Raw genomic sequence first — 57671 nt, forward strand, 5'->3', positions numbered from 1 at the left:
TCCTCAAATGGGCCGCGAAACGCGCGCACCACCAACACCATCCACAACCCACCCAGTCACCGATATGCACCATAGTGAGTCACTAACTTAACGGTATTGGGTTTAGATGAGGCCGCAGGCTAGCGAACCACTGCATCGCTTGGAGGTTCGGCAGATCTGGGACCACGTGGTCAATCGACTCTTGGTATTCCCGCTGACGCAGCTCCTCGGCTGCCTTTTCCAGTCCGTCGCGCCACTGGGAAATCAATCTCCTCCGGTACTCCTGGTCGGCCTGCTTGCCCTCTTCGGCCAAGCGTTCCAATTCTTGATTGTGCTGCGTCTCCGATAGTGCGACTGCGTTGGAGTGCTCCACCTCCAAACGTCTACTCTCGGTCCGCCACAGGATCAGCGGAGACAGCAGCGACGTCGCAGAGCCTGCCAGAGCACCGACTGCCGTACCGATGACGCCGGCCCACACGGGATCAACCATGAGTTGATGATCTAGTACGGTGCAGACACTGCAGCACGGGGGACTAGCCGTTACAGATGCCCCTTCACCCACGGGCGCTTCCGGACTGTGACCGGTTCCGCACAATGCGTCTTCGGTAATGGGTGGCCTATCCCGCGGACTTCCACCGATACTCGCCATCCGAACCGACACCGCAGACCATCGGCGTGCCCTTGACAGTTGCACCGAGCGCACCAGGTGATGAGCAGTAGGAACCAGGATGTACGGTTCCACTCGACTGCTGGTCCTGAGACGGCGGGGTGTATGCGGGGGCCGGAGGCGGCGTGTACTGCGTCGCCGGCGGCGGGGTGTACTCGGATGTCGGAGGCGGGGTGTACGCAGGAGTCTGAGGTTGATTTCGAGGCGTCCAGGGCGCGCCGCACAATGCATATCCCTCGGAGCCCATCATCTCGCGCCAGGCCGCATCACTACACGAGTACTCGAGGGAAAGGGTCGTCGTTGTGGCCGGTGCTGCCTCGGTCGTCGGCACATCTGACACGGTTGTTTCCACAGGAGAGGAAACGGTGCTCGGAACGACGGAAGTCGACGTGGTGGTCGTAGGTGCAGCCGAGGTCGTCGTGGTCGGAGCCACCGAACTGCTCGTCGTGGACACCACCGAGGAGGTTTCCGTCTTCGGTTCCTCGTCACCGACAGCGGCGCCGAGCGCCACGAGTCCGACGAGGCCGGCGCCGAGCGCCCACGGCCACTTGCGCCGCTTCGACCCACCTGCAGCAGGGGGATTGCCGCCCTGGCCGACAGCCCCGAACACCTGAGTGGGGTCGCCGCTGCCCCTGGGTCTGGTCTGGTTCGTCCACTGCTGACCGTCCCAGTAGCGATCGATGGACGGGTCGTAGGGGTCGGGATGCCAACCGGCAGGAGGATTCATGCTCGATCCGTTCTGAGGAATACGTTCCGCAGAACGTCGCCGGTACCGATCGGTGTGTTACACCGCCAATTCGGAAAACTCACCGAGGCAGGTGGGTGGGCGGGGCGTGCGAGCCGGGCCACACAGTGCCGACTTGTTAACCTGCATCGTGTTCAGAGTGATGTTCCACGAGCCGCGCATTCCCCCCAACACCGGCAATGCCATACGCATGGTCGCCGCGACCGGCGCGGAACTGCACCTGGTGGAACCCCTCGGTTTCGACCTGTCCGAGCCGAAGCTGCGCCGCGCAGGCCTGGACTACCACGATCTCGCGTCGGTCACCGTGCACAGCAGCCTCGAGGCGGCGTGGGCGGCGCTGGTCCCCGAGCGGGTGCTCGCGTTCACCGCGCACGGCACGTCGAGTTATGCGGAGATCGAGTACCGGGCCGGCGACGTGCTGCTGTTCGGACCCGAACCGACAGGGCTGTCGCCAGAGGTGCTCGCCGACCCGCACATCACCGAGCAGATCCGTATCCCCATGCTGCCCGGGCGGCGTTCGCTGAATCTGTCCAACGCCGCAGCCGTCGCCTGCTACGAGGCGTGGCGGCAGCACGGTTTCCCCGGAGGGGTTTAGGCGCCGCTCTCCACCGGACGACCCGAGCGGGCCCATCCGTCGGTGCCACCCGCGACGGACACGGCGTCGACACCGCGACCGGCGAGATACTGCGCGGCCTGCAGACTGCGGCCACCCACGGCACAGACGACGTAGACGGTGCCCTCGGTGGGGATCTCGTCGATCCGCGCGACGAACTCGCTGAGCGGGATGTTCGTGACGCCGGGCACGCGCACCTGGGCGTATTCGTCGCGTTCACGCACGTCGATGACGGTCGCCCCGTCGGTGAGCGCGGATTCGAGTGCGGCCAGGTCGACCTCACGCATCGCTGTCGGTCCTCTCGGTGTCGGGCGTCCCGGTGGTTCCGGACGAACGTCCCCGTCGGGTGATGAGCCGGATGACCAGGTAGAGGACACCTGCACACACGAACAGGAACGCCACCCACGGTAGCGCGGCGCCGATACCGACCACCGCTGCCCCCAGCGCGGCCCACAGGCTGTTCCATCCTGCGACCAGCCCGTCCCAGAAACTGTCCTGTTCGGAGGGAAGGCGGTCGGTGGTGATGTCGACGGTGAGCGTGGACAGTTCGATCCGGTCGCCCAGCTGCCGTCGCTGCGCCTCGAGGCTGTCGAGTTCGGCCTGTCGTTCGGCCAGCGCGGTCTCTGCAGCGATCAGCGCCTCGACGTCGGCCGACGACTCGAGCAGTGCCCGCAGGCGGTCCACCGAGGCCCGCAACGCACCCACCCGGGCTTCGAGGTCGGTGTACTGCATCGTCACGTCGTCGCGGGTGGTGCTCAGGCTGGTGACACGGCCGAGTGTGCGGATCTCGTCGACGACCTCGTCGAGCCGGTCGGCGGGCACCCGCACCGTGAGCACGCTGCTCGCCTCGGGTTGTTCGGTGAGCGAGTCGACGCGTCCACCGGCTTCCTCGACGACCGTCACGACCCGGCGGCCCGTCGCCACGGGATCGCCGGCATCCATCTCGAGGTAGCCGGTGACGACCTCCTTGCGGTCGGCCTCTTCGGGTTGCGACTCGCGGAGACCGCCGTCGACGATCGCCGGTGCCGAGATCGCAGGCGCGGACGCCGAGGAGCCCTCGCCTCCACCACCCTCGTCGCAGCCGGTGACGACCAGAGCGAACAGAGCCAACGAGACCGGCCACAGGCGTTTCACACTCGGCGATGTTAGCGAAAGTCGCGTGATCTGCTCGGCATTCGCAGATCCATGGCTTCGAGATGGTCGGCGAGGAGCGTGACCACGCCCTCGGCGTTCTGGAGCCGGCCGCGGACGAGCAGGGCGGGAGCCGTGTGGGCCACGGTCCGGTAGCGCGCCCACAGACCGACCGAGCACACCACGTTCACCATTCCGGTCTCGTCCTCGAGGTTGAGGAAGGTGACACCGGCGGCTGTTGCAGGTCGCTGCCGGTGTGTCACGGCCCCGCCGACGAGGATGCGCGTCCCGTCGGGGACCTGCCACAACTCCGCGGCCGGGATCACCCCGAGTTCGTCGAGCCGCTCGCGCAGAAACTGCGTCGGATAGCTGTCGGGCGAGATTCCCGTGGCCCAGACGTCGGCGGCGGCGAGTTCGAGAGCGCTCATCCCCGGCAGGGCCGGAGTCGGCACCGTCCCGATCCCGGGGAGCCGCCCCGGGCGTTGTGCCGCGGCCGGGGCCGCACCCCAGAGGGCTTCGCGGCGGGTGACGCCGAACGAGGAGAAAGCTCCTGCGGTGGCCAGCGCCTCGACCTGCGTGGTGGTGAGACCGACGCGGGCGGCGAGGTCGGCGGGCGAGGTGTACGGGCCGTGGGCACTGCGTTCGGTCACGATGCGTTCGGCGAGGTCGTCGCCGATGTGCCGCACCGTGGCCAGGCCGAGCCGGACCTCCTTTCCTTCGTTCTCGAGGGTGGCGTGCGCGAGACTCGCCGCGATGTCGGGGCCGTGGACGACCACACCATGACGGCGGGCATCGGCGACCAGCGATTGCGGCGAGTAGAAACCCATCGGCTGAGCACGCAGCAGGCCCGCACAGAACGCTGCGGGATGGTGCAGTTTGAACCATGCCGAATAGAACACCAGCGAGGCGAAGCTCTGCGAATGACTTTCGGGAAAACCGAAATTCGCGAAGGCGTAGAGCTTCTCGTAGATGCGGTCGGCGACGTCCCCCGTGATGCCGTGCAGGTCCCGCATGCCCTGATAGAGGCGTCCGCGCAGACGTTCCATCTTCTCCGTCGAGCGTTTCGATCCCATGGCGCGACGCAACCGGTCGGCCTCCGCCGCGGTGAATCCCGCGGCGTCGACGGCCATCTGCATGAGTTGCTCCTGGAAGAGCGGAACGCCGAGGGTGCGTTCGAGGGCCTTCTCGAGGCACGGATGGTCGTAGGTGACGGGTTCGAGACCGTTGCGCCGCCGGATGTAGGGGTGCACCGAACCGCCCTGGATGGGGCCGGGCCGGATGATGGCCACCTCGATGACCAGATCGTAGAAGCATCGCGGCTTCAACCGCGGCAGAGTGGCCATCTGCGCCCGCGACTCCACCTGGAAGACCCCCACCGAGTCGGCGCGGCACAACATCTCGTAGACCCCCGGCTCGGAGAGGTCGAGGTGCGCGAGATCGACTCGGATGCCTTCGTGTTCGTCGACGAGGTCGATCATGTAGTGCAGCGCGGAGAGCATGCCGAGGCCGAGCAGATCGAACTTCACGAGACCCGCTGCAGCACAGTCGTCCTTGTCCCACTGCAGAACGGTGCGTCCTTCCATTCGCGCCCATTCGACGGGGCACACGTCGGCGACGGGCCGGTCGCAGATCACCATGCCGCCCGAGTGGATGCCGAGATGCCTTGGGAGGCCTTCGATCTGTTCGGCGAGATCGAGAACCGTCTCCGGGATCCGTTCGTCGGTCTCTACCCGCACCCCACCCCACCGGCCGATCAGCTTGCTCCACGCGTCCTGCTGTCCCTGCGAGTATCCGAGAGCACGGGCCATGTCGCGGACGGCGGAACGACCGCGGTAGGTGATGACGTTCGCGACCTGCACCGCATTGATGCGGCCGTACTTGCGGTAGACGTACTGGATCGCCTCCTCGCGCCGGTCGGATTCGATGTCGAGGTCGATGTCGGGTGGGCCGTCGCGTTCGGGCGACAGGAAGCGTTCGAACAGCAGCTTGTTGCCGACGGGGTCGACGTTGGTGATGCCGATCGCGTAGCAGACCGCCGAGTTGGCGGCCGATCCTCGTCCCTGGCAGAGGATGTCGCTCCGCTTGCAGAAGTCGACGATGTCGTGGACGACGAGGAAGTATCCCGGGAATCCCAGCCGGCCGACGACGTCGAGTTCGTGTTCGATCTGCCGATAGGCGTCGGGGCGGCGCTCGACCGGACCGTAGCGGCGACGCGCCCCGTCGTAGGTGAGTTCGCGCAGCCAGGTGAACTCGGTGTGCCCGTCGGGAACATCGAAGGGCGGCAGTTTCGGGGCGACGAGACGCAGATCGAAGGCGCATTCACGACCGAGTTCGGCGGCATGGTGCACGACACCCGGAAAGGCCTCGAACAGCCGCGTCATCTCCTCCCCCGACCGCAGGTGCCCGCCTCCGGTCGGGGGGATCCGGCCGACGGCGTCGTCGAGGCTCTGCCGGTCGGAGATCGCCGCCACGGCCATCGCCAGACGTCGCCGATGGGGATGCGCGAAGTGCGCCGCCGTGCTCGCGATGCACGGAATGCCATGTCGCGCGGCAAGTTCGAAGAGGGCTGCGTTGCGTTCGTGGTCGTCGGGATATCCGTGACGGGTGAGTTCGACGGTCACGCGGTCGGCACCGAACCGGTCGACGAGATCGAGCAATGCTGCTTCGGCGGCGGGGATCCCGCCCGTGGTGAGCGCCTGTCGCAGGTGCCCCCGACGACAACCGGTGAGGATCTGCCAGTGCCCACCGGCGGCGTCGGTGAGCGCGTCGTAGTCGTACCTCGGGTTGTTCTTCTCCCCTCCTGCGAGGTGGGCGTCGGCGATCTGCCGCGACAGGCGTCGATAGCCCTCCTGACCGCGGGCGAGGACGAGCAGGTGCGCATCGTCGAGGCCCAGTTCGGCTCCGAAGACGGTGCGGATGCCGAGTTCGCGTGCGGCTTCGGCGAATCGCACCGCTCCGTACAGTCCGTCGTGGTCGGTCACCGCGAGGGCCTCGAGTCCGAGTCGTGCCGCCTCCTCGGCGAGTTCCTCCGGCGTGGAGGCACCGTCGAGGAAGCTGAACGCGGAGTGGGCGTGCAGTTCGGCGTAGGGCACGACCGGTCCTTCCGGACGTCGGACCCGCGCCTCGTACTCGGTGCGGGTGCGCGACCACGCCGGGCTGTCGCTCCCGTCGCCGGGATGTTCGGCATCGCGGCGGGAAATGCCGGGTCGTCCCGAGAGCACACGTTCCATCTCCGACCAGGTCGGCGGACCGTTTCCCCATCCCACTCCGGCACCTCCTCGACCGATCCAGTATCGCACATGTGTTCGAACGAGACGTTCGAACACATGTGCAGTTCTCGTCGCGACACGCCGGGAGTCGGCGACGAGAACTGCACGATCGACTGCAACCAGGGGGTTGCATCATGGGCCAGCAAGTGCAACCCTGGAGTTGCATTCCCATCGAAGGAGGCAATCATGACCGACGAACTCGACCGCATCGAACGCGACATCACCATCGACGCCCCCGTGGACCGGGTGTGGACACTCGTGGCCGAACCCGGCTGGTACATCAACGACAACGAGTGGACCGAGCACCGCCTCGAACACGACGGAGATCTCACCACCGTGCACGATCCGGTCCACGGCGCCTTCGTCTTCCGCACCGTGACCCTCGACGAACCGCACTACGCGGCCTTCCGCTGGCTCGCCGACCACACCGATCCCGACAGCCCGTCGACCCTCGTCGAGTTCCGGCTCACCGCCCTCGACACCGACACGACCGAATTACGCGTCACGGAAACCGGATTCGACTCCCTGCCCGGCGACGCGAGCGAACGCCGCACCCGCTTCGAGGAGAACTCCCGGGGCTGGACCACCGAACTGGAGATCGCCAAGCACCATCTCGAGAAGGGCGGAAGCGTTGCCCGACGCTGAGTTCTCCGCCGACCTGCATCCCGTCTTCGCGGCCCTGGCCGACGACACCCGGTGGCGCATCCTGCAGCGACTGGGCCGATCCCCGGCGTCGGCGTCCGGGCTCGCGGCCGAGTTCACGGTCTCCCGTCAGGCCATCGCCAAGCATCTGGCGGTGCTCGAACGGTGCGGTCTCGTGACCTCCGAGCGCGCCGGACGGGAGATCCGCTTCTCCGCCGTCGGATCGCGGCTGAGCGCGGTCGGGCGTGCGATCGACGCCGTGGGGGCAGGCTGGGACCGCCGCCTGTCCGCGATCAAGAAGGCGGCCGAACGGCCTCAGTAACCCGCGTTCGGATCGACCCGGGCGATCAACTCCTCACCCGCGGCGAACCGGCGCACGTTCTCCTCGAGGGTCGGCGCGAACGTCTGCGTCAGCCGGCTGCGCGTATTGGCGATGTGCGGTGTGATCACGGCGTTGTCGAGATCCCACAGCGGATGACCGTCGGGCAACGGTTCGGGATCGGTCACGTCGAGGACCGCCCCGGCGATCGCACCGTCCCCGAGCGCCTTCACCAGCGCGTCGGTGTCGACGAGGTTGCCCCGCGCGACGTTCACAAGCCACGCCGACCCGGGCATCGCCGCGAGCGCGGCGGCGTCGACGAGATGATCGGTCTCGGCGGTCGCGGGTGCGGCGACGACGAAGTGATCGGCCATCGACCACACCTCCGACGTGCGGTCGGCCGGCAGCGTGACCTTCGCGCCGTCGACGGGACGGCCCGAACGATTGACCGCGACGACGGACGCGCCGAGGGCGTGCAGGCGCGGGATCATCGCCCGGCCGATACCGCCGCATCCGACGATGGCCACGGTCGAGCCGTGGAGGGTCCGCACCCGCGGGTCGAGAACGTCCTTGGTCCACCGCTTCGCGGCAACCGAGGCGTGGAACTGCCGCAACCCCACGAGCAGCGCTCCCACCGCGTACTCGGCCACGTTGTCGGCGTACACACCGGACGCATTCGCCCACAGCCGCCGGTCGTCGATCACGCCCGCCCGGAAGAACGGTTCGATACCCGCGTAGGTGAGCTGCACCCAGCGCACCCGGTCGGGCAGATCCGGGAACTCCTCGGCGCTGCCGTCCCACACCAGGGCATCGGCCTCGTCCAGTTCGGAGAGGGTTCCACCGCCGGAGACGATCGCGGCGGCGAGGTGTTCGTCGTGGCCGGGTCCGAGATGAATACGCATGCCGCGACCCTAACCTCGAATCGTTCGCGGAGGGATGTCGAGAATCCGGAAGCGGCTCCGTCTCCTCCACGAACGCGGCCACAATGGGCCGTACCGCACGGAGGAGAACATCATGGCCAAGTACCTGCTGCTCAAGCATTACCGCGGCGCCCCGGCAGCGGTGAACGACGTACCCATGGATCAGTGGGAGCCGGACGAGGTGTCGGCCCACATCCGGTACATGCAGGATTTCGCCGCCCGTCTCGAGAGCACCGGCGAGTTCGTCGACGCGCAGGCGCTCTCCCCGGAGGGCACCTTCGTCCGTTACGACGGTGAGGGACGTCCCCCGGTCACCGACGGGCCGTTCCCGGAGACGAAGGATCTCATCGCCGGGTGGATGGTGATCGACGTCGACAGCTACGACCGGGCACTGGAGTTGGCCGCCGAACTGTCGGCCGCGCCGGGAGCCGGCGGGAAGCCGATCCACGAATGGCTCGAGGTGCGCCCGTTCATGTCCGAGCCGCCGACCGTCACGGAGTAGACGTGGACGAGGCTCTGCTGCGCACGCTCGTCCCCACCGTGATCGGCATCCTCGTCCGCCGCGGAGCGGATTTCGCAGCGGCCGAGGATGCCGTGCAGGACGCGCTCGTCGAAGCCCTGCGGGTGTGGCCGGAGGATCCGCCACGCGACCCGAAGGGCTGGCTGGTCGCGGTGGCGTGGCGCAGATTCCTCGACACCGTACGCGCCGACGCATCCCGCCGGCGCCGCGAGATCCTCGTCGACGCCGAGCCCCGGCCCGGTCCGGGCACACCGGTGGACGACACCCTCGCGTTGTACTTCCTGTGTGCCCACCCGTCGCTCACGCCCGGGTCGGCGGTCGCGCTGACCCTGCGGGCCGTCGGTGGGTTGACCACCCGGCAGATCGCGCAGGCCTATCTCGTCCCGGAAGCGACGATGGCCCAACGCATCAGCCGGGCCAAGCGCACGATCGCGGACGTCCGGCTGGATCGGCCGGGCGATGTCGCGACGGTGCTGCGGGTGCTCTATCTCGTGTTCAACGAGGGTTATTCGGGTGACGTCGACCTGGCCACCGAGGCCATCCGGCTCACGCGCCGGCTGGCAGCGGTGATCGACCACCCCGAGGTGTCGGGTCTGCTCGCGTTGATGCTGCTCCACCACGCCCGGCGAGCGGCGCGCATCCGGCCGGACGGCAGTCTCGTCCCCCTCGCCGAACAGGACCGCAGCCTGTGGGACACGCGCATGATCGCGGAGGGCGTGGAGATCCTGCAGGCCGCACTCGCCCGCGACAGGCTCGGCGAGTTCCAGGCACAGGCCGCCGTCGCCGCCCTTCACGCCGACGCACGCACTGCGGAGGAGACCGACTGGGTGCAGATCGTCGAGTGGTACGACGAGCTCCTGCGGTTCACCGACAACCCGGTGGCCCGCCTCAACCGCGCCGTCGCGGTCGGTGAGGCGGACGGACCGCAGGCCGGTCTCGCGGCGCTGGCCGAACTCGACCCCGGCTTGCCTCGGTACACGGCGGCCGCGGCATATCTCCACGAACGCGCCGGCGACACGGCCACGGCGGCCCGGCTCTACACGGAGGCCGCACACCTGGCGACCAGCGTCCCCGAGCGGGACCATCTCGTGCGGCAGGCGGCGCGCCTGCACAGCGTTTCCTGAGGGTCGCTCAGGGTTCTCCCCCACCATGAAATCCGGTGCCACGCCGGATGTGCCGAGAGTGCGGGAGAACGAGCATGGATGTCGTGAAACTCCTGGTGCGTCTGCTCGCCATACCCTTCGTGCTCTTCCTCGCGTTCGTGGCGGTCATCGGTGGCCTGGCCGTCCACGCGTGGACCACGCGCGCGATCGACACCACCGGACGCGTCGACTTCGACACCGCCCTGCGCATCCCTCCCGTCGAGTCGGGCACCGTCGACGCCGACGGCACACGCGTGTTCGACCTGACCATGCAGCGCGGCACGACCGACCTCGGGCACGGCCCCGACACCCGGACGTGGGGCATGAACGGCAGCTATCTCGGACCCACTCTCCGCGCCGTGCGCGGCGAGAACGTGCGGGTGAACGTCACGAACGAACTCGGCGAGACGAGCACGATGCACTGGCACGGCATGCACCTGCCCGCGGCGATGGACGGCGGACCGCACCAGCCGATCGAGCCGGGAACGACATGGTCGCCGTACTGGACCGTCGATCAGCCGGCCGCGACCCTCTGGTACCACCCGCACCTGCACGGTTCCACCGCCGCGCACGTGTACCGGGGCGTCGCGGGCATGTTCCTGATCGACGAGCCCGGCACGTCGCCGCTCCCCCACGACTACGGGGTCGACGACATCCCCCTCATCGTTCAGGACCGGAAGTTCGACGGCGACCAGCTCGACGACAGCAACGCGATCTTCGCCGACGTCGGCACGCTCGGCGACGAGATCCTCGTCAACGGCACACCGCGGCCGTTCCTGGACGTCGGCACCGAGACGGTCCGGCTCCGGGTGCTCAACGCGTCGAACGCGCGCGTCTACAACTTCTCGTTCGACACCGGGATGCCGTTCCTCCTCGTCGGCAGCGACGGTGGTCTGCTCGAGGAGCCGCGGGCCGTCCGCAGCCTCCAGCTGTCGCCGGGTGAGCGCGCCGAGATCGTCGTCCGGCCGGAAGCAGGTTCGAGCCACGTGCTGCGCAGCACCCCACCCGAGCTGAAGGCCGGCTTCTTCCAGGACCGCTTCTCCGGTGGTGACGATCGCCTGGACGTCCTCGAACTGCGGGCGGCACCCGTGCTCGGGTCGTCGGCCGCGATCCCGGAGAAGCTGACGACCCTCCCGGAGCTCGGGGAGCCGAGCAACACCCGCCGCATCGACCTGACGTCGTCGACGACCATCAACGATCGCGAGATGGACATGAGCCGGATCGACGAGGTGATCGTCGCCGGCACCACGGAACTGTGGGAGGTGACCAACGCCAGCGGCACGATCCACAACTTCCACATCCACGACGTGCAGTTCGAGATCCTCGGCATGACCGGGATGAGTCCCGACCATCCGTCCCTGGCGGGGCGCAAGGACACCGTCTTCATCCCGCCGGCGGCGACGGTGCGGCTGCTCGTTCCGTTCGGTAGCCACACCGATCCGGCGATGCCGTACATGTACCACTGTCACCTGCTCAAACACGAGGACGCCGGGATGATGGGGCAGTTCGTGGTGGTCGGCGCCGACGAGGTGCACGAGGTGACGCAGGTGGCCGGCACGGCCCACCATGCCCACGACGGCGGGTGAACCCGGTCACGTCCGGCAGGGCGGGGAATGGATCCCCGCCCACCCCTGTTGAGGAGTGTGGATCGGCGCGTCGCGTACGCCCCGGAGCCAATGAGAAACCGCCTTCGTGGAATACCGTCCGGCTGGAGCCACGTTGCGCACCGTGCCGTGAGGCATCCGGCGCGTCGGTCCACCTTCTTCCTCCCCTGATCTCGTGCCCGTTCCGGCCGAGCAGGGTAAAGCCCTCCCACTCCACGCCAGTACAGTTGCCGATCGTCACAATCGTCAGCGGAACCGGGAGTGGGCATGAGTCGCTGGGCCGAGATCGTCGTCACCAGGAGCCGATGGGTACTGGCGATCGTGCTGCTCGTCGTGCTCTTCGCCGGCGCCTGGGGCGTCGGGATCTTCGGCAAGCTGACCGGCACGGGCTACTACGACCCGAACAGCGAGGCCGTCGAGGTCGAGCAGATCATCTACGAGAACTTCGGGTCGCAGGCCGCGGACATCATCGCGCTCTACACCGCACCCGAGGGACGCACGGTCGACGACATCCGTCCCGACATCGAAAGAACCCTCGCCGAGTTCCAGGACGCCGTCCCCGCCGAGTCGATCCAGACCTACTGGACCGCTCCGCCGCCGATGAACCAACTGCTGCTGTCGACCGACCAACGCAGCGTGGCTGCCTCGATCACGCTCGGCGCGAACTCCGGGCTCACGGCCGCGAGCTTCCCCGAAGCCCTCGACCTGCTCGAGGTGCCCGGCGTGGAATCGCAGTTCGCCGGCAACACCGTGGTCGCGATCGAGTTCACCGACACCCTGGAGAGCGATCTCGTCCGGTCCGAGCTCATCGCGGTGCCCATCACGCTGGTGCTGCTGGTGTTCATCTTCGGCGGGGTGATCGCCGCCGCGGTCCCGGTCTTCGTGGGTGTGCTCGCGATCTTCTCGTCCCTCGCCACCCTGCGCCTGCTGTCGAATTTCACCGAGGTGTCGTCGTACGCGCTGAACATCACGTCGCTGATCGGTCTGGGCCTGGCGATCGACTACGGCCTGTTCATCGTCAGCCGCTACCGCGAGGAACTCGCGGCCGGTTCGGACGTCACCTCGGCGGTCAAGCGGACGATGTCCACCGCCGGTCACACCGTGATGTTCTCCGCTGCCCTGCTGATCTGCGCGTTCGCGGGCATGCTCGTCTTCCCGCAGACGGTGCTGCGGTCGCTCGGCCTCGGTGCCATGGCCGCCGTCCTCGGTGCCGCCGTCCTGTCGCTGACCGCGGTTCCCGCCCTGCTGACGATGCTCGGCCACCGCATCAACGCGTGGACCTGGGACCGTGAGACCTCCACCCGCGCCGAAGCGCGGGCACGTCGTTTCTGGGGTGGGGTCGTCCGCAAGGTCGTGCGCCGTCCCGCCCTGATCGCGGTGGTGATCACCGGCGGTCTCCTCGTACTCGCGTCGCCCCTGTTCGAAGCACGGTTCGGGGAGATCGAATACACCGCCCTGCCCGAGGACAGCCAGGCCCGCGCAGCCACCCAGACCTTGCTCGACGAGTTCCCGAGCACCGGCAACGGCGCCACGCTCGTCCTGCGTGGTGAGAACGGACAGGCCCCGGACAGCACTGCCGTGCGCACGGTGTCCACCGAGGTCGCCAAGGTCGACGGCATCTCGCAGACCGTCATCGTCGGGCAGGAGTCCGACGTGGTGGTCCTGCGAGGCCTCTACGCTCAGGGCGTGGACGGCACCGCACGGGCGAGCGAGATCACCGGCGAACTGCGCGCCCTGGACGTGCCGGACGGCACCGACCTGCTCGTCGGCGGCGGCCGGGCTCTCGTCGACGACGCCAACCAGGCCGTCTCGGATTCGCTCCCCTGGATGATCACGATCATGGTGCTCTCGACCCTGGTGCTGCTGTTCCTGGCATTCGGGTCGGTGGCACTGCCGATCAAGGCGGTGCTCATGGCGGCACTGAGTCTCGCCGCGACCTTCGGCGTGCTGACCTGGGTGTTCCAGCTGGGCCACGGTGCTTCGTGGCTGCACGTCGTTCCCGCGGCGATGGAGCCGACCTTCGTCGTCCTCATCCTCGCCGTGGTGTTCGGCCTGTCGACCGACTACGAGGTGTTCCTCATGTCGCGCATGATGGAGGCCCGCGCGGCCGGAGCGACGACGGTAGAAGCCGTCGAGTACGGCATTGCCCGCACCGGACGTGTCGTCACCGCCGCTGCACTGCTGCTGATCGTGGTCACCGGGGCCTTCACCATCTCCGGCCTGTCGATCATGCGGTTCCTCGGCGTCGGCATGATCGTCGCGCTGATCATCGACGCAACGATCGTGCGCATGCTGCTCGTGCCGTCACTGGTCAAGCTCATGGGCGAGGCCAACTGGTGGGCACCGGCGTGGATGAAGCGCGTGCACGCGAAGGTCGGACTGGGTCACTAGACCGCAGAGCGGCGGGATCACTAGACCGCAGAGCGGCCGGGTCACTGAACCACAGAGCGGCCGGGTGGTCGGGGTGTCGCTACAGCGGCGTGATCGTCGTCGCGACGACGGGACGCGCCGGCTTGGCCGCGGCACCGCAGCTCGCCGGCCGGGCCGGTAGTTCCGAGGTCTCCACCCCGACCTGCCATGCCCGGCCGTCGCGATGACGCACGATCGGCTCGTCCCCGTCCTCGACCGTCACGGCGTCGATCGCGAACTCGTCGATCGCCTCGCGCACCGCGATCTCGGCGGCCTGCCCGGCCGCACCCCAGGTGCTGCGACCCCGCAGGCCACCCGCGTGGACATACCCGTTCCGGGCGTCGCGGACGGCGGCGAGACTGTCGTCCTCGTCGAGCCGCCCGTAGGTGTAACCGGTGGGCAGCATGATCATCGACGGCGCGAAACGGTGTCCGCCGGTGTGCGAACACTCCCACACGTCCTGCCCGAACGCGGCGGTCAGAGCGGCCGCGATCGGGCGCCCCAGCACAGCGCAGCACCGGTCCCGCTTTCCGTGAGCGCACACCAGGGCGATCGGGTCCTGCACGGCCGTGCCGAAACCGGGGGCCGGACCTGCGACCACACGGGGGACGATGTCGAGCAGCTCCGCCGGCTCGGTGATCTCGAGCCGCTCGCACCAGGTGTTCTCCGGTTCGGTGCGGGCCAGCAGGACGGTCCGGGTCTCCCGCACCACGTCGCGGCCGGGTCTCCGGATGAACAGGATCCGCACGTCCGCGGCCTTCGCCCGGGCGGACAATTCGTCCGACAACTCGGCGCCGAGGGCGGTGCCGTCGAGCACGTCGCGGCCCCAGCCCGTCGGCACCTCGAGGCACACGTAGCCGGGCGCGGTGGCCGCCGTACCGGGCAGCGGCTCGTCGAGTGCGGACAGCGCGGAACAGGTGGGGGCGGAGATGGTGGTCACGCGGACATTGTGGCCCGGACACCCTCGTGACGGCCCGGCACCGCGCGGTGACCGGTCAGCCGCGGCGAAGAACCCGCTGTGCCGCACCGCCCCACATCCGCAGGAATCCCTGCGACAGGTACGCGAAACTGCCCAGCGCCAGCACCCACTTGGTGAGGCTGACGGTCGAGGCAGCCCGGACCGTCCGATCGTCGATCCGGGTGCGGTGATCCAGCAGGTACAGGCCGACGGCGTTCTCGACGTAGTCCCCCGCCGCGGCGACGACGGGCGCCGCCATCAGGATCCGACGCGTGCTCGGCAACAGCGGGCGGTGTTCGTCGAGCGATCGTGCACCGGCCCGCAATGCGATCGCGAAGGTCGCCGGATGGACCATGTCCCAGTAGTAGTGCTGCCGGTAGCGCTCGATCTCCTCAGGACCGAGATTGTCGAGGATCTTTCGGTACTTCGCGGCCGAGAAGGTGGTCTGGAGGGTGCCCACCGTCGGGGCCGTGGAGCCGAGAACCCGACCGATGTTCGCCTGGGACACGAGGAAGACTGCGGTAGCACCGATGAGGAAGCGGTCGGCCCGGGTGAGTGTCATGCTCGTGATGCTAGAGGCAGAGAATCCGCGACTCTACGGAAGGGAGACTCGTGCAGATCACCGGAGCAGTCCTGGAGGAGATCGGACGTCGACGGAGGTACGAGGAGTCCACCCCGCTCAGCGTGGACCTTCTCGAACTCGACCCACCGGGCCCGGGTGAGGCGCTGGTCGAAATCGAATGCGCCGGTGTGTGCCACTCCGATCTGTCCGTCGTCGACGGCAACCGGCCTCGTCCGGTTCCCATGCTGCTCGGGCACGAAGCGGCCGGACGCATCGTCGAACTCGGCGACGACACCACCGGATTCTCCGTCGGCGAGCGGGTCGTCATGACCTTCATGCCCCGCTGCGGTGAGTGCGAGGGCTGCGCGAGCAACGGCATCCGCCCCTGCATCCCGGGATCGGCCGCGAACGCGGCGGGAACCCTGCTGTCGGGCGCCCGGCGGCTGCACCGCGACGGGAACGACGTCCACCACCATCTGGGAGCATCGGCCTTCGCGACCCACGCCGTCGTCGACACGCGGTCGCTCGTCGGTGTCGGCGACGACGTCCCCGCCGAGGTCGCCGCGCTGATGGGTTGCGCCGTGCTGACCGGTGGCGGTGCGGTCGTCAATACTGCTCGTCCTCAGGCCGGGGACACGCTGGTCGTCGTCGGTCTCGGCGGAGTGGGGATGGCCGCGCTGCTCGTGGCGCTGGCCCACGACGACGTCACCGTGATCGCCGTCGACACCTCCCCGGACAAGCGCGATACGGCCCGGTCGCTGGGAGCCGAACGCGTCCTCTCACCGGACGAGGCCGTCGAACAGGGCGTGAAGGCGCGGCTGGTCATCGAGGCCGCGGGGAGCGTGCCCGCGCTCGCCACGGCGGTCGCGCTCACCGGACCGGGAGGCACTACGATCACTGTCGGCTTGCCCGCCCCCGACGCCCGGCTCGAGATCTCGCCCACCGCTCTCGTCGGCGAGGGCCGCTCACTGGTGGGCAGCTACCTCGGATCCGCCGTCCCGGCCCGCGACATCCCCCGCTTCGTGGACATGTGGCGCGAGGGGCGACTGCCGGTCGAGCGACTCGTCACCGACCGTCTGCCGCTGGGTCGGATCAACGAGGCGATGGACGCCCTGGCCGACGGAACCGCCCTCCGTCAGATCCTCACCATGGACTGACCACGAGCCCTACATATCAAGCTCAGATGCCGTAGTCCACGACAGTCACTCAGATGTCGTAGTCCACGACAGTCACTCAGATGTCGTAGTCCACGACAGTCACTCAGATGTCGTAGTCCACGACAGTCACTCAGATGTCGTAGTCCACGACGACCGGCGCGTGATCGCTGATCCTCCGGTCCGGCGCCGGATCGCGGTCGGTCCCTGCGGAGATCGCGGTCCGGCCCAGTCGCGGCGTGGCGAGGTGGTAGTCGATCCGCCACCCGGAATCGGAGGCGAACGACTCCCCCAGCCACGACCACCACGAGTAGGGACCGTCGACCTCGGGATGATGCCGGCGGACGACGTCGACGAGCGTGCGCGGCGACAACAGTGAATCGAACCAGGCGCGTTCCTCGGGCAGGAAGCCCTCGGCCTGCCCGCGACGCCGCCAGTTGCGCACGTCGTAGCGCGTGTGGGCGACGTTGAAATCACCCATGATCAGGAACTCCCGCCCCTGGGCGCGCGCCGCGAGTCGGCTACGGGTCAGCTGCCGGGCGAAGGCCGACAGGAACCGCATCTTGCGTTGGTAGCGCATCCCACCGTCCGGTTCGTCGCGCATGCGCCCGGGCTTCTGGAGGTGCGCCGGGAGCCCGCCCTTCGGCAGGTACAGCGACGCCACGGTGATCGGTGCGTCGGCGAGATCCACCTCGACGTACCGCCCCTCGTGGGCGAACTCGGACAGTCCGCGTGCCAGCGCTCCCCGATCGAACTCGATCCGGTCGACGTGTTCCTCACCGGGAAGTCGCAGCAGTGCGGTGCCGCTCCAGGTGCGCACGGCGGCAGGTTCGTGCAGGGTCAGGATTCCGACGCCGTTGCGGCCGGGAAGGGTGCCCTCGTCGTAGGCGAGGTGGTACTTGCCGAAGACTCCCTGCGGGATCGCAGCCGCCGGGGCGCGTACCTCCTGCAGGGCCACCACGTCGGGGTTGCGCTCACGCAACCAGTCCTCGAATCCGCGGCGCTGTGCGGCGCGGATTCCGTTGATGTTGAAGGTCGCGATGCGCACGATCGTCCAGTCTAAGCAACCGTTCGATCCGTGAGGAACGGGACGACGGCCGCTGCGAAATCGCGGGCACGGTCGCGGTGGATGCTGTGCCCGCAGCCGATCTCCCGCACTGAGGCCGAAGGCAGCGCGTCGACTGCCGCCGCCAGCAGGCGCGGGTCGACCATGCTGCCGCGGCGCGCTCCGCGCAACAGCAGGGTCGGAGCGTCGAGGGACGGAAGATGCTTCCACCACACCGGATTCGGCGTGTGAAACTGGGCGACGACCGACGGCGTCATCGAGCGGTCGAAGGCGGTGACCGCGCGCGGGTTGAGCGCCATGCTGGTCGCGGCGTGCCATAACTCCGCGGGAGTCGGGCGGTGGGCCGGCACCTCCGGAACCGGATCCCCCTCCCGCAACGGCAGAGGTGTCTCCTCGAGGACAAGTCGCCGGACGAGGCCGGGATTCTGTTGCGCGACCAGCGATCCCACATGACCGCCGAGCGAGTGCCCGACGAGATCGACGGCCTCGACACCGAGGTGGGCGCACAGGCCGGCGACGTCGGCGGCGAACTCGTCGAAACGGTACGAGGGGGCCCGGCCGCTGCGTCCGTGCCCGCGCAGGTCGACGGTGATCACCCGTCGGCCCGCCTTCACCAGGCTTCCGGCGAACCGGGTCCATGTGCGCCCGTCACCCCCCATCCCGTGCACCAGCAGTACGGGCACGGAACGGGCGGCGGACCCCGCGGATTCGCGGGACGCAGCGTATTCGCGATACGCCAGGGCGACCCCGTTCGGCGCGACGGTGAGGACCGGAGATCTCATGATGCTCGAGCCTACTCAGTCGTAGACGCCCTCCACCCGCCAGCCGTCGGCACCGAAGAACACCAGCAGGGCCCGTGATTCCTCGAGCAGCACCTGCAGACGGGCGGCGCACCGGGCGGCGGCCGGATCCCACCAGTACTCGTCCACCGGCCACGGACCGGCCCATCCGATCACCGTCCAGCTGCGACTTCCCCATCGCAGCCGAGCAGGTGACCCGCTGAGCAGTCCGCGCTCGGTCACCGAGACCGGATTCCCCACGTCGTCGTCCAGCCGGATCGCGGGAGGTGTGTGCAACACCAGCGCGGGAGCCGGGGGCGGGAGCCGGCCCGGCCACGGTGCGTCCGGGTCGGAGTGCGGTATCGCCTCGTCGCCGACGGGCACGAGGACGATCCGTTCGGTGGGTCCCCGGCCGCCGCCGAGCACTCCGATCCGGACGGCGTCCCCACCGAGCAGGCCCTGCACTCGGACGAGCGCCCGACGTGCGCGTTCGTCCTCGTCGCCGACACCGCCCCAGAGCCCGAGCTGCAGCGCGCCGGCGGCCACGACCTCGACCGGTTCGAGACGTAGCAGCACGATTCCCGCCGTGGGCCGGTTCGTGTTGCGGCCGGTGAGCCATCCGTCGAGCTGCCATCGCACACGATCGGCCGTACCCTCGGGGGTGAGCGGCTCGGCGCAGCGCCAGGTGCGCGCGAGTTCCTCCCCGGCCCCGGTGCGTGCCGTCACGAGCAGTCGCGTGCATGCGACTCCCGCTGCCGCGAGCCTGGTGTGGAGCAGTTCGGCCAGTGCGCGACCGGCGAAGGCCGCGGCGTCGACCCGCTCCACCGGCGGGTCGCAGGGCTGCTCGACCGTCAGGTCCGGAGGGATCGGCCGCCCCGACGGGGGACGTTCCGGCAGGCCCCGTGCGCTCCGGTGCGCAGCGACGACGTCCGCGTCGAAGCGTGACGCAACATCGATCGGGGACAACGCGGCGAACGCTCCGATGGTGCGGATACCGAGACGGCGCAACAGATCCACCGTGTCGGCCCGCCGAGGAGCCGCCAGCGCCGGTTCCACCGCGAGATACGAGACCGGCAGCGGCGCCAGGAACTCGGCGCCCCTCCCCGTCGGGACCAGCGCGTTCCGGCGCGCGGCGAGGACCGCTGTGGACAACTCGTCGGCGACACCGACCTGGCATTCCACGCCGTTCGCCGCGACCGCGTCGATCAGGACCTCCGCGGCGGCCTCCTCCGAACCGAACCACCGGACTGCACCGCGCGCGGCGAGGACCACCAGACCCGGGCGCAGCACCTCCACGCCCGGGGCCACCGCATCGATTGCGGCCACCACCACCTCGAACGTCCGCGCTTCCAGGTCGGGATCCGAGCGGGCCACATGCAGTTCCGGGCAGCGTGCCTGCGCCTCACGTCGTCTCAGGCCGCGCCGGACACCCGCGGCCCGCGCCGAGGCCGAGCAGGCGACGACACGATTCGCCGAGACCACCGCCACCGGGACGGTCGCGGGCAACTCCGCGGCGGTGGCGGCGGCGACGGCGGGCCAGTCTGGGCACCAGAGGGCCACGACCCGCGCGGGCGCCCGTCGAGAGGACGAGTCGTTCACCGGACCGCTTTACGGAAATGCCCGTCCTCCAGCCGATTTCGCTCCTCACTCGCCCATTCGACGGCACTGCGGCCGGCGCACACCTCCACGCGGGTGGCGCGCGGAGGAAACGCACGCCCGTGCGCCCGGACCGACAAGCGGGTCGCGCACAGCCGGTCCCGGCCGGGACCGTCCACACCCCGATAACCGTCGACCCGCGCCTCCAGTCGCACGTGTGCACCCTCCCAGCGACCGTCCGTGACCACGAGGACGGACTGCTTGCTCCGCGCCCGGGCGGCGACCGCACGAGCGCGGGACGGCGGCACCGATGCCCCACCGAGCCCCAACACCACCAGGTCGATCCCGTCGAGCAGCACCGCGGCGATCTCCACGGGATCCGGTCCGGGATCGGGGATCACAGCCAACCGGTGCAGACGGGCTCCCATCTCCGCGGCGGCGAGCAGACCCAGCCGGCGCTGACCGATCACGGCGGCGTATCCGCCCGAGGCAGTCACGGACGCGAGCATCCCGAGGAGAAGGGAGGTGGCCCCCGAGACCGAGACGACGCTGCCACGCACCAATCCGCCCTGGGGCAACAGTTCCGCGAGCGGAGCCGGGACGGGCAGGATGCGGTCGGAGGGGGCCTCGACCCGGCCTCGCGCGACGGACTGGACCTCGCCCCGCGCCGGCACTGCCGCGATCCGACGTCGCAACGCTTCGATCCGCTCCGCGCGACCCGCTTCCTCGTCGTCCACCGGAAATTCGGCCACCTCGCCCACTGTCACCCCTGTCATCCGCCTGCCGCCTGACACACACGACCGGCCGACCACGGGGAAGTCGTGGCCCGGCTCGCACTCTATTCGAACATACTTTCGATCCCCATCAAGTAGAACCGACCCGAATCCTTCCCGTCAAGCCGGGAGCACCGCCCCCGACGGTGACTACAGTGCAGCTCACACGTTTTTCGGCCGGGGCGAACACCTCCGATCGACTACTCTCGATCGAGTGGCGGAGCAGGCATGGGCAGGACGGGCCGTAGGACCGGATCACTTGGTGGCCGGTCGATATCGGCTCGACTCCAAGCTCGGCGGTGGCGGCATGGGTGCCGTCTGGCTCGCCCGCGACAACCGTCTGGGCCGCGACGTCGCCGTCAAGCAGGTGATCTCCACCGCAGACCTCGATCCCGACGAGGCCGAGGATCTTCGCCGCCGCGCGCTCCGGGAGGGCCGGGCCGCCGCCCAACTCGCCCACGAGCACGCCATCTCGATGTACGACATGGCTCTGCACTACGGCGAACCGTGGCTCATCATGGAGCACTTGCCGTCCCGCAGCCTGGCGCAGGTGATGAACGTCGTCGACACTCTCCCGCCGTACGTGGTGGCGCAGATCGGCGCGAACGTCGCCGACGCCCTCACCGCCGCGCACGCCGCCGGGATCGTCCACCGCGACGTCAAGCCCGGCAACATCCTCATCGCCGAACGCGGCCGCGACGCCGGCATCGTGAAGATCAGCGACTTCGGCATCGCTCGCGCGAAGGGCGACAACGACCCCGACGGCGTGATCATCGGCACCCCCGCCTATTTCGCACCCGAGGTCGCGCGCGGCAACGATCCCACCGAGGCCAGCGACGTCTTCTCGCTCGGCGCCACCCTCTACACCGCGGTGGAGGGGCAACCGCCCTTCGGCTTCGAGACCGACTCGATCGCGTTGCTGCACCGGGTCGCGCGGGCGGAGATCATCATGCCCACGCACACCGGTCCGCTCACCGAGCCCCTGCTCGAGATGCTCCAGCCCGATCCGGCGCGACGCCCGACGATGGCGCAGGCGCGCGATCTCCTCGCCCGCGTGGTCCTCGGACCGAGCGGATCGGCGGCGGCCCTGCGCGGCCGTCCCATCCAGAACGAGGACGGCACGATCCCGTCGTGGGCACAGCGTTCCGCGCACTTCGCCGAACCCGCACGCCCCCGTGGTTCCTTCGTCGACCGCCCCCTCGGTGCCGCGACGCAGGCCACCGGTGGTCCGAAGAAGTCGGCGAAGGGTTTCGCCCCGGCGGATCTGCTCGACCGCCTGCTCCCGAAGGGCCCCGTGCCCGACAACCCGCAGGACCGCATCGTCGCCTATGCACCCCTGGCGATGGCGGCGATGATCGCGGTGATCCTGGTGGCGTTGCTCGTCGCCGTCATCATCGCGCTGGTCGTCTGATCCGCGCCGGCTGCGTAGTCCTCGTCGATGATTTCGCTCGCGAGCGACGAGAACTGCACGCCGCCGGCATCGGCACGACGAGCACCGGTCACGCTCAGTCGATGCGGCGGCGGTGTGCCCAACGGGTCAGCGCGTTGCGGTTCGACTGCTGCGTCTTGCGCAACACGTTCGACGCGTGCGTCTCGACGGTCTTCACCGAGATCACGAGTTCCTCGGCGATCTCACGGTAGGTGTAGCCGCGAGCGAGCAGGCGCAGCACCTCGAGTTCCCGCGGCGTCAGCGAGTCGAGCTCGGGATCGAGGGGTGGTTCCGGCGCGGCCGACCGGCCGGTGAACGAGTCGAGCACGAAACCGGCCAGACGCGGACTGAACACGGCGTCTCCCCCTGCGACCCGCCGGACGGCGTCGGCCAGATCCGGACCGGAAATCGTCTTCGTCACGTACCCGCGGGCGCCGGCGCGGATGACGGCAATGACGTCCTCGGCCGCGTCGGACACGCTGAGCGCCAGGCAGACCGGCCCGTCCGGGATCCGCTGGAGGACGGCGACGCCGCCGCCGTCGGGCATGTGGACGTCGAGGAGCACGACATCCGGCTTGGTCGCCTCGATCCCGGCGACGGCCTCGGCGACTCCCCCGGCCTCGCCGACGATCTCCATATCGGCCTCGCGCCCCAGTTCGGCGCGCACTCCGGAGCGGAAGACCGCATGGTCGTCCACCAGGAAGACACGATAGGGACGGTTGTTCTCGGTGGCATCGGACGATGTCGCCGGAATCGAAGTCACTGTGTCTGCTCCTCGGGGTGGGGGTCGTTCACCCCCCACTCTAAGGTCGACTCGGTGTCCTGTTCGCGTTCGGTCTCCGTCCGGCCGGCGCGCGGTGCATGGATGCGCACCTCGGTTCCCTTTCCGGGACTCGACTTCACGACCGTCCGGCCGCCGCGACGTTCGATGCGCGCCCGGATCGACTTGGCCAGACCCTGCCGATCGGCCGGCACCTCGTCGGGATCGAATCCGACGCCGCGATCGCGCACGAACACGCTCACCTGATGCGGTTCCACCTCCGCGAAGAGGTCGACGCTGTCCACCCCGGCGTGCTTGGCGGCGTTGACGAGAGCCTCGCGGGTCGCGCCGAGCACGGCGGTCGCGGCCTCGGGGGTCAGATCGCTGTCATCCGGCGCGACGTCACCGACGATGACGGGTTGAACGGACAGACCGTACTGGTCCTCCACCTCACCGGCGATGGTGCGCAGCGTCTCGGCGAGCGAGGTGCTCGGCGTCTCGTCCCCACCGAACAGCCAGCGGCGCAGTTCGCGTTCCTGGCTGCGCGCCAGTCGCACGACCTCTTGCTGGTCGCCGGCCTGCTTCTGGATGAGCGCGAGGGTCTGGAGTACCGAGTCGTGCAGGTGCGACGCGATCTCCTCGCGCTCCTCGTTGCGCACCCGGGCGGCACGCTCGGCCTCGAGGGCACGCCACATCCGGATCCACAGCGGCACCGACAGCAGGGCGGCACCGACCAGCGTGACCACCACGGCGACCAGCGACGAGCGCAGCGCCGCGACGTCGACCTGCGCGATGACCATCACTCCGAGTCCGGTGACGACGAGGGTCAGGCCGCCGAGTACGCGGGCCCATGTGAGGACCGTCGGATGTGCGGGCAGACCGAGTACCGATCGGGGGCCTTCGACGTCGAATTCACGCCATACGAGCGCCGCACCGACGACCACCACGACGATCGGCAGCACCACCCCGGCGGCGCCACCACTGAACAGCCACGAAAGACCCACCGCCAGGCCGATACCCATGAAGGCGAGGCCGATGGCTCGGCGCCGTTCGGGGCCGGTGGGGCGATCGGTGTCGGAGCCCGGGGGCACGAACATCCACAGCAAGCCGTAGGCCGCGATCCCGGACCCGCCGAGGGCGGCGAGCACTGTGAACGCGACCCGCACCTTGGTGGCGTCGATGCCGAGATGGTCGGCGACACCGCCGGCCACACCGCCCACGATGCGACCGCCCACCCGTCGTTCGAGGCGGGGAACGGTCACGGGTAATCCAGGTACCGGTTGCACACCTCGATACTGGCACGGAGATCGCCGGCCCGGCATCGGGGACGAACCCTGATGTCCGGGTTCCGATCGGGCCCTCGGAAATCAGGGTTGGTCCCTGATGTGCCGCGCGCGGAAGCCCAGCAGGATGGGTGCCATGGACACGAGGAGCTTTCAGGACCAGGTGGCGGACATGTGGCGGACCCGCCCCGTGCGTCTGCCGAAGGAGGGGCACATCGCGGGTGTGTGCTCGGGTATCGGAGTGCGCTACGGCATCGATCCCGTGCTGATCCGTGTCGTCTTCGTCGCCTCGGCGCTGTTCGGCGGTGGCGGTCTCGTCCTCTACCTGGCGGCCTGGTTGCTGTTCCCCCGTCACGGCGACCAGGTCTCCTCGCTCGAATCACTCGTCGGGCGAGGCGCGAGCTCGGACTCGACCACCAAGGTCGTCGTGATCCTCGTGGCCCTGGCCATCGCGGCAGGGGCCATCGGTCCGGTGGGTGCGGGTTCGGGCGGTTCCGGATTCATCGGAACGCTCCTGCTGCTCGGCGGTTGGTGGCTGCTCTATCAGCGGCGTCCCGAACCGCCGGTGCTGCCGGCGCCCGAGGGAACCTCCTTCCCCACCCAACCGGCCTTTCCTCAGCCTCCGGTGACGAACCCGTACCACTCCCCGTGGAGCGCACACACCGGTGCATGGAACATGCACGCGGGCCCGGCGGCCACGGAGACACCGGGCGGAGAGGCAGCCGGCACAAAGACAACCAGCACAGCGGCAACCCCGCCTGCGCAGACCACCGACGCGACGGAGGTCCTGAGCACCACCGACGCCTCGGACACCCCTGCTTCGGGCACCGATTCCACAGCGCCCACCGAGACGACTGAGAGGAAGACGTCCCCGATGCCCGACCTACGCAAGGACACCGACCGCAAGGACACCGACGTTCCGCTCCCGGATGTCGACGCGCTCTCCCCCCACCGTTCGGCACCGCCGGCATGGGATCCCCTCGGGGTCGCCCCGTTCGCATGGGATCTGCCCGAACCGGCACCGAAGCACGAACCTGCAATCGTCACGAATCGACGCTCGCGCCTGACCACGACGGTTCTCGGACTGGCCGTGATCGCCGCTGCGGTGACCGGCGCGCTCGGTGCCGCCGCCGACCTGGCCTGGGTGACCCCCGCCCGGGTGGGTGCCGCGGCCCTCGCGGTCGTCGGTCTGGGCCTGCTGATCGGCGCGTTCCTGCACCGCGGGCACGGACTGCTCGTCGTCACCGGCCCCCTCCTCGGATTCGTCGTCCTCGCCTCGATCGCCGGCCCGGTCGACACCTCCAACTGGGGCGACCGGACCTGGGCTCCGACCAGTACCGATCAGCTCGAGTCCGAATACAGCTTCCAGTTCGGGGCGATGACCCTCGATCTGCGGGGACTCGAACTCACCGAGGACCGCACGGTGCAGGTCGACGGCCGGTTCGGCAGCGTCGAGGTGCTGTTGCCGGAGAACCTGGACGTCCGCGCCGACTGCACGGTCGGTCCCGGTGAGATCAGGGGATGCCCCGCCCCCGGCATCGACGGTGGTGCCGACGGAGTCGACGACGGGCCGGTCCTGGACCTGAACGCGAACATGGAATTCGGATCTCTGGAGGTGCGTCGTGGCTGATCACGAAACCGGAACACACACCGAGGATCGGACCGAGCGCACCCGCAAGGGACCGTCGCTCCTGCTCCTGCTCGCCGCACTGGCAGCGCTGGTCGTGAGCGGATGGGCCATGATCGGGCCGTTCTCCGTCGAGTTCCTCGCCGCCGTCGACCTCGGATGGGTCCTGGTGGGCGCGGCCCTGCTGATCGGAGCGGTGCTGGTCTTCCTCCCCAACCGCCGGAGATAACCACCCCCACCTACGCGACGTCCCCCGGACCTGACCGGTCCGGGGGACGTCGTCTCACCGCTTACGGCGAGCGGAAATCACTCCCACTCGATCGTTCCCGGGGGCTTGCTCGTCACGTCGAGCACCACTCGGTTGACCTCCGTCACCTCGTTGGTGATACGAGTGGAGATCCGCTCGAGGGTCTCGTAGGGCAGGCGCGTCCAGTCGGCGGTCATCGCGTCCTCGCTGGAGACCGGACGCAGCACGATCGGGTGTCCGTAGGTGCGGCCGTCGCCCTGCACGCCCACGCTGCGGACGTCGGCGAGCAGCACGACCGGGCACTGCCAGATCTGTCCGTCGAGGCCGGCGGAGGTGAGTTCCTCGCGGGCGATCGAGTCGGCGCGGCGCAGGATCTCGAGGCGTTCGCGGGTGACCTCACCGATGATGCGGATGCCGAGGCCGGGGCCGGGGAACGGCTGGCGGCCGACGATCTCCTCGGGCAGACCGAGCTGACGTCCGACCGCGCGCACCTCGTCCTTGAACAGCAGGCGCAGCGGCTCGACGAGCTCGAACTCGAGGTCCTCGGGAAGTCCACCGACGTTGTGGTGGCTCTTGATGTTCGCGGTGCCGGAACCGCCGCCGGACTCCACGACGTCCGGGTACAGGGTGCCCTGCACGAGGAACTTCACGGTCTCGCCCTTGTCGGCACCCTCGCCGAGCACCTCGGAGACCGCGCCCTCGAAGGAACGGATGAACTCGCGGCCGATGATCTTGCGCTTGGTCTCGGGGTCGGTGACGCCGGCGAGCTCGCGCAGGAAGGTCTCGGATGCGTCGACGGTGACCAGACGGGCACCCGTCGCGGCGACGAAGTCCTTCTCGACCTGCTGCCGTTCGCCCTCGCGCATGAGGCCGTGGTCGACGAACACACAGGTCAGGCGGTCGCCGATGGCGCGCTGCACCAGCGCGGCCGCCACGGCGGAGTCGACGCCGCCGGACAGGCCGCAGATGGCACGACCGTCGCCGATCTGCTCGCGGACCTGCTCGACGAGCGCGTCGGCGATGTTCGCTGCAGTCCAGTCGCCCGGGATTCCGGCGATGTCGTGCAGGAACCGGCTCAGCACCTGCTGGCCGTGGGGCGAGTGCAGCACCTCGGGGTGGTACTGGACACCGGCGAGGCGACGGGCGCGGTCCTCGAACGCCGCGACCGGGGCACCGGCGCTGGTCGCCGTGACCTCGAAGCCCTCGGGGGCCTCGGTGACGCCGTCGCCGTGGCTCATCCAGACGGGCTGCGTCTCGGGCAGACCGTGGTGCAGCACACCTCCGGAGACCGACAGCTCGGTGCGGCCGTACTCGCGCGAGCCGGTGTGCGCGACCGTGCCGCCGAGCGCCTGCGCCATCGCCTGGAAGCCGTAGCAGATGCCGAAGACGGGGACGTCGAGATCGAACAGCGTGGGATCGAGACGCGGTGCGCCCTCCTCGTACACGCTGGCGGGGCCACCGGACAGCACCACCGCGCGCGGGTTCTTCGCCGCGATCTCCTCGACACCGGCCGTGTGGGGCACGACCTCCGAGTAGACGTTGGCCTCACGAACGCGCCGAGCGATCAGCTGCGCGTACTGAGCTCCGAAATCGACGACGACGACCGGTCTGGACTGCTGGCTTTGCGACGACACCCGAACAGTCTAAGCGGCCGCGCCGGGTGTTCCCGACGCGGCCGCTCATCCGATCACTTCCGGGTCGCTACGCGACGCCGCTGTGCTTGACCTCGACGACCGGCAGTCGCAACGCACCGGGTGCGTCGACGGGCACCACGGGGTTCTTCGGTTCGATCGGCGCGATACGACGGTAGGGTTGTCCCTGCTCGGGACGCTGGTCGTCCTCACCCTTGTTGGGCCACAACGACGCAGCGCGTTCGGCCTGCGCCGCGATGGTGAGCGAGGGGTTCACACCGAGGTTCGCGGAGACCGCGGCGCCGTCGACGACGCTCAGCGTCGGGTAGCCGTGGACGCGGTGGTACGGATCGATGACCCCGTGGTCGCGATCGGATCCGATCACGGCGCCACCGAGGAAGTGTGCGGTGAGCGGAATGTTGAAGATCTCACCCCACGTGCCGCCCGCGACACCGTCGATCTTCTCGGCGATGCGGCGCGTGGCCTCGTTGCCGGCCGGGATCCAGGTGGGATTCGGCTGCCCGTGGCCCTGTTTGCTCGTGACCTTGCGGCGGCCGAACACACCCTTGGTCGTGTAGGTGGTGATGGAGTTGTCGAGGTTCTGCATCACCAGCGCGATGATGGTGCGCTCGCTCCACCGGTGCACCGAGAGCATCCGCAGCATCTTCACGGGGTTCCGCACGACCTGCCCGAGGAACTTCGCCCAGCGCGGGGTGCGTCCGTCGCCGTCGGTCATGAGGGTCTGCAGCAAGCCCATCGCGTTCGATCCCTTGCCGTACCGCACGGGTTCGATGTGCGTGTCGGGGGTGGGGTGGAACGACGACGTGATCGCGACGCCCTCGGTGAGCTTCAGACCGGGATCGATCCGCATCTTCCCGGCGCCGACGATCGACTCGGAGTTGGTGCGGGTCAGTTCGCCGACCTTGTCGGACAGTTCGGGCAGCGCACCGGTGTCCTTGAGGTGGTGCAGCAGGTGCTGCGTGCCCCACGTTCCGGCGGCAAGGACGACGTGCGCGGCCGAGTAGGTGCGCCGCCGCTTGCGGACCCACGCGCCGGTGCGTTCGGTGATCACGTCCCAGGTGCCGTCGGCGGCCTGACGGAGATCGGTGACGGTGGTCAGCGGGACGATCTCGGCTCCCGCCCGCTCGGCGAGACCCAGATAGTTCTTCACGAGGGTGTTCTTGGCACCGTGGCGGCATCCCGTCATGCACTCACCGCACTCGATGCAGCCGGTGCGGTCGGGACCCACGCCACCGAAGTAGGGATCGGCGACCGTGCGGCCGGGTTCGCCGAAGAACACGCCCACGGGCGTCTGGATGAAGGTCTCGCCGACGCCCATGTCGTCGGCCACCGACTTGATCACCTTGTCGGCGTCGGTCATCCGGCCGTACTGCACCACGCCGAGCATCCGCTTCGCCTGGTCGTAGTACGGGCTCAGTTCGTCCTGCCAGTCGGTGATGTGCGCCCACTGGCGGTCCTCGAAGAACGGCGCCGGAGGCTTGTACAGGGTGTTCGCGTAGTTCAGCGACCCGCCGCCCACGCCGGCACCGGCGAGGATCAGGCAGTCGCGCAGCAGGTGCACGCGCTGAATGCCGAAGCAGCCGAGCTTGGGCGCCCAGAGGAATCGGCGCAGGTCCCAGCTGGTCTTCGCGAAGTCGGCGTCGGCGTAGCGGCGACCGGCCTCGAGAACGCCGACCTTGTAGCCCTTCTCCACGAGGCGCAACGCCGTGACGCTCCCACCGAAACCCGATCCGACGATCAGGACGTCGTAGTCCGTGACCCGTTGCTTACCCATGGAACCTCCAGCGGCGAGAGTTGTTACCGGCAAGTATGCACTTCGGCGGTGTGACTACAGGCACAGCCCCGACTCTACCCGTTACGTGGAGTTGCACGAAAACGAAGTGCGAGAAAAATCGATGGCCGGTCACCGCGTCCTGCGACGCTGTGACCGGCCATCGGGATGTACCGGGAAGATCCTTATCCGCGGACCGACAGACCGACCTTCTGGAATTCCTTCAGATCGGAGTATCCGGCCTTCGCCATCGATCGACGCAGGCCGCCCACAAGATTGAGCGAACCGGAGGGGTCATCGGACGGGCCGAACAGCACCCGACCGAGGCCCGGTCGCCCGTCCTCGGCGACCCGGACCGCAGCGCCGCGCGGCATCGACGGATGCCCGGCCACGGACGGCCAGTACCAGCCCTTACCCGCGGCCTCCTCGGCGAGAGCCAGGGGCGCGCCGAGCACCACCGCGTCGGCGCCGCACGCGATCGCCTTCGCGAGGTCGCCGGCGTTCTCGATGTCGCCGTCGGCGAGCACGTGGACGTAACGGCCCCCGGTCTCGTCGAGGTAGTCGCGCCGGGCCGCAGCGGCGTCGGCGATGGCCGTGGCCATCGGGATGCCGATACCGAGAGAGGAGGACGTGGTGGTCGCCTGCTTCGTGGAGCCGAAGCCGACGATGACACCGGCCGCACCCGTGCGCATCAGATGCAGCGCGGTGCGGTGGTCGCTGACACCACCGGCGATGACCGGCACGTCGAGCTCCGAGATGAACGTCTTGAGGTTCAGCGGCTCGTCCTCACCGTGGGCCACATGCTCGGCCGAGATGATGGTGCCCTGGACGACGAGGAGATCGATGCCCGCCTTCACGAGCTCGGGCGTGAGAGCGCGCGCATTCTGCGGGCTGACGCGGACCGCGGTGGTCACCCCGGCATCCCGCACCTGTGCGACGGCCGCGGCCAGCAGATCGCCCTGCAGCGGAGCCGTGTGCAGTTCCTGCAGGTAACGGACGGCTGCGCGCGGATCCGTGCTCGCGATCTCCGCGAGACGGGTGACGACGGCGTCGACATCGGCATGACGACCCCACAGGCCCTCGCCGTTGATGACACCGAGACCGCCGGCCTTGCCCAGCTCGATCGCGAAGGTGGGCGACACCAGCGCGTCGGTGGGGTGCGCCAGCACCGGGATGTCGAAACGGTAGGCGTCGATCTGCCAGGCCGTCGACACCTCCTTCGACGACCGCGTCCGGCGCGACGGGACGATGTCGACGTCGCCCAGCTCGTACGTACGTCGGGCCGTGCGACCCATGCCGATTTCAACGAGGTCGCGCACGCGCGCCCCTTTCTCCTCTTGGACGATGCTCCCGTCCTAATCGGAACGGGACCCTGCTGCGAACGCGAAAACTACCGGACCACGTAGTTCGGCGCCTCGGCAGTGATCGTGATGTCGTGCGGGTGGCTCTCCTTGAGGCCGGCGGCGGTGATCTGCACGAACTGCGCCTCCTGCAGTTGCTCGATCGTCGTCGCGCCGGCGTAACCCATCGCTGCGCGCAGGCCACCGATGAGCTGGTGCGTGACCTGCTGCAGCGGGCCGCGGAACGGCACGCGTCCCTCGATGCCCTCGGGCACGAGCTTGTCCTCGGAGAGCACGTCGTCCTGGAAGTAGCGGTCCTTCGAGTACGACTTGGCCTCGCCGCGGCTCTGCATCGCGCCCAGCGAGCCCATGCCGCGGTAGCTCTTGAACTGCTTGCCGTTCACCAGGATCAGCTCACCCGGGGACTCCGTGGTGCCGGCGAGCAGCGAACCGAGCATCGCGGTGGACGCACCGGCTGCCAGAGCCTTGGCGACGTCGCCGGAGAACTGCATACCGCCGTCGGCGATGACCGGCACGCCGTGGGCGCGCGCCACCGTGGACGCCTCGAGGATCGCCGTGATCTGCGGCGCGCCGACACCCGCGACGACACGCGTGGTGCAGATCGAGCCGGGGCCGATACCGACCTTGACCGCGTCGACGCCGGCGTTGATGAGCGCCTCGGTGCCCTCGCGGGTCGCGACGTTGCCGCCGATGATCTGCACGCGGTCGCCGACCTCGCTCTTGAGCTTCGAGATCATCGACAGCACGTTGACCGAGTGGCCGTGGGCGCTGTCGACGACGAGAACGTCGGCTCCGGCATCGACCAGCGTCATGGCGCGGGTCCAGGAGTCGTCGCCGACGCCCACGGCGGCACCGACGAGCAGACGGCCGTCGCGGTCCTTCGTGGCGTTGGGGTGCTGCTCGGTCTTGACGAAGTCCTTGACGGTGATCAGGCCGGTGAGCTTGCCCTGACCGTCGACGATCGGCAGCTTCTCGATCTTGTGGCGACGCAGGAGACCGAGCGCGGCCTCAGCGGTGACGCCTTCGCGGGCCGTGACCAGCGGAGCCTTTGTCATGACCTCGGCGACCGGGCGGTTCTGGTCGACCTCGAAGCGCATGTCGCGGTTGGTGATGATGCCGACGAGCTGACCCTCGTCGTCGGTGACCGGCAGACCCGAGATGCGGAATCGCGCGCACTTCGCGTCGACCTCGGCCAGCGTGTCGGTCGGCTTGCAGGTGACGGGATCGGTGACCATGCCGGCCTCCGACCGCTTGACGGTCTCGACCTGCGCGGCCTGCACCTCGGTGGGCATGTTGCGGTGCAGCACGCCCATACCACCGGCCCGGGCCATCGCGATGGCCATGCGGGACTCGGTGACGGTGTCCATCGCGGAGCTGACCAGCGGGATCCGCAGGCGGATCTCGCGGGTGAGCTGACTCGACGTGTCGACCTGACTCGGGACGACGTCGGAAGCCGCGGGAAGCAGCAGCACGTCGTCGAAGGTCAGACCCAGCATTGCGACCTTGTTCGGGTCGTCACCGCCGGTGTGCACGCGCCCTCCGGTACTACTCATGCGGTTCGGACCCTCCGTGACAGTCGATGGGAGCGGACGGCAGAACCGTCCGACAGCAGGAATGAATGAAGGCTGTGCGCGCTCGTCGCACCGACGGGCGGTTGGAGAGCGGCACGCACCCCTTCATGTTATCTGTTCGGGGAACAAGCTCGGCTCCCACCCTGTTCCCCGATGTTCGTCACATCACCCCGTGTGATTTCACGGCGTGTCCCCTGGCGACCGCTGGCGCAGACCCCCTCGGTCTGCGTACCGTGGAGTCGTGCGTGATCAGTTGCCTCCCGGACTCCCACCGGACCCGTTCGCAGGAGACCCCGACGATCCGTCCGCAGCACTGGACGCGATCGAGCCGGGCCAGCCCCTGGATCCTGCGGAGCGGCTCGCGGTGGAGGAGGACCTCGCAGACCTGGCCGTCTACGAGGCGCTGTTGGCTCCCCGCGGCGTCCGCGGACTCGTGGTGTGCTGCGAGGACTGCCACCAGGACCACTACCACGACTGGGACATGCTGCGGGCGAACCTGCTGCAGCTGCTCGTCGACGGCACCGTCAGACCGCACGAGCCGGCCTTCGATCCGTCCCCCGACGCCTACGTCACTTGGGACTACTGCCGCGGCTACGCGGACGCGTCCATGAACGAGGCTCTTCCCGTCGACCCCTACGGTCTGGATTCCTGACCGACCGTTCCCCACGCGGACCACGCATCACGTCACTTCCACGAACGACCCGGGCCCGACAGCACATGCTGCCGGGCCCGGGTCGTTCTGTACTTCTAGCCGCCTTCCGAAGTGGTCACGGACCCCGGAGCGAAATCTGCTCCCGGTCCGTCCTGCGTCGACCGCGGCGACGATGCCGTCGTCGTCGGAGCGGGGGTCGGGGAAGAAGCCGAGGTCGACGGAGGAGCCTCGCTGGGCACCGACGGACCCGGCGTGCTCGACGGGGGCGGTGGCGCGGTCTGCGACGGCGTCGTGGTGTTCGAAACCGGAGGCGGCGGCGCTTGCAGGATGGTCGGATCCACCGTCGTGGAAGTGGGCGGCACGGTCGTGCCGGTTTCCGCACCGGTCGTCGGGGCAGGCTGCTGCCCATCCGTGCCGGGCGTCGTGACCGGCGGGGGCACGACGGCACCGGGAACCACCGGCACCTCGGGTGCCACCGGCGCTGCCGGCGGCGGAGGCACCTGCGGCACCAACCGGCCGAGTTCCTCGGCGAGGCGTTGCACCCAGTCGCCGAGCGCATCGCGCTCCTCCGCGTCCCGGACGTCGCCCGAACGGGACTCCGCGGACGTCAGCAACTCGCGTGCTTCCTCCGTGTTGCCCTCGGCGATGAGTTGTTCGGCACGCTCCAGGGTCGATGTGGTGGCGATCCGGGCCTCGGTGGATTGCGCCTGCTCACTGAACACGACCTGCTTGACGCCCCACAACGGGTCGCCGGGCTCGGCGCCGTAGGACACGGCGGTCGCGCTGCCGACGGCGATGGCGACGAGCGCTGCTGCACCTGCGAGCGGACGGAGCAACCGGAGTTGTCCCTTCGATCGCGGGCGCAGAGGGGTGACCTCCGGAGCCCGAGCGAGCGTTTCCCGTGGTCCCAGTTCCCGGTGGACGGCGGCGACCACTTCGTCGAGGTCGGGGCCGGCGGGCATCGGTTCGGCGAGGATCTCTGCACGCCAGTCGGCGAGCAGAGTGGCGAGTTCGTACTCCTCGTTGTCCTTCGTCTCGACGAGCCCGTTACCGGAGATCGCATCGATCAGCGCGTCGTCACGACGCACGGCGGCGAGGTCCACGGAGGTTTCGTCGTCGGGAAACTCGTCGTCGAAGCCGTCGCCCGAGAAACGCCCCCTACCCATTCCGCTCACCTGCTCTCGTGACTTCCTTCTTGAGTCTCGCGATGGCCCGGTGCTGGGCCACCCTGATCGCTCCTGCAGTACTACCCACTGCTGCGGCCGTCTCCTCGGCCGACAATCCCATGACGAGACGGAGGATGAGGATCTCGCGCTGCTTCTCCGGGAGGATGCCCAGCAGCTGCTTCATCTGCCGGCCCGCCTCGGAGTTGATCGCGTATTCCTCGGGGCTGTCGTCGAGCGACATCACCTCCGGCACATCCGCCACGGGTTCCGCGCGGTTGCGCGCCGCACTGCGGTGCGCGTCGGCGACCTTGTGAGCAGCGATCCCGTACACGAACGCCATGAAGGGGCGGCCTTGGTCCTGATATCTCGGCAAAGCGGTCATCACGGCCAGGCACACCTCCTGTGCAACGTCGTCTGCAGAGAGCTGGCCGCGCTCTGCAGATCCGACCCGTGCGCGGCAGTACCGCACGACGAGGGGCCGGACACTTGCAAGAACCTGAGCGAGAGCCGCCCGGTCGCCTTGCGCAGCCGCAGCAACCGCGGAGTCGAACTCCTCACCCATAACAGTCATCGATTGCGCAAGTCCTGGCGTTACAGACGGCACCACCCCCCGGGCGGGCTTCCACCTGACCGTGGAACACCCCCAGAGTAACTACAACGACCGACCGGTCCGGTCACCCCCCGCGCGCGAATGGAACTCAGCAGGCAGACAAGGTCACGAAGCGACCCCCACGCCCCCTGATCACGGTCGCGCAGAAGTCACGGACGCGACCCGCATCGAGGTCACGGACGCGACCCGCATCGAGATCACGGACGCGACCCGCATCTCTCCCTGCCCCCAGCCCGTCGAGGAGCATCGCCGCGGCCCATTGCAACGGAATGAGTTCGTGTTCGTCCGCGCGCGCGAGGACGTCGGCGGCCAGATCCATAGCCGGACCATGGTCGGGCAGTCCGGTCAAAGAGGCCGACCGAACGAGGTCCGACTTCACGGAGTGCCGGATCGATCCGAATCCGTCCGCAAGTTCCACCGCGCGGTCCGCCCGGCTGCGCGCACGGGTGAAGTCGCCTGCCGCGAGAGCGGATTCGGCCCCGACCCATGCGAGACGGATCCGCTGTCGCACGAAGGCCTTCTCCCCCGCTTCCGATTCGGCAGCGTCGAGAGCGGCTGCGCATCGGTCGAGCAGCGACCCGCACACCGCGAGACGGCCCCGCCCGAGCGCATCGGCCGCCAACCCCGTGGCAGCGTCACACCATGCAGCGACAACATCGACGTCGCGCCGTGCGGCGACAGTGCCGACGTCGCGCCGTGCGGCGACAGTGCTCCCGGAGCTGGTTCGCAGCGACCCCGCCTCCGCGAGAGCACGTCCGTCCAGGACGGCGGCCGCGCGATGTCCGCCCAACTGACGGAGAAGGGAGGCCTCGGTGCTCGCTCCGAACGACGACCACACTCCTCCGGTTCCACGCACTCGGGCCAGCTCGGTCCGCGCGGCGGCGTAACGTCCCTGTCCACCGAGCGCGACGGCCCGCAACCAGTTCTGTTCGGGTCCGTGCGCCTCAGGGAGCGGATGTGCCCCCGGGGACGAGCCGAAGGCCGCGGCGACCAGGATCGCATGGCGGTCGGACGGTGTCGGTGCCGTGTGCCGGCGGGCGTCGGAATGTGCCATCGCGGAATCATCGCACCAGCGGATACCGACGATACGCGGGGCTCCGGGCCGACGCCGGGCATTTGTCGGAGAGACAATTATCACCGCGAGCGCAAATAGTCTCGATGATTGGAACGCAGGGATGCACAGAAGACATTTCCGAACATTTTGTTAAACATCGAGTTAAAACATGCGTTGTGCATGTATGGTGCCGCCCCGACCTCCGAGGCCGAGCCGGAGTCCGCATCCAGCCGCCAAAAGGCCGGGTTACCAGGGAGTAAGGGGCTTTTTACCCACATCGGGAGCATAAGATACCCCGGATCACCCCCGCCCGCAGCGCACAGGCACGACTCCTCACAAAAGTAAATATTTCCGCGGTTAAATCTTGGCTGTTCGGTTATGGACTATCCCACTCATCGAAAACATTGACGACGAATCGATACAGATCCTACGGTGAGTTTGTTTGATTCGGATCACAGCGGGAATCCCGATGTGTCCACGGTCCGCTCGCACGATTCACGCGAGCTTGCTGCAAAGGAGTGCCACATGCCCGCACCACACACACTGCCCGGCCCCAACGCGGACCTCTGGGATTGGCAGATGCACGGTAAGTGTCGTGGTGTGGACTCCTCGGTGTTCTTCCACCCCGACGGAGAGCGCGGTCGTGCCCGCGCCCAGCGGGAGAACCGCGCGAAGGAGCTGTGCCGCACCTGCCCCGTGCTGGCCCGTTGCCGCGACCACGCCCTCGCCGTCGCCGAGCCGTACGGCATCTGGGGCGGCATGTCGGAGACCGAGCGGGAGATGTACACGAGGCAACGACGGCGGAAGGTCGCTGTGTGAGGCGGTCACCCGCCCCGTGACGACACCGTCACGGTCGTGACCATGTCAACACCGTCACGGTCGTGACCATGTCAACACCGTCACGGTCGTGATCATGTCGACACGACCGTGACGGTACGACCGGGAGGCCGGTTGGAGGAGTTGCGTCGATACGACGAAGGCCCCGCAGGGAATGCGAACATTCCTTGCGGGGCCTCGCTGTATTCGTGCCGTCCGGAACGACTTTCATGTCCGGCTCGACCTACGGACCCGCCGGGCGGCGGGTCCGCGGCCCTGACCGGTCGCTCAGTGCGCGTGACCGTGGCCGTGCCCGGCCTCCTCCTCCGGCTTGTCGACGACGGCGCTCTCGGTGGTGAGCACCATGCGTGCGACCGACGCGGCGTTGACGACGGCGGAACGCGTCACCTTCACCGGGTCGACGACGCCCTCGGCGACGAGGTCGCCGTAGGAGAGGGTCGCGGCGTTGAAGCCTTTACCCGTCTCCTCGACCTTGCTCACGACCACCGCACCGTCGATGCCGGCGTTCGTGGCGATCCAGTACAGCGGCGCGGTGAGCGCGGTGCGCAGCGCGGCGACGCCCGTGGCGGCGTCGCCGGAGAGGGACGCCTGGAGCTCTTCGAGCGAGCGTGCGGCCTGTACGAGAGCCGACCCGCCACCGGGGACGATGCCCTCCTCGATGGCCGCCTTCGCGGCGTTGACTGCGTCCTCGACGCGGAACTTGCGCTCCTTGAGGTCCGTTTCGGTCGCCGCACCCACACGGATGACGGCGACGCCACCAGCGAGCTTCGCGAGGCGCTCTTCGAGCTTTTCGCGGTCCCAGTCGGACTCGGTGGCCTCGATCTCACGACGCAGCTGAGCGGCGCGCGCCTCGATGTCCTCGGCGGTACCGGCACCGTCGACGATCGTGGTGCTGTCCTTCGTGACGACGACGCGGCGGGCCGAGCCGAGCAGGTCGAGTCCGGCCTCCTTGAGGGACAGACCCAGATCGGAGTTGATGACCGTACCCGCGGTGACAACGGCGAGGTCTTCGAGGAAGGCCTTCCGGCGATCACCGAAGTACGGAGCCTTGACGGCAACGGCCTTGAGGGTCTTGCGGATCGCGTTGACCACCAGGGTCGACAGCGGCTCGCCCTCGATGTCCTCGGCGATGATCAGGACCGGCTTGCCGGACTCTGCGATCTTCTCGAGGAGCGGGAGGAAGTCGGGAAGCGAGCTGATCTTCTCGCGGTACAGCAGGACGAGCGCGTCCTCGAGGACAGCTTCCTGCGCGTCGATGTCCGTGATGAAGTAGGGCGACAGGAAGCCCTTGTCGAACTGCACGCCCTCGGTGACGACCAGTTCGGTGCTCAGGGTGGAGGATTCCTCGACGGTGACGACACCGTTCTCCCCGACGCGGGTCAGCGCCTCGCCGACCATCTCACCGATCTCCTCGTCGCGCGAGGACACGGTGGCGACCTGCGCGATGGCGGTCTTGCCCTCGACGGGAGTGGCGGCAGCGAGCAGAGCCTCGCTCACCTTGTCCGCACCCTGGGCGATACCGGCACCGAGCGCGATCGGATTGGCGCCTGCGGCAACGTTCTTCAGGCCGACCTTGACGAGCGCCTGGGCGAGAACGGTCGCGGTGGTGGTGCCGTCACCCGCGACATCGTTGGTCTTGGTCGCGACACTCTTGACGAGCTGGGCGCCGAGGTTCTCGAACGGATCCTCCAGCTCGATCTCACGGGCGATGCTCACACCGTCGTTCGTGACGGTGGGACCACCGAAGGCCTTGGCGAGCACGACGTGCCGGCCACGCGGGCCGAGCGTCACCTTGACGGCGTCGGCCAGCTGGTCGACACCGCGCTCGAGAGCCCGCCGCGCGGTCTCGTTGAACTCGATTTGCTTGGACATGTTCTGCGACTACTCCTGGACTCGGATGTTCCCCAACGTATTCCGCCCCGGGTCCGAAACGGGACACCGGGGCGGAATGCAAGCGGCCTACTTGGCGACGACAGCCAGGACGTCGCGCGCAGACAGGATCAGGTACTCCTCGCCGGCGTACTTGATCTCGGTTCCGCCGTACTTGCTGTAGATGACGACGTCGCCTTCCTTGACGTCCAGCGGGATGCGCTTGTCGCCATCTTCGTCCCAGCGGCCGGGTCCGACGGCGACGACGGTGCCCTCCTGGGGCTTCTCCTTCGCCGTGTCCGGGATGACCAGGCCGGAGGCAGTCGTCGTCTCGGCCTCGTTGGCCTGGACGAGGATCTTGTCCTCGAGCGGCTTGATGTTCACGCTCGCCACGATGAGCCCTCCACTTTCAGGGGTAATGGGGTCCGAGAACCGGTGTTCTCGGACACGGGTGTGTTCAGTCATCACGGTGACTCCGCACGCGTCCCGTCGTCGCGGGTGCCGGGCCGGCGCTCGGTGTCACTAGCACTCTATACACGAGAGTGCCAGCGCTCAAGGGCAACGGGTGCAATCACGCCGACCTGCGTGGAACCCGACGTCATGTTACGGTTGAATAACGGAAACCCATGAGCGTGATCGTTCGGTGACCTCAGCCGAGGTAGGCCCTGGACGCCTGGTCGTCGATCACGCACGGAAGGTGAACAATGCCCACGTCGCTCGGCATCTCCGTCGGCGCCTCCGGCGCCGGCTCGGCCCTGCGCGTCGATGCTGCACACGCGCCCACAACGGAATTCCGCAGACTCGCCTCCGAGTCGCAGCCCGGGCGCGATCTCGGAGATCTCGTCTTCGACGCCGTCTCGCTCACGTCTCCTCGCGGAACCGCCCGCGGAGCCGACAGTCCCGCCATCATAACGGTCGCATACCGCACCGAGGAACAGGCGCACGAGATCCGCACGGCCGCCGAGCGGACGGGCCACATGGTCCGCCTCGTTCCGGAGACCACCGCCGCCCTCGAGTATCTCTACACAGTGGGGGTCCGTCGCGAACCCGGCGCGATCGCGCTCGTGGACATCGGAGCCACCGGCACGACCGTCTCCGTCCTCGACCGCGAGACCGGCACCCTGCTGCGGTCCGCACGTACCGAGACCGTCGGCGGCGACGCCCTGACCGCACGTGTGCTCGATCATGTCCGCAACGCCACCGAGCGGATGCGCACCCGGAGGCAGATCGACCCCGGCCTGCTGGCGGCCCGGTGCCAGGGCGCCCAGGAGGCACTCTCCTCGGCGACGACGACCCGCATCGACATCGCCGAGGCCGGTCCCGACGCGACGGTCACCCTCACCCGAGCGCAACTGGACGAACTCACGACCGATCTCGCCGACGAAGCGGCGGCGTTCACGCGGCGCATCTGCTCGAGCACCGATCCGGTCCCCGAGACCATGGCCCTCATCGGGGGCGCGGCCGCGTCCCCCGTCCTCGCCGCGGCGATCTCGGCGGAGTTCGACGGCGAGATCGTCACCGTCCCCGAACCGGGAGCGGCTGCCGCGATCGGTGCGGCACTGTCGGCCGATTCCCCGTCCTCGGTCGGATACACCGTGGTCGGCTCCCTGTCGCGCACCGGCAACCGGTCCTCGGGTCGTGTCTCCGGTGCGGTCGCCGGGCTCCTGGTGCTCAGTGCGGTCATGGCCGGCTTCGCCACCCAGCACTTCACCGAACGCGACAGCAGCGACGCCCAGGTGTCGCCGCGTTTCACGAGCGGCGACGTCCCCACGCAGGAGGCCGGTCCCGGCGAGTCGGCCGTCCCGTCCCACGACCCGCCGCCCGAACCCGTGACGTCCCGGAGCACCCGGGACGCACCCGCGCCGACGACGGTTCCCTGGCCGTTGCCGACCGTCGAGCACACCGTTCCGTCGACCCAAGGTCCGTGGCCCACTGTGCCCGAGTCGTCGAGCACCACCGTGACGCCGACGCCGATCGATCAGGTGCCGACCCCCGGGTCGACAGCGGAGGAAGAGTCCGACCCGGACCGACCGTTCACGTCGCCGGATTCCGAGACCGCACCGAGGCCCGATCCCGACTCCACGGCTCCGGACTCCACGGCTCCGGACACCACGGCTCCCGACACGACGGCTCCCGACACCACCGAGCCGACCACACCGCCGGAGACGACGAGCCCTGCGCCCACCGATCCGGAGACGACCGAACCGAGCACCGGTGTGAGCCCGACACCCCCGTCGACCACCTCGCCGACCGAGACGCCGTCCGCGTCGTCCACCGGCGCATATCCGACCGACGTGTCCTCCACGATCGCGTCCGTCACGGAGGAGGGCACGACCGTGCCATCCACCGGACAGACCACGACGGGGGAAACGACCACCGGGGAGACCACTACCGGATCCGGGACCTCGGAAATCGCCCTCACCTAGGCAGCGCGCCCTCCTCGGGTGGGGGTCGGTCGGGAAAGGTCAGGCCACGACCTGCGACACCGACACCGACAGGCCCGGATCCGTCGCAGCGCCCAGCGAGGACGGCTGCGCCCCCGCGGCGATGAGATGCGCGCCCAGCGACGCGATCATGACGCCGTTGTCGGTGCACAACTTCGGCCGCGGCACGCGCAGGGTAATACCCGCAGCAGTGCACCGTTCCTCGGCGAGTGCGCGCAACCGGCTGTTGGCGGTCGCTCCACCACCGAGGACGAGCGTGTCGACACCGAGATCCTGGGCGGCCCGCACAGCTTTCATGGTGAGCACGTCCGCCACCGCCTCCTGGAAGCCCGCGGCGACATCGGCGACCGGCACCGGCTCGCCCTCACGTTCCTTCGCTTCGACGAAGCGGGCCACCGCGGTCTTGAGACCGGAGAACGAGAAGTCGTGACGCGCGTCGCGCGGACCGGTCATACCCCGCGGAAAGACGACCGCGAAGGGGTCGCCCTGGCGGGCCAGCCTGTCGACCTCGGGACCGCCCGGATAACCGAGCCCCAGCAGTCGCGCGACCTTGTCGAAGGCCTCCCCGGCGGCGTCGTCGACGGTGGTGCCGAGTTCGACGATGGGTTTGCCGAGATGTTCGACGTGCAGCAGGTGGGTGTGACCACCGGAGACGAGCAGCGCCACGCAGGGCGGCATCGGTCCGTGCTCGAGGGTGTCGACCGCGACGTGGCCCGCGAGGTGGTTGATCGCGAAGAACGGCACGTTCCACGCTGCCGCGTAGGCCTTGGCGGCGGCGACACCGACGAGAAGTGCTCCCGCGAGACCCGGCCCGATGGTTACGCACACCGCGTCCGGCTTCTCGATCCCGGCCTCGTCGAGGGCGCGCCGCATCGTCGGCACCATGGCTTCGAGGTGGGCGCGGGATGCGATCTCCGGCACCACACCACCGAAGCGGGCGTGCTCGTCCACGCTCGACGCCACGGCGTCGGCAATCAGCTCGAGGGTGCCGTCACCCACCCAGCGGACGATGCCGACACCGGTCTCGTCGCACGAACTCTCGATGCCCATCACGACGGGGCGCTCGGGCAGCTCGAATCGGGGGCTGGTGGTGCTCACGCCGGTGACTCCTCTCGCGGATCCGGACGACGCATCGTGTACGCGTCCGCGCCGCTCGGCTGGTAGTAACGCTTCCTGGTTCCGACGATCTCGAAGCCCTCGCGCCGGTACAGGGCGATCGCCGCGTCGTTGTCGGTGCGCACCTCGAGGAAGACCGGCCCTCCCCAGCGGTCGGCGACGGCCAGCAACTCCCCCAGGAGGGCTCCGCCGATCCCCCGGCGGCGCGCCACGGGGTCCACACCGATGGTGTGCACCTCGGATTCGGGTTCGATGGCCGTACCGAGTCGCGCGAGTCCCGCGTAACCGATCAGCCGGCCCTGCGGGTCGCGGGCCGCGAAGTAGCGGTTGTGGGGCGAGGCCAGCTCCGAACGGAAGGCGTCGGCGCTCCACGGGTCGTCGCCGGGGAACAGGATCTGTTCGAGTTCGGCGCAGCGGGGTGCATCCTCGGGGCGCAGTGCGTCGATGACGACCGCGTTCTCTGCGGCCGTATTCTCCTCGGGTGTGGCGTTCATGCTCGGCGATTCGCGGTCTCCACCGCGTCGGGGCGGCGCAGGTACAGGGGCACGAGCGGCTCCGGTTCGGCGCCCGCGCGCAGGGCGTCGGCCGCGACTGTCACCAGGCCCGCCGGGGACGGCGTCTGCACGTCCACCGCCGGAAGGTCGAACAGCGCGACGTGCGACGACGAGCCCGCCACCCGCACCGACGGCTCGGCGGGCACGTCGGCGGGCTTGCGCACCTCGGGTCCTTCGACGCGGCGGCCGCCGGAATAGCGTGCCCAGTAGATCTCGCGACGACGGGCGTCGGTGACGACGAGCAGATCGTCGTCCGTACCGTGTTCCCGGTGGACGTCCGCGGCGATCGCGTCGAGGCTGCACACACCGTGCACGGGGATGCCGAGCGCATCACCGAAGGCCGCAGCAGTGGCCATGCCGACGCGGAGACCCGTGAACGGGCCGGGTCCGATGCCGACGACGATCGCGTCGAGATCGATGGGGGCAGCGCCGGCCTCGGCGAGGCATTCGAGGATCTGCGGGGTGAGGACTTCGGCGTGCGCTCGCGGATTGTCGAGCACGCGCGCAGCGACCGTCTCGGGTCGGGCATCGTCCCGACCGCGGTCGAGACGGACGACTCCCGAGGTCACGGCGGGGGTGGCGGTATCGACAGCGAGCACGAGCACGATGTACCAGCTTACCCCGCGCGACCTGCCCGGTCGGTGTGCAGTGACGGAGGCCACCGGCATGCGGACTGCCGGTGGCTCAGCCGATCCATTCCCACGAGGCACGGCGGACATCGGTGCCCGGGTCGCGCCGGAGCCGGACCCTCAGATGCCGTTCGGCGAGCTGTTCGACCAAGCCACCGCCCCATTCGACCACCACGACGGTGTCGGTCAGGTCGGTGTCGAGGTCGAGCGCGTCGAGTTCGTCGAGGGCGTTCGGTCCGTCGCCGAGACGGTAGGCGTCGACGTGGACGAGCCCGACCGGTTCTCGTCCCTCCGGACTACCGGGACGGTGTTCGCGGGCGATGACGAAGGTCGGGGAGGTCACGCGTCCCTCCACCCCGAGGCCGGCGGCGATTCCGCGGGTCAGCGCCGTCTTTCCCGCGCCGAGCGGCCCGTCGAGCACGACGAGGTCGCCGGCCCGCAGCCCGGCTGCAAGCCTGCGCCCGAACGCCTCGGTGTCCTCCACGGTCGGCAGTTCGATGGTCTGCTCCCCCACCTGCGGCCCACTCGATTGCGAATCACCCAATTGCGATCTGCCTTCCGTTCACTCCCTGCGTGAAACTCCGCTGGATCAGACGATCGAGGGCACGGTCGACCACCTCGGGGAACTCCAGCTGCACGAGGTGCCCGGCACCACGTACCCGCTTGAGTTCGACATCGGGCAGTTGCTCCGCCAGCGCCTCGGAACTCGAGTACGGGATGACCATGTCGGCGTCGCCGGACAGCACCAGCACGGGCACGGTGCCCAGGACCGGAAGCGCCGCGGACTCGTCGTGCAGTTCGAGGGTGCGGAGGAAGTTGACGATGGTGAGCACCGACGTCTCGTCGAGCATCCGGTCGGACAACTTCACCAGGCGGGGGCTCACGACCGTGCCGTAGGACGCCGCACGCAGGATCGGCGTCACGACGGCACGGGCCGCGCCGCGCGCGAACTGCACGAATCCCGGTGCGGTACGCGCCGCGTACCGGAACGCGTCGATCACCGGGTTCTCGAGATTGCGTCCGATGCCGGTCTTGCTGAGCCCTGCCGCGGTGGTCGCCAGCAGACCGACGCCCACGATGCGTTCACCGAACAGGTCGGGCCGCTGGGAGGCGAGCGCGATCGCGGTCATGCCGCCCATCGAGTGGCCCACCACCACCACCGGACCGGTGGGCGCGACTTCGTCGATCACCCGGCCCAGGTCGCGGCCGAGCTGCGCGATGGTGCACGTCGCGGCACCGGAGAAACCGGATTCGCCGTGACCACGCTGGTCGTAGAAGACGGCACGCACGTCACGCCCCCACTGTTCGCGCAGGTGGCGGTACTGCATATGCCAGGCCTGCATGCGCAGGCAGTAGCCGTGGACGAACACGACGGTGAGCCGAGCCAGGGCCGAGCCGCTCTCGCGGACCACGAGCGGGACACCGTCCTCGGTGGTCACGATGCGGCGCGGGAGCCGGAGGATCTCGTCGAAGTCCTCGTTCTGATAGATCTCATGGGCGGGCGCGCCCGCGGTCTTGACCGCGTACAGTCCCGCCGACGATGCGAGCGTCGCAAGGCTCGCACCGAGGAGTCCCATCCTGTTCACGAGTGACATGACGTCACGATCCCTTCGCTCCGACATAGGTCCGGACGGTCCGTCCGCCGATGCCGGTCACGATCTCGTAGTTGATCGTGCCCAGCTTGTCCGCCCAGTCCTGGGCGTTCGGCTCTCCGTGACGCCCGTCACCGAAGAACAACACCTCGTCGCCCTCGCTTACTCCTGCCCCATCGGGGCCGAGGTCGACGACGACCTGATCCATGCACACGCGCCCGATCTGCGGGCACCGGCGCCCGCCGAGCTGCACCTCGATGCGCCCGCTGAGATTGCGGCGGATCCCGTCCGCATATCCCATGGGCAGCAGCGCCACCGTCGTATCCGCGGGAGCAGTCCAGGTGTGCCCGTAGGACACCCCGTCTCCCGCCTTCACCTTCTTCACCAGCACCACCCTCGCCCGCACGGTCATCACCGGCCGGAAGCCCAGGTCGCCGAGTTCCGGGATCGGTGTCAACCCGTACATCGCAATTCCGGGCCGAACCATGTCGAATCGCAGGTCGGGACGGGTGACGGTGGCCGCGGAATTCGACAGGTGCACCACTTCGGGAGCCAGATGGTGCCGCCGCAGATCCGCGACGGCCTCGCTCAGCCGGTCACGCTGCTCGGCGTTGCCCGGATGCTCGGGTTCGTCGCCGTGGGCGAGGTGCGAAAAGGCTCCACGCAGCCGCACGACACCTTCGGCCTGTGCCCGGCCCAGGTCGCGCGCCATGTCGTCCCACTCGTCGACGGCGACACCGTTGCGGTTGAGGCCGGTGTCGACCTTGACCGTGACGGTCGCGGTGACCCCGACCTGCCGCGCCGCCTCGACGACGGCCGCTAGATGCCGCGGCGAGGACACGCCCAGTTCGATCCCGGCCTCGACGGCGGGAGCGAAATCGGAGTCGGCGGTGTGCAGCCACGACAGGATCGGAGCCTCGATACCCGCGGCGCGGAGTTCGAGGGCCTCGCCGAGCGTCGTCACACCCAGTTCGCGGGCGCCTGCGGCGAGCGCGGCACGCGCGACCGGCACGGCCCCGTGGTTGTAGGCGTCGGCTTTGACGACGGCCATGACCGCAGCGGGACCCGCGTACTCCCGGAGCGCTCGTACGTTCTCCGCCACGGCATCGAGATCGATGAGAGCTTCGGCTTGGGGAAGGACGGTACGCGCAGGTCGCGGGGTGCGTTGGGTCGTGGTCACGTCTGTCGATCCTGCCACTGCGCCGTCGGACGCCGACGTCGTGTCCCCGTGTACCACGTCACGATTCGGCAATGTGGGTGCGCAGCAGACGAATCGAGTCGCCGAGTCGCGAGAGGATCGCGCTCGCCGAGGTCGGCGCCGCTCCGGGGGACTCGGGGTCCTGCGCGGCCAGGTTCGCGGCGAGGGCGTGGGCCCGAGCACCGGCCGCCGCGGCCAGGTCCACCGGCATGCCCGACGAGAGCAACGACCCGATGACACCGGCCAACACGTCCCCGGCACCCGCGGTCGACGCCCACGAACCGCCCGCATCGTTGACGAAGACGTGCCCGTCGGGCCGTGCCACGAGCGTCGCGCGCCCCTTGAGCAGCACGTGCACTCCCCAGTCGGCGGCGAGGGAACGTACCGCCGCGACCCGGTCCGGTTCGGGGCGGTTCCCGGTCAGGCGTGCGAACTCGCCGGCGTGCGGGGTGAGCAGGGTGTGCGCGGACCGGCCCCGCACGAGACCGGGTTCGCGGGCGAGGAGCGTGAGTCCGTCGGCGTCGACGAGCACCGGCAGGTCGGTGGCGAGGATGTCGCGCAGGTTCGCGCAGGCCTCATCGTCGGTACCGGCACCCGGCCCCACGACCCAGGCCTGCACCCGCCCGGTCTCGGCCACCGAGGGCGACACGACGACCTCGGGGAACCGCGCGAGCACCTCGGAGGCACCCGACCCGGCGTAGCGCACCATGCCGGAGGTCGCGGCGACGGCCGCTCCCGTGCACAGCACACCCGCCCCCGGATACCGGGCGCTGCCGGCACGGACACCCACCACACCCTGGGAGTACTTGTCGTCCTCGGCGCCGGGCACCGGCCAGATCGCGCCGATCTCGGACGGTTCCGCCGCGACCAGCCCGGCCTCCGGGAGTGTGAGTCCGATGTCGACGAGTTCGACGCGACCGCAGCGCGTGGCGCCGAGTGCATGGACCGGCTTGTAGGCGCCGAAGGTGACGGTCACCGCGGCCGTGATCGCCGGTCCGTCGACGGCACCGGTATCGGGGTCGACACCGCTCGGGATGTCGACGGCGATGATCGGCGCGGTGATCTCGTCCACGAGCGCGGCCGCCGCCGGTCGCAGCGGGCCGCGCCCGGAGATGCCGACGATGCCGTCGAGCACGAGGTCCGGGTCGCCGAGGTGCTCTGGAGTCGCCGGGACGATCCGCCCGCCGGCCTTCCGCAGTGCCCGCAGACCCGCGGGGTGCGCCCGGTCGGGGTCGAGCAGCAGTGCAGTGACGGACACGCCCCGCCGGCGCAGGAAGGTTCCCGCCCACAGCGCGTCGCCGCCGTTGTCGCCGGACCCGACGAGCAGGCTCACCCGCCGACCGGCGATCCCACCGGTGCGTTCACGCAGTTCGGAAGCCACGACCCGCGCGAGTCCGTAGGCCGCGCGCCGCATGAGGGTTCCCTCGGGGAGAGACTCCAGCAGCGGCGCCTCCGCCGCGCGGACCACGTCGGACGGGTGAAAACTGCGCATCGTCCCTCCTGCACCGGCGGGTGGGTCGCTATTCGACGGTGACCGACTTGGCGAGGTTGCGGGGCTTGTCGACGTCGTAACCACGGGCCTGCGCGACCTCCGCGGCGAAGACCTGCAACGGCACCGTCGACAACAACGGCTGCAGCAGCGACGCCGACCACGGGATCTCGACGAGGTGATCGGCGAACGGCCGGACCGTCTCGTCGCCCTCCTCGGCGATGACGACGGTGACGGCCCCGCGGGCCTGGATCTCGCGGATGTTGCTGAGCAGCTTGCTGTGCAGCACGGCGCGGCCCTTCGGCGACGGCATCACGACGATGACGGGCAGCCCGTCCTCGATCAGCGCGATCGGGCCGTGCTTGAGCTCACCGGCCGCAAAACCCTCGGCGTGCATGTACGCCAGCTCCTTGAGCTTGAGCGCACCCTCGAGCGCGACCGGGTAGCCCACGTGCCGACCCAGGAACAGCACGGCCGGCGAGGCCGACAGCTCACGCGCCAGCGCCCGCACCGGCTCCATGCCGGTCAGCAGCTCGGCGATCTTCTCCGGCATCGCCGCCAGATCCTGGTACTCGCGGGCCACCTCGTCGGGATACTTCGTGCCGCGCGCCTGCGCCAGCGCCAGACCCACGAGGTAGTTCGCGGCCATCTGCGCCAGGAACGCCTTCGTCGACGCCACACCGATCTCCGGGCCGGTGCGGGTGTAGAGCACCGCGTCGGCCTCCCGCGGGATCTGCGCGCCGTTGGTGTTGCACACCGCCAGCACCCGCGCCTTCTGATCCTTGGCGTGCCGGACCGCTTCGAGGGTGTCGGCGGTCTCCCCGGACTGCGAGATCGCCACGACCAGCGTGGACCGGTCGAGCACCGGATCGCGGTAGCGGAACTCCGAGGCCAGCTCGACCTCGACGGGCAGGCGGGTCCAGTGCTCGATCGCGTACTTGGCGACCAGGCCCGAGTGGTACGAGCTGCCGCAGGCGACGACGAACACCTTGTCGATGTCGCGCAGTTCCTGATCGGACAGGCGCTGCTCGTCGAGCACGATGCACCCGTCGACGAAGTGACCGCGCAGGGTGTCGGCGACCGCGGCCGGCTGCTCCTCGATCTCCTTGAGCATGAAGTAGTCGTGGCCGCCCTTCTCGGCGGCGGCGAGATCCCAGTCGATGGTGAACGGACGCGTCGCCACGTCGGTGTTGCCGTCGAAGTCGGTGACCTCGTAGGAGTTGTTCGTGATCACCACGACCTGGTCCTGACCGAGCTCGACTGCCTCCCGGGTGAACTCGATGAACGCCGCAACGTCCGAGGCGATGAACATCTCACCGTCGCCGACCCCGACGACCAGCGGCGTCGACCGGCGCGCCGCGACGATCGTGCCCGGATGATCGGCGTGGGCGAAGACCAGTGTGAACGCACCCTGCAGCCGGCGCAGCACACTGCGAGCGCTGTCGACGAAGTTGCCCGCCGTCGGACCCTCGGCGTAGGCGCGGGCCACCAGATGCACCGCGACCTCGGTGTCGGTGTCGCTGGCCAGCTCCACACCCGACTTCTCGAGCTCCTCACGCAGCGGCGCGAAGTTCTCGATGATGCCGTTGTGCACCACCGCGACCTTGCCGGTCGCGTCGCGATGCGGATGCGCATTGCGGTCGGTGGGACGACCGTGGGTGGCCCACCGGGTATGCCCCATCCCCGCGGTACCGGCGAAGTGCTCCTCGCCGATCTCGGCGAGCTCGGCCTCCAGATTGACCAGCCGCCCCGCCTTCCGCTCGACGGCCAGACCACCCTTGCCGTCGAGGATGGCGATTCCCGCCGAGTCGTAACCCCGGTACTCCATCCGCCGCAGCGCTTCCACCACGACGTCGAGAGCACGACGGTGCCCGACATAGCCCACGATTCCGCACATGCCTAGCATGGTACTGGTCGACCCCCGCCCGGGAACAACACACCGGTGAGCCCGTACACCTGCATCGGGGCACGCCGTCCGGTACGCACCGACCCCGGCGGGCAGCGCCATCCGCTAACGTTCAGGCCGTGGCGGCGAACCCCAAGAAACTGGCTCAGGAACTCTCCCGGCGCGGCCCGCACTCGGTGCTGCGCGGCGACCTGGCGCTCGCCGGTCAGCCGGGTGTCGTGTACACCCCCGCGGAAGGCTTCGACCTGCCCGCGATCGCGTTCGGGCACGGCTGGCTCACCGGGGTCACGAAGTACACGAAGCTCTTCGAGCACCTCGCGTCCTGGGGAATCGTGGTAGGCGCACCCAACACCGAACGCGGACCGGTGCCGTCGGCGATCGGCTTGTCGACCGACCTGCTCACCACCCTCGACATCTGCACCGGCGTGCGTCTCGGTACCGGGCGGATCAGTGTCCATCCGTCGAAGCTCGCGCTGGTGGGCCACGGATCGGGTGCCGGGGCGGCGGTACTCGCCGCAGCGAGGCGTGAGGTCGCGGCCGTCGCCGCGCTCTACCCCTCGCCCGTCTCCCCCGCTGCCTCCGAAGCCGCGGGCCGCGTGCGGGCACCGGGCCTCGTCCTCGTCGGTGAGAAGAGCATCGGGTCGATGACCAGCGACGCCGTCGCGGTCGCCCGGGGCTGGGGCAGCGACGACGTGCAGCTGCGGGTCGTCGAGAAGGCGAACGACGAAGGACTCGTCGAGGGGCGCCGCCTGATCGGAGTGCTCGGCGTCGGTGGTGCCGAGCGTCGCACCCAGGAACGCACTCGTGCGCTGCTCACCGGCTTCCTGCTGCACCGTCTCACGGGCGACAAGACGTACGCGATCTTCTCCGACCTCACCACGGAGCTGCCCGGCTCCACGGTGATCTCCGACCCCGACGTCGTCGATCGCGATCTCGGCACGCAGGTCAACCTGCTCCTCGGGCGCTGACGTTCCGCCGTTCGCGTCACAGCGGTCCGGCTTCCGCGAGCACGACTCCTGCACCGCCCTCGTCGTTCTCGTCCTGCCGGCGGTCGGCCTCGACCGGTCCTGGGGTGTGTTCGCGTCTGCGTTCGCCCGGGCGGATCCCGGGAACCGTCAGCAGTGCACCTTGATTCGGCGGGTCGCTCGGTCCGTGCTGCGTCGACCCGTCGTCGACGACGGGAACCACCGTCCCGGCACCGGATACGCCCGCGGCCGCCGCCCCGGCATCATCGGCGGCGCGTTCGGTGGTCGTCGCCAGGTCGGTGACGCTGCCGGCGATCCGGCGGCCGGCCTCCTCACATGCCCCGAGCACCACGTCGACGGCGTCCCGGACCGCCGGGACCAGACGTTCCTCCATCCATCGCCGGCACTCGGCGGCAGGGTCGGACACGTCGCCACCGGGCGGGTTGCCGAACCAGCGGGCATGCTCCTCCGGGCTCGGTCCGTGCGGGCCACCGCTCGCTCCGGCGACGATCGTGTCGATCTCGTCCCTCGTGCGACCGTCGACGGTGCCTTCCGCGAGTTCCCCGACGACGCGGGCCTTCTCACGCAGCGCTGCGGCGATCGCGGTGGCCGCCGATTCCAGCGCGACCGCGAGATCGGTCAGCGACGCACACAGCGCCACTCCGGAACGGACGGTGGCCGTCAGCTCGGCGCGAGCCCGGTCGGCGGCGGATCCGTCCCACGACTCGTCGAGTTGCTGCAGGAGGCGACGCTGTTCGTCGGTCCGACGACCGAGCGAGGTCGCGAGCGAGCGCGTCGTGGCGGCGTCGTCGGCGAGGGCGGGCAACGAGAGGGTTCGTTCCTCGTCGTAGCGTGCCCGGACGTCCGCGACGCAACAGCCGGACTCGAGCCCGAGAGCACGCAGGGACTGCACGAGGCCGGTCAGGCGGGCCAGGCCGGGCGCTCCCGCGTCGAGGATGTCGCCTGCGCTCTCGGGAGGGGTCCTCACGGCTGCCGGGTCCCTGCGTCGCCGAACCCGACGCTGTCGAGTTCGGCACCGGTCACAGCGGTGAGGGCGATGCCGGTCGCGTCGTCCTGGTGCCGGTATCTGTCTGCCGCCGCGCGCAATGCGTCGGCGTGCGCCTGCACGGTCGCCGCCCAGCTCTCACACGTCGCACGCATCCTGCGATATCCGGTCTCGACGCGAACGCCGGCCGACCGGTGCGTCGATCCGGCACCGGAGCCGTCGAAGACGAGACCGCCGAAGCCACGACGGATCTCGTCGTCGGCGTCCTCGGCGACCTCCTCGAGTCGTGCCGCGACGGCTCGCACCGCGTCGCCGTCGACCTGGATCGTGCTGTGCTGTGTGTCCATGTCCGCCCTTCACCCACCGAACCCTCTCGAAGGGTTAGGACGCAGCGCAGGACGATCCGGTTCCACCGCAGCGTGACTGCGAGCGGAAACCGGCAGCGAAGGGCAGGGACCGCGCAGGTCAGACGGCGGCGACGACTCCCGCGAGACGGTCGGCGACCGCCCGGGCGTGATCGTCGTCGGCGGCTTCGACCATGACGCGTACGAGCTGCTCGGTGCCCGACGGACGCAGCAGCACCCGGCCGGTCTCACCGAGTTCGCGCTCGGCCTCCGCGACCGCGTCCGCCACCGCAGGATCGCTCGCGACGGCGACCTTGTCGTGGACCCGCACGTTCACGAGGACCTGCGGAAGCGATGTCATCACCGAGGCGAGCTTCGCGAGCGGCAGACCCGTCGTGGCGATCCGCTCCATCAGGCGCAGGCCCGTGAGCACGCCGTCGCCGGTCGTACCGTGCGCGGGCAGGACGATGTGGCCGGACTGCTCACCGCCGAGGCCGTAGCCACCGCGGCGGAGCTCCTCGAGCACGTAGCGGTCGCCCACGCCGACGGTGCGCACCTGGATCCCCGCCACGCGCATCGCGAGATGCAGACCGAGATTGCTCATCACCGTGGCGACGAGGGTGTCGTCGGGAAGTTCACCGGCTTCGTGCATGCCGAGAGCGAGGATCGCCATGATCGCGTCACCGTCGACCACCGTGCCGGTCGCATCGACGGCGAGGCAGCGGTCGGCGTCGCCGTCGTGCGCGAGACCGAGGTCGGCGCCGTGCTCGAGCACGGCCTGCTGCAGCACGGACAGGTGCGTGGATCCGCAGCCGTCGTTGATGTTCAGTCCGTCGGGTTCGGCGTTGATCGCGATGACCGTGGCACCTGCGGCCGCGTAGGCGGCCGGGCCGGCCTGCGAGGCGGCGCCGTGCGCGCAGTCGACCACTACGGTCGTACCGGTGAGCGGCTTGTGCACGGCCGTCGCGAGATGCGCGAGATAGCGGTCGAGGGCGTCGGACACGACGCGCACCCGGCCGATACCGGAGCCGGTGGGGCGTGCGGCGCTCTCGGCGTCGCCGTGCAGCACCGCTTCGATCCGGTCCTCGACCTCGTCGTCGAGCTTGTGCCCGCCGGCTGCGAAGATCTTGATGCCGTTGTCGGGCATCGGATTGTGCGACGCGGAGATCATCACGCCGAGGTCGGCGCCGTAGTCACCCGTGAGGTACGCGACCGCTGGGGTGGGCAGTACGCCCACCGACACCACGTCGACTCCGGCTGCGGTGAGTCCGGCCGTGACGGCCGCCTCGAGCATCTCCCCGCTCGCGCGTGGATCTCGACCCACGACCGCGACCGGTCGCCGCTCGGCACCCTGCGGGGCCAGGACCGCTGCCGCAGCGCCTGCCAGGCGTACTGCCAGCTCCAATGTGAGCTCGGCGTTGGCCAAGCCCCGGACTCCGTCGGTGCCGAACAACCGACCCATGTACACAGCCTCCCAGTCGTGTGCGGCCCCCGCCGCGGGTGTCGATAGAGGACAGAATGCACGAAAGCAGGCGCCGGTAGGAGATGTCTACCGACGCCTGCTCTCGTGATGGAACAGGTGCCGACTCTGACGAAATCAGCGTCGGCGGCACATCAGCGCTTGGAGTACTGCGATGCCTTACGGGCCTTCTTCAGGCCGTACTTCTTGCGCTCGACGGCACGCGGGTCACGCGTGAGGAAGCCGGCACGCTTGAGCGCGGGGCGATCCTCGGGGGTGACCTCGGTGAGTGCACGCGCGATGGCGAGACGCAGCGCGCCGGCCTGGCCGGACGGACCGCCGCCGTGCAGGCGTGCGTGGATGTCGAACGACTCGGTGCGCTCGACCGTCACCAGGGGCGACTTCACGAGCTGCTGGTGCACCTTGTTCGGGAAGTAGTCCTCGATGGTGCGGCCGTTGAGGGTGAAGTTGCCGGTGCCGGGCACGAGGCGGACGCGGACGACAGCCTCCTTACGGCGACCGACGGTCTGGACCGGACGGTCGAACACGATCGGGGCAGCAGGTGCCTCGACGACGTCCTCGACGTACTCGTCTGCAGCGACCTCGACGTTCTCGACGTACTCTTCGGGGTTCACGTTCTGTTCCTCGGGCGTCGTCACTGTGCCACCTGCTTGATCTCGAACGGCACCGGCTGCTGCGCGGCGTGGGGGTGGTTCGGGCCCGCGTAGACCTTCAGCTTCTTCGCGATGGCGCGACCGAGCTTGTTCTTCGGGAGCATGCCGGTGACGGCCTTCTCCACGAGGCGGTCGGGGTTCTTCTCGAGAACCTCGCCGACGGAACGAGCCCGCAGACCGCCCGGGTGACCGGAGTGGCTGTAGAGGAACTTGTCGGTCCGCTTGTTGCCGGAGACGGCAACCTTGTCGGCGTTGATGATGACGACGAAGTCACCACCGTCGACGTGCGGCGCGAATGTGGGCTTGTGCTTGCCGCGGAGCAGGTTTGCCGCCTGCACCGCGAGGCGGCCGAGCACCACGTCGGTGGCGTCGATGACGTGCCACTGATGGGTCACGTCGCCGGCCTTCGGTGTGTACGTAGACACAGATCTTCCTCGTCTATCGTTTCGCTGCTGGCCTGCATGCCGACGGTTGCCACGCCCGGCGGCCAGTTGGGACCCGGGAGAGGTGTTCGTCGCACCACAGGGCACGACGACGTGCGACACGCCGAGGGGACACTCTACCGGGCGGACGCCGGGCCGGTCAAAGCGCCGCAGCAGCCCTGCCCTTGCGCACCCTCCGCTGGAGCACCCCGGAAGCAGCAGCACGTCCCGGCGGCCTCTCCACCACCGGGACGTGACAGCGCCGGATCGGTCCGGATCCGGCAGACCCGGATCAGCCCGGGAAGCGCTGCTGGTTCAGTCGCTCGACCTCCTGCATGTTGTCGTTACCGGTCGAGACCACCCGACCGATGTCGTGCAGCACCTGGATGAGGCCGGCCTCGGCCTCGTTCCAGCGCGCCTGCGTGGCGGCGTAGCGCTCCTGCGCCCCACTGTCCCAGGTGGCGATGAGGGGCGCCACCTGCCCCTCGATGCGGTCGAGCGTCGCCTCGATCGCCTTCTGACCGGACACGAGCTGGGCGTGCAGGTCGGCGACGCCGGCGAAGTTCTGATAGATCTCGGACACGGATCGTTCTCCTTGTTCTCGAATGTGTGCCGGAGGGCTGTGTGCCGGAGCGACGGGCGATCAGTTGAACGACCCGTTGAGCACCGAACCGCCATCGGGGTCGATCGCCGACAAGGACTGGGCCTGCTGGTCCTCGGCAGCGGCGTACGACCGTCCACTGGTGCGCACGGCTTCTGCCAGTTCGTCCAGGGCGTTCGACAGCTTGGTGTGGTTGACGTTCCAGCGCTCCATGATTCCGGCGAACTGTTCCGCCGAGCGGCTCCGCCAGACCGACGGCGCGGACTGCACCACGCCCGTCAGACGACCGAGGATCGCGTCGAGTTCGGCGCGGGAGTCCTGGAGTTGTCCCGCGACGACCTCCATCGTCGCTACATCGGTGGTGAGGTGATTCGAATTGCCGGTCGGTTGGGTCAACGGCGTACTCCTTCGCTCGTGCGTGGATCATCCGGCTCGGTGTCGAGCCGGTCCTGGCTCCTACATCTGGTTGGACGCACCCGATCCGGTATCGGTTCCGCGCCTTCCGAAATTCGTGGACCTACTTTTCTCACCCGCCCCGGAGGGTGTGGACGGCCTGCTCGCATTCACTCCGGATACGGGTCCATTCCCCCTCGAGGTGCTGGCATCCCACGGAGACCTGAAGTCCGGGGAAGACCAGGACCGACCACCGCACCACCGAGTAGTCGTCGGGAACTTCGGTGTACGCCACGACCTTGCGGTCGGCGAAGGTCGTGTCGGTGTCGAGGTCGCGGATGACAGGTGCACGTTCGGCGGCCCGCTCCGCCAACGCGGAGGCGACCGAGCGCTCGTCGATCCCGTCGGGAAGATCGCGGTACACGACCAGGATCCGGCGATCGGTTCCGCCGACCGGTATCAGTTCCGCGCGCCCCTCGGGCACAGTCGCGGGGTCGCGGACGCGCCAGCCCTCCGGCAGGTCGAGGTGCAGCGGACCGGCGTCGATCCGCGTCGACGGGGAGGGACCGGAGTCGGCGGCCGACTCGGGCTCACGAGCGTCGGTCGGCGGCTCCTCTGCAGCAACGACTTCCGGCGGAGCCGGGACCTCCGCGTCTCCACCTTCTCCGGTGAGAAGCGGCCACAGGAAGATCGCAGCGGCGAGCAGGAACGGAATCACCGCCCCGGCGACGACCAGCGCGGGCACCGTGCCGGCCCGCCCGCCACGAGGGGGATCCGGGCGTGCGCGCACCTCGCTGAGCCACGGCAGTGTCCTGTCGGGTCCGTCGGTCGTCGTAGCGATGGCCGGGGCTCTCGCGGTCCCTCCGGTTCCTGCCGGTGGCGCCGGAGGGCCGGTCACGGCGCTGAGCATCTCCGAGGCCGCGACGGGCAGCACCCGCCGACCCGAACCCACGAGATCAACTGCGAGAGAGAAGTATTCGACACCGGACGGTTCGCCCGGGCCGCCGGTCACCACCACGACCTCCGGCCCAGCCCCGCCGCACACCGAGGTCAGCAGGTTCTCGAGTCGCATCGCGGCGTCCGGGGAGTGCACCGACAGACCCGGATCGCGTGCGAGTCGTTCGACGGTCGGCCCGTCGGGCCCCGGCGGAGCGATGCTCACGGCGGTGACTCCCCCGGCGGCGAATTCGAGCACCGCACACCGCTCGTGCGGCGCAGGATCGGCGGCGCGCGCGGCGGCCACCGCGGCCGGAAGCAGGATCGTATCGCCTGCGACCTGCCGCACGGCGGTCCGGAAGAGATCGCGGCGCCGCTCGTTCCACCAGGTCGGGTGTATCGCGCACGCCACCCCGCCGATGTCCGGTGCACCCACGGTCGCTGCGGCGTAGGAGACGAGCCCGCTCAGCAGTTCTCCGAGTTCGGTTTCCCCTTCGACCGCGGCCGCATCCACGAGTTCCGTGACATCCATGAGTCCTGCGACGCCGGCCGGCTCCGACGGTTGCTCCGCTGCCGCTCCGTAGACCCGTCGGTCGCCGAGATCCGCGGCGAGAGCGGACACGCTGCGCGTGGTTCCGGGCCATCCGATGTGGACGGATCCGGGTGTCAGCGTGAACGCGACCGCGACGACCGTCTCGTCCCGGAGCGCCATCACACCTCCGGCGCCCACGCGGTCTGGACGAGCGCCGTGCCGTCGCGTCGTACGAGTGTGCCGCGGCCCGGCGGCACCGGCGACGGACGGACCGCGCCGACGAGCGCTCCCTCGTCGCGGCTACCGCTCATGATCAGACCCGGAGTCGACAACTCCCGCAGACGCCCGAGGATCGGTTCGTACATCGCGCGTCCGGCACCACCCGAGCGACGCGCGACCACCAGGTGCAGGCCGATGTCGCGTCCCTGCGGGAGATAGTCGAGCAACGGCAGCAGCGGATTCTGGCCAGAGGTGGCGACCATGTCGTAGTCGTCGATCACCACGAACACTTCGGGTCCGGTCCACCACGATCGATCGCGCAGCTGTTGTTGCGTCGTGCCGGGGCCCGGCAGCCGGCGCTCGAAGATGCCGGCGAGTTCGCGGACCATGGCTGCGAGGACCGTTGCCGACGCAGCGTATCCCCCGAGATGGTCGCCGCCCACGACACCGAGCAG

Annotated in this window: 55 protein-coding genes and 1 pseudogene (1 of these 56 running past the window's edge); 16 read left to right on the forward strand and 40 right to left on the reverse strand. The window is 69.3% G+C overall.

The features are described 5' to 3' along the window. Positions 1-82 precede the first annotated feature (82 nt). Positions 83-469, reverse strand: a complete 387-nt coding sequence (locus ACQR3U_RS16685) for a hypothetical protein (RefSeq protein ID WP_230810952.1) — start codon at positions 467-469, stop codon at positions 83-85. Between the two features lie 542 nt (positions 470-1011). On the opposite strand from ACQR3U_RS16685, the gene ACQR3U_RS16690 reads away from it, so the two are divergent. Continuing rightward, positions 1012-1260, forward strand: coding sequence for a hypothetical protein (locus ACQR3U_RS16690; protein ID WP_230810953.1), 249 nt, complete (start codon positions 1012-1014; stop codon positions 1258-1260). A gap of 14 nt (positions 1261-1274) precedes the next feature. Here ACQR3U_RS16690 and ACQR3U_RS16695 read toward each other — a convergent pair. Beyond that, positions 1275-1373: pseudogene (locus tag ACQR3U_RS16695) on the reverse strand (DUF2510 domain-containing protein); the annotation flags it as partial. A 148-nt stretch (positions 1374-1521) separates the two neighbouring features. Here ACQR3U_RS16695 and ACQR3U_RS16700 point away from each other — a divergent pair. Continuing rightward, positions 1522-1986 (forward strand): tRNA (cytidine(34)-2'-O)-methyltransferase, encoded by a 465-nt coding sequence (locus ACQR3U_RS16700; protein WP_024101568.1) that lies wholly within the window; start codon positions 1522-1524, stop codon positions 1984-1986. Here ACQR3U_RS16700 and ACQR3U_RS16705 read toward each other — a convergent pair. The 3 genes from ACQR3U_RS16705 to ACQR3U_RS16715 are packed head-to-tail and all read right to left on the reverse strand — an operon-like array spanning position 1983 to position 6401. After that, positions 1983-2291, reverse strand: coding sequence for a rhodanese-like domain-containing protein (locus ACQR3U_RS16705; RefSeq protein ID WP_016692855.1), 309 nt, complete (start codon positions 2289-2291; stop codon positions 1983-1985). The two genes, ACQR3U_RS16700 and ACQR3U_RS16705, sit on opposite strands and share 4 nt — an antisense overlap. Beyond that, positions 2284-3138 carry a DUF4349 domain-containing protein gene (locus ACQR3U_RS16710; RefSeq protein WP_006550104.1) on the reverse strand — a complete coding sequence of 285 codons (855 nt, stop codon included), beginning with the start codon at positions 3136-3138 and terminating at the stop codon, positions 2284-2286. Before ACQR3U_RS16710 ends, ACQR3U_RS16705 begins: the two co-directional genes overlap by 8 nt. 11 nt (positions 3139-3149) lie before the next feature. Further along, positions 3150-6401 carry an error-prone DNA polymerase gene (locus ACQR3U_RS16715; RefSeq protein ID WP_230810954.1) on the reverse strand — a complete coding sequence of 1084 codons (3252 nt, stop codon included), beginning with the start codon at positions 6399-6401 and terminating at the stop codon, positions 3150-3152. Positions 6402-6590: 189 nt separating this feature from the next. Between ACQR3U_RS16715 and ACQR3U_RS16720 the strand changes: the two genes are divergently transcribed. Together ACQR3U_RS16720 and ACQR3U_RS16725 are read left to right on the forward strand one after the other, a co-directional pair. Then, on the forward strand, positions 6591-7049 hold the full coding sequence (locus ACQR3U_RS16720) for an ATPase (RefSeq protein WP_230810955.1): 459 nt from the start codon (positions 6591-6593) through the stop codon (positions 7047-7049). Next, positions 7036-7368 (forward strand): ArsR/SmtB family transcription factor, encoded by a 333-nt coding sequence (locus ACQR3U_RS16725; protein WP_006550100.1) that lies wholly within the window; start codon positions 7036-7038, stop codon positions 7366-7368. The genes ACQR3U_RS16720 and ACQR3U_RS16725 overlap by 14 nt, the downstream gene beginning before the upstream one ends. On the opposite strand, the gene ACQR3U_RS16730 is transcribed toward ACQR3U_RS16725, so the two are convergent. Continuing rightward, on the reverse strand, positions 7362-8267 hold the full coding sequence (locus ACQR3U_RS16730; protein WP_064063847.1) for a D-isomer specific 2-hydroxyacid dehydrogenase family protein: 906 nt from the start codon (positions 8265-8267) through the stop codon (positions 7362-7364). The genes ACQR3U_RS16725 and ACQR3U_RS16730 overlap by 7 nt on opposite strands. A 112-nt stretch (positions 8268-8379) precedes the next feature. Here ACQR3U_RS16730 and ACQR3U_RS16735 point away from each other — a divergent pair, with 112 nt between their 5' ends. From ACQR3U_RS16735 to ACQR3U_RS16750, 4 genes are all read left to right on the forward strand, one after another. Further along, positions 8380-8787 carry a YciI family protein gene (locus ACQR3U_RS16735; RefSeq protein ID WP_006550097.1) on the forward strand — a complete coding sequence of 136 codons (408 nt, stop codon included), beginning with the start codon at positions 8380-8382 and terminating at the stop codon, positions 8785-8787. Positions 8788-8789: 2 nt separating this feature from the next. Continuing rightward, positions 8790-9929 (forward strand): RNA polymerase sigma factor, encoded by a 1140-nt coding sequence (locus ACQR3U_RS16740; protein ID WP_006550096.1) that lies wholly within the window; start codon positions 8790-8792, stop codon positions 9927-9929. Between the two features lie 74 nt (positions 9930-10003). Beyond that, complete coding sequence (locus ACQR3U_RS16745; protein ID WP_230810956.1) at positions 10004-11533, forward strand: multicopper oxidase family protein; 1530 nt, start codon at positions 10004-10006, stop codon at positions 11531-11533. 285 nt (positions 11534-11818) lie between these two features. Next, positions 11819-13942 carry an MMPL family transporter gene (locus ACQR3U_RS16750; RefSeq protein WP_230810957.1) on the forward strand — a complete coding sequence of 708 codons (2124 nt, stop codon included), beginning with the start codon at positions 11819-11821 and terminating at the stop codon, positions 13940-13942. Between the two features lie 79 nt (positions 13943-14021). Here ACQR3U_RS16750 and ACQR3U_RS16755 read toward each other — a convergent pair whose 3' ends face one another. Both ACQR3U_RS16755 and ACQR3U_RS16760 read right to left on the reverse strand, forming a co-directional pair. Beyond that, positions 14022-14900 (reverse strand): sucrase ferredoxin, encoded by an 879-nt coding sequence (locus ACQR3U_RS16755; protein WP_230810958.1) that lies wholly within the window; start codon positions 14898-14900, stop codon positions 14022-14024. A gap of 55 nt (positions 14901-14955) precedes the next feature. Then, on the reverse strand, positions 14956-15480 hold the full coding sequence (locus ACQR3U_RS16760; protein ID WP_039584858.1) for a hypothetical protein: 525 nt from the start codon (positions 15478-15480) through the stop codon (positions 14956-14958). 50 nt (positions 15481-15530) lie between these two features. On the opposite strand from ACQR3U_RS16760, the gene ACQR3U_RS16765 reads away from it, so the two are divergent. Further along, positions 15531-16637: an alcohol dehydrogenase catalytic domain-containing protein gene (locus ACQR3U_RS16765; protein ID WP_019288569.1), complete on the forward strand. Its 1107-nt coding sequence runs from the start codon at positions 15531-15533 to the stop codon at positions 16635-16637. Positions 16638-16767: 130 nt separating this feature from the next. On the opposite strand, the gene ACQR3U_RS16770 is transcribed toward ACQR3U_RS16765, so the two are convergent. The 4 genes from ACQR3U_RS16770 to ACQR3U_RS16785 are packed head-to-tail and all read right to left on the reverse strand — an operon-like array spanning position 16768 to position 20836. Continuing rightward, positions 16768-17682 (reverse strand): exodeoxyribonuclease III, encoded by a 915-nt coding sequence (locus ACQR3U_RS16770; RefSeq protein WP_230810959.1) that lies wholly within the window; start codon positions 17680-17682, stop codon positions 16768-16770. An 11-nt stretch (positions 17683-17693) separates the two neighbouring features. Further along, a complete protein-coding gene (locus tag ACQR3U_RS16775) occupies positions 17694-18482 on the reverse strand; it encodes an alpha/beta fold hydrolase (RefSeq protein ID WP_230810960.1) in 789 nt (262 codons plus the stop codon). Between the two features lie 15 nt (positions 18483-18497). Continuing rightward, a complete protein-coding gene (locus ACQR3U_RS16780; RefSeq protein WP_037216093.1) occupies positions 18498-20078 on the reverse strand; it encodes a DNA polymerase Y family protein in 1581 nt (526 codons plus the stop codon). After that, positions 20075-20836, reverse strand: coding sequence for a hypothetical protein (locus ACQR3U_RS16785; RefSeq protein ID WP_006550087.1), 762 nt, complete (start codon positions 20834-20836; stop codon positions 20075-20077). Before ACQR3U_RS16785 ends, ACQR3U_RS16780 begins: the two co-directional genes overlap by 4 nt. A 274-nt stretch (positions 20837-21110) precedes the next feature. On the opposite strand from ACQR3U_RS16785, the gene ACQR3U_RS16790 reads away from it, so the two are divergent. Continuing rightward, a complete protein-coding gene (locus ACQR3U_RS16790; protein WP_230810961.1) occupies positions 21111-22259 on the forward strand; it encodes a serine/threonine-protein kinase in 1149 nt (382 codons plus the stop codon). Positions 22260-22353: 94 nt separating this feature from the next. On the opposite strand, the gene ACQR3U_RS16795 is transcribed toward ACQR3U_RS16790, so the two are convergent. Together ACQR3U_RS16795 and ACQR3U_RS16800 are read right to left on the reverse strand one after the other, a co-directional pair. After that, the gene (locus ACQR3U_RS16795) at positions 22354-23040 is read right to left on the reverse strand and encodes a response regulator (protein WP_006550085.1); all 687 of its coding nucleotides are present in this window, start codon (positions 23038-23040) and stop codon (positions 22354-22356) included. Further along, the gene (locus tag ACQR3U_RS16800; RefSeq protein ID WP_230810963.1) at positions 23037-24359 is read right to left on the reverse strand and encodes an ATP-binding protein; all 1323 of its coding nucleotides are present in this window, start codon (positions 24357-24359) and stop codon (positions 23037-23039) included. Before ACQR3U_RS16800 ends, ACQR3U_RS16795 begins: the two co-directional genes overlap by 4 nt. A gap of 97 nt (positions 24360-24456) precedes the next feature. Between ACQR3U_RS16800 and ACQR3U_RS16805 the strand changes: the two genes are divergently transcribed. Both ACQR3U_RS16805 and ACQR3U_RS16810 read left to right on the forward strand, forming a co-directional pair. Further along, a complete protein-coding gene (locus ACQR3U_RS16805) occupies positions 24457-25950 on the forward strand; it encodes a PspC domain-containing protein (RefSeq protein WP_230810964.1) in 1494 nt (497 codons plus the stop codon). Continuing rightward, positions 25943-26176, forward strand: a complete 234-nt coding sequence (locus ACQR3U_RS16810; protein WP_006550082.1) for a hypothetical protein — start codon at positions 25943-25945, stop codon at positions 26174-26176. The genes ACQR3U_RS16805 and ACQR3U_RS16810 overlap by 8 nt, the downstream gene beginning before the upstream one ends. Positions 26177-26253: 77 nt before the next feature. Here the strand turns inward: ACQR3U_RS16810 and guaA are convergent, their stop codons facing one another. From guaA to guaB, 4 genes are all read right to left on the reverse strand, one after another. Further along, on the reverse strand, positions 26254-27828 hold the full coding sequence (gene guaA / locus ACQR3U_RS16815) for a glutamine-hydrolyzing GMP synthase (RefSeq protein WP_006550081.1): 1575 nt from the start codon (positions 27826-27828) through the stop codon (positions 26254-26256). Between the two features lie 67 nt (positions 27829-27895). After that, the gene (locus ACQR3U_RS16820) at positions 27896-29620 is read right to left on the reverse strand and encodes a GMC oxidoreductase (protein WP_230810965.1); all 1725 of its coding nucleotides are present in this window, start codon (positions 29618-29620) and stop codon (positions 27896-27898) included. Between the two features lie 182 nt (positions 29621-29802). Continuing rightward, the gene (locus ACQR3U_RS16825; protein WP_094980202.1) at positions 29803-30936 is read right to left on the reverse strand and encodes a GuaB3 family IMP dehydrogenase-related protein; all 1134 of its coding nucleotides are present in this window, start codon (positions 30934-30936) and stop codon (positions 29803-29805) included. 71 nt (positions 30937-31007) lie between these two features. Next, entirely contained in the window at positions 31008-32531 is a 1524-nt protein-coding gene (guaB, locus tag ACQR3U_RS16830) for an IMP dehydrogenase (RefSeq protein ID WP_230810966.1), read from the reverse strand. A 259-nt stretch (positions 32532-32790) separates the two neighbouring features. On the opposite strand from guaB, the gene ACQR3U_RS16835 reads away from it, so the two are divergent. Beyond that, entirely contained in the window at positions 32791-33201 is a 411-nt protein-coding gene (locus tag ACQR3U_RS16835; protein WP_006550077.1) for a DUF5319 domain-containing protein, read from the forward strand. A 95-nt stretch (positions 33202-33296) separates the two neighbouring features. Here the strand turns inward: ACQR3U_RS16835 and ACQR3U_RS16840 are convergent, their stop codons facing one another. From ACQR3U_RS16840 to ACQR3U_RS16850, 3 genes are all read right to left on the reverse strand, one after another. Beyond that, entirely contained in the window at positions 33297-34367 is a 1071-nt protein-coding gene (locus tag ACQR3U_RS16840; protein ID WP_230810967.1) for an anti-sigma-D factor RsdA, read from the reverse strand. Beyond that, positions 34360-34938, reverse strand: a complete 579-nt coding sequence (locus ACQR3U_RS16845) for a sigma-70 family RNA polymerase sigma factor (protein WP_230810968.1) — start codon at positions 34936-34938, stop codon at positions 34360-34362. The genes ACQR3U_RS16840 and ACQR3U_RS16845 overlap by 8 nt, the downstream gene beginning before the upstream one ends. A gap of 127 nt (positions 34939-35065) precedes the next feature. Beyond that, positions 35066-36031, reverse strand: coding sequence for a hypothetical protein (locus ACQR3U_RS16850; protein ID WP_230810969.1), 966 nt, complete (start codon positions 36029-36031; stop codon positions 35066-35068). A gap of 525 nt (positions 36032-36556) precedes the next feature. Here ACQR3U_RS16850 and ACQR3U_RS16855 point away from each other — a divergent pair. Beyond that, positions 36557-36850 carry a WhiB family transcriptional regulator gene (locus ACQR3U_RS16855; protein WP_006550073.1) on the forward strand — a complete coding sequence of 98 codons (294 nt, stop codon included), beginning with the start codon at positions 36557-36559 and terminating at the stop codon, positions 36848-36850. Positions 36851-37135: 285 nt separating this feature from the next. On the opposite strand, the gene groL is transcribed toward ACQR3U_RS16855, so the two are convergent. Both groL and groES read right to left on the reverse strand, forming a co-directional pair. Continuing rightward, positions 37136-38740, reverse strand: coding sequence for a chaperonin GroEL (groL, locus tag ACQR3U_RS16860; protein WP_230810970.1), 1605 nt, complete (start codon positions 38738-38740; stop codon positions 37136-37138). 87 nt (positions 38741-38827) lie between these two features. After that, positions 38828-39130 carry a co-chaperone GroES gene (groES, locus tag ACQR3U_RS16865; protein ID WP_006550071.1) on the reverse strand — a complete coding sequence of 101 codons (303 nt, stop codon included), beginning with the start codon at positions 39128-39130 and terminating at the stop codon, positions 38828-38830. Between the two features lie 311 nt (positions 39131-39441). On the opposite strand from groES, the gene ACQR3U_RS16870 reads away from it, so the two are divergent. Continuing rightward, complete coding sequence (locus ACQR3U_RS16870; protein ID WP_230810971.1) at positions 39442-41163, forward strand: Hsp70 family protein; 1722 nt, start codon at positions 39442-39444, stop codon at positions 41161-41163. Between the two features lie 39 nt (positions 41164-41202). Here the strand turns inward: ACQR3U_RS16870 and tsaD are convergent, their stop codons facing one another. From tsaD to glmS, 8 genes are all read right to left on the reverse strand, one after another. Beyond that, positions 41203-42231, reverse strand: coding sequence for a tRNA (adenosine(37)-N6)-threonylcarbamoyltransferase complex transferase subunit TsaD (gene tsaD, locus ACQR3U_RS16875; RefSeq protein WP_230810992.1), 1029 nt, complete (start codon positions 42229-42231; stop codon positions 41203-41205). A 44-nt stretch (positions 42232-42275) separates the two neighbouring features. After that, positions 42276-42791: a ribosomal protein S18-alanine N-acetyltransferase gene (rimI, locus tag ACQR3U_RS16880; protein WP_006550067.1), complete on the reverse strand. Its 516-nt coding sequence runs from the start codon at positions 42789-42791 to the stop codon at positions 42276-42278. Further along, positions 42788-43456 carry a tRNA (adenosine(37)-N6)-threonylcarbamoyltransferase complex dimerization subunit type 1 TsaB gene (gene tsaB, locus ACQR3U_RS16885; protein WP_064060917.1) on the reverse strand — a complete coding sequence of 223 codons (669 nt, stop codon included), beginning with the start codon at positions 43454-43456 and terminating at the stop codon, positions 42788-42790. Before tsaB ends, rimI begins: the two co-directional genes overlap by 4 nt. A gap of 79 nt (positions 43457-43535) precedes the next feature. Continuing rightward, positions 43536-43994 carry a tRNA (adenosine(37)-N6)-threonylcarbamoyltransferase complex ATPase subunit type 1 TsaE gene (tsaE, locus tag ACQR3U_RS16890; protein WP_230810972.1) on the reverse strand — a complete coding sequence of 153 codons (459 nt, stop codon included), beginning with the start codon at positions 43992-43994 and terminating at the stop codon, positions 43536-43538. A 22-nt stretch (positions 43995-44016) separates the two neighbouring features. Next, on the reverse strand, positions 44017-45075 hold the full coding sequence (locus tag ACQR3U_RS16895) for an alpha/beta fold hydrolase (protein ID WP_230810973.1): 1059 nt from the start codon (positions 45073-45075) through the stop codon (positions 44017-44019). A 4-nt stretch (positions 45076-45079) separates the two neighbouring features. After that, complete coding sequence (gene alr, locus ACQR3U_RS16900) at positions 45080-46252, reverse strand: alanine racemase (protein ID WP_230810974.1); 1173 nt, start codon at positions 46250-46252, stop codon at positions 45080-45082. 58 nt (positions 46253-46310) lie between these two features. After that, on the reverse strand, positions 46311-47762 hold the full coding sequence (locus tag ACQR3U_RS16905; RefSeq protein ID WP_006550062.1) for a bifunctional ADP-dependent NAD(P)H-hydrate dehydratase/NAD(P)H-hydrate epimerase: 1452 nt from the start codon (positions 47760-47762) through the stop codon (positions 46311-46313). Positions 47763-47790: 28 nt separating this feature from the next. Next, positions 47791-49656 carry a glutamine--fructose-6-phosphate transaminase (isomerizing) gene (gene glmS / locus ACQR3U_RS16910; RefSeq protein WP_230810975.1) on the reverse strand — a complete coding sequence of 622 codons (1866 nt, stop codon included), beginning with the start codon at positions 49654-49656 and terminating at the stop codon, positions 47791-47793. A gap of 128 nt (positions 49657-49784) precedes the next feature. On the opposite strand from glmS, the gene ACQR3U_RS16915 reads away from it, so the two are divergent. Then, positions 49785-50633 carry a hypothetical protein gene (locus ACQR3U_RS16915; protein WP_230810976.1) on the forward strand — a complete coding sequence of 283 codons (849 nt, stop codon included), beginning with the start codon at positions 49785-49787 and terminating at the stop codon, positions 50631-50633. Positions 50634-50649: 16 nt separating this feature from the next. Here ACQR3U_RS16915 and ACQR3U_RS16920 read toward each other — a convergent pair whose 3' ends face one another. The 9 genes from ACQR3U_RS16920 to eccCa all read right to left on the reverse strand — a co-directional run. Continuing rightward, complete coding sequence (locus tag ACQR3U_RS16920; RefSeq protein WP_230810977.1) at positions 50650-51618, reverse strand: WXG100 family type VII secretion target; 969 nt, start codon at positions 51616-51618, stop codon at positions 50650-50652. After that, positions 51615-51983: a hypothetical protein gene (locus tag ACQR3U_RS16925; protein WP_064852618.1), complete on the reverse strand. Its 369-nt coding sequence runs from the start codon at positions 51981-51983 to the stop codon at positions 51615-51617. Before ACQR3U_RS16925 ends, ACQR3U_RS16920 begins: the two co-directional genes overlap by 4 nt. A gap of 118 nt (positions 51984-52101) precedes the next feature. Further along, positions 52102-53442 carry a phosphoglucosamine mutase gene (glmM, locus tag ACQR3U_RS16930; RefSeq protein WP_230810978.1) on the reverse strand — a complete coding sequence of 447 codons (1341 nt, stop codon included), beginning with the start codon at positions 53440-53442 and terminating at the stop codon, positions 52102-52104. Positions 53443-53594: 152 nt separating this feature from the next. Next, positions 53595-54098 (reverse strand): 30S ribosomal protein S9, encoded by a 504-nt coding sequence (gene rpsI / locus ACQR3U_RS16935; RefSeq protein WP_006550056.1) that lies wholly within the window; start codon positions 54096-54098, stop codon positions 53595-53597. After that, positions 54095-54538 (reverse strand): 50S ribosomal protein L13, encoded by a 444-nt coding sequence (gene rplM / locus ACQR3U_RS16940; RefSeq protein ID WP_006550055.1) that lies wholly within the window; start codon positions 54536-54538, stop codon positions 54095-54097. The genes rpsI and rplM overlap by 4 nt, the downstream gene beginning before the upstream one ends. Positions 54539-54827: 289 nt before the next feature. After that, positions 54828-55118: a WXG100 family type VII secretion target gene (locus tag ACQR3U_RS16945; protein ID WP_016690931.1), complete on the reverse strand. Its 291-nt coding sequence runs from the start codon at positions 55116-55118 to the stop codon at positions 54828-54830. A gap of 60 nt (positions 55119-55178) precedes the next feature. Beyond that, positions 55179-55532, reverse strand: a complete 354-nt coding sequence (locus tag ACQR3U_RS16950; protein ID WP_019288588.1) for a WXG100 family type VII secretion target — start codon at positions 55530-55532, stop codon at positions 55179-55181. A 130-nt stretch (positions 55533-55662) separates the two neighbouring features. Continuing rightward, positions 55663-57177 (reverse strand): type VII secretion-associated protein, encoded by a 1515-nt coding sequence (locus ACQR3U_RS16955; RefSeq protein ID WP_230810979.1) that lies wholly within the window; start codon positions 57175-57177, stop codon positions 55663-55665. Next, positions 57177-57671, reverse strand: the 3' portion of a protein-coding gene (gene eccCa, locus ACQR3U_RS16960) for a type VII secretion protein EccCa (protein ID WP_230810980.1). 3489 nt of this gene lie beyond the right edge of the window; the window shows 495 of its 3984 coding nt (coding positions 3490-3984); its start codon lies beyond the right edge, outside the window; the stop codon is at positions 57177-57179. The genes ACQR3U_RS16955 and eccCa overlap by 1 nt, the downstream gene beginning before the upstream one ends.

This window comes from Rhodococcus sp. IEGM1339 (assembly GCF_050321925.1).
Classification (GTDB): Bacteria; Actinomycetota; Actinomycetes; order Mycobacteriales; family Mycobacteriaceae; genus Rhodococcus; species Rhodococcus pyridinivorans.

Excerpts from the sequence above, each read along its gene's own strand:
- ACQR3U_RS16840 (WP_230810967.1), bottom strand. The coding sequence starts at position 34,367 with ATGGGTAGGGGGCGTTTCTCGGGCGACGGCTTCGACGACGAGTTTCCC.
- ACQR3U_RS16905 (WP_006550062.1), bottom strand. The coding sequence starts at position 47,762 with ATGCGCAGTTTTCACCCGTCCGACGTGGTCCGCGCGGCGGAGGCGCCG.
- rimI (WP_006550067.1), bottom strand. The coding sequence starts at position 42,791 with ATGAACGCCACACCCGAGGAGAATACGGCCGCAGAGAACGCGGTCGTC.
- guaB (WP_230810966.1), bottom strand. The coding sequence starts at position 32,531 with ATGAGTAGTACCGGAGGGCGCGTGCACACCGGCGGTGACGACCCGAAC.
- ACQR3U_RS16845 (WP_230810968.1), bottom strand. The coding sequence starts at position 34,938 with ATGACTGTTATGGGTGAGGAGTTCGACTCCGCGGTTGCTGCGGCTGCG.
- ACQR3U_RS16735 (WP_006550097.1), top strand. The coding sequence starts at position 8,380 with ATGGCCAAGTACCTGCTGCTCAAGCATTACCGCGGCGCCCCGGCAGCG.
- ACQR3U_RS16870 (WP_230810971.1), top strand. The coding sequence starts at position 39,442 with ATGCCCACGTCGCTCGGCATCTCCGTCGGCGCCTCCGGCGCCGGCTCG.
- ACQR3U_RS16760 (WP_039584858.1), bottom strand. The coding sequence starts at position 15,480 with ATGACACTCACCCGGGCCGACCGCTTCCTCATCGGTGCTACCGCAGTC.
- glmM (WP_230810978.1), bottom strand. The coding sequence starts at position 53,442 with ATGGGTCGGTTGTTCGGCACCGACGGAGTCCGGGGCTTGGCCAACGCC.
- ACQR3U_RS16855 (WP_006550073.1), top strand. The coding sequence starts at position 36,557 with ATGCCCGCACCACACACACTGCCCGGCCCCAACGCGGACCTCTGGGAT.
- ACQR3U_RS16730 (WP_064063847.1), bottom strand. The coding sequence starts at position 8,267 with ATGCGTATTCATCTCGGACCCGGCCACGACGAACACCTCGCCGCCGCG.
- ACQR3U_RS16685 (WP_230810952.1), bottom strand. The coding sequence starts at position 469 with ATGGTTGATCCCGTGTGGGCCGGCGTCATCGGTACGGCAGTCGGTGCT.
- ACQR3U_RS16850 (WP_230810969.1), bottom strand. The coding sequence starts at position 36,031 with ATGGCACATTCCGACGCCCGCCGGCACACGGCACCGACACCGTCCGAC.
- ACQR3U_RS16805 (WP_230810964.1), top strand. The coding sequence starts at position 24,457 with ATGGACACGAGGAGCTTTCAGGACCAGGTGGCGGACATGTGGCGGACC.
- ACQR3U_RS16955 (WP_230810979.1), bottom strand. The coding sequence starts at position 57,177 with ATGGCGCTCCGGGACGAGACGGTCGTCGCGGTCGCGTTCACGCTGACA.
- glmS (WP_230810975.1), bottom strand. The coding sequence starts at position 49,656 with ATGTGCGGAATCGTGGGCTATGTCGGGCACCGTCGTGCTCTCGACGTC.
- ACQR3U_RS16745 (WP_230810956.1), top strand. The coding sequence starts at position 10,004 with ATGGATGTCGTGAAACTCCTGGTGCGTCTGCTCGCCATACCCTTCGTG.
- ACQR3U_RS16925 (WP_064852618.1), bottom strand. The coding sequence starts at position 51,983 with ATGGACACACAGCACAGCACGATCCAGGTCGACGGCGACGCGGTGCGA.
- groL (WP_230810970.1), bottom strand. The coding sequence starts at position 38,740 with ATGTCCAAGCAAATCGAGTTCAACGAGACCGCGCGGCGGGCTCTCGAG.
- ACQR3U_RS16895 (WP_230810973.1), bottom strand. The coding sequence starts at position 45,075 with ATGTCACTCGTGAACAGGATGGGACTCCTCGGTGCGAGCCTTGCGACG.
- ACQR3U_RS16775 (WP_230810960.1), bottom strand. The coding sequence starts at position 18,482 with ATGAGATCTCCGGTCCTCACCGTCGCGCCGAACGGGGTCGCCCTGGCG.
- tsaD (WP_230810992.1), bottom strand. The coding sequence starts at position 42,231 with ATGGGCATCGAGAGTTCGTGCGACGAGACCGGTGTCGGCATCGTCCGC.
- ACQR3U_RS16820 (WP_230810965.1), bottom strand. The coding sequence starts at position 29,620 with ATGGGTAAGCAACGGGTCACGGACTACGACGTCCTGATCGTCGGATCG.
- ACQR3U_RS16705 (WP_016692855.1), bottom strand. The coding sequence starts at position 2,291 with ATGCGTGAGGTCGACCTGGCCGCACTCGAATCCGCGCTCACCGACGGG.
- ACQR3U_RS16750 (WP_230810957.1), top strand. The coding sequence starts at position 11,819 with ATGAGTCGCTGGGCCGAGATCGTCGTCACCAGGAGCCGATGGGTACTG.
- ACQR3U_RS16800 (WP_230810963.1), bottom strand. The coding sequence starts at position 24,359 with ATGCCGGGCCGGCGATCTCCGTGCCAGTATCGAGGTGTGCAACCGGTA.
- ACQR3U_RS16720 (WP_230810955.1), top strand. The coding sequence starts at position 6,591 with ATGACCGACGAACTCGACCGCATCGAACGCGACATCACCATCGACGCC.